Below are 53,333 nucleotides of genomic sequence, written 5' to 3'. Positions count from 1 at the left end.
TTCATCAATGGTGGCCATGCCACCGCTCCAGCTCACACCAGTCACCTTGCCAAAGCCGTCCGCACCCCAGGCAACGTTGTCCACTATGTTGCCTGTGACTGATAACGGCTCACGCTCACCAACGTCATTACCCTCTGACTCACCCTCACCACGCGATTTCAGCAAGTCATCCTCGTCCACATTAACCGTGTCGCTGCTACCTTCTTGCTGCAGCACCGGTACGTCATCCAGCACAACGATATCCAGCGTTGCGCTGGTTGTATCACCGTCATCATCGGTCAAGGTCACCGTTAGGCTCTCACCCAATTGCAGGTCAGAAGCGGGTTGTTGATGAGCTTCATTATCAAGGAGGGTATAGCTGTAGGAGACACTGCCGTTACCGGTAACGGGATCGTAGGTTATTGCGGTGATTTGCAATCCATTGCCAAGCGGTGTCTCAATGGATACAGGCAGAGCAACCACGGTGCCATTGCTGATCAACTGGATCGCCCCGATTGCCAGCGTTTGCACACCATCAGGGGCATTAAAAGTAAACACCCCACTTTGAGTTAACGCGGCAGCATTAGGTGCCGAACCGTCGGCCAAGTTGGCATCACTGACCAACACCTCTCCCCCTTCCAGAGTCAGCCCATCAAGGCCTACCGCCTCATCTACCGGAGTAATGGAGATAACGAGTGTTGAAGTCACTGTATCCTGGCCATCAGTTACCTGATAGTTCACCGGCGGAACTGCACCATCATAGTTAGGAGCCGGAGTAAAGGTATAGCTCCCATCCGGATTGATGATCAGCGTGCCCACTCCGGTAATGGTGGCAGCAACACCGGCAGGGACTCCGATATTGATACCCCAGTCATATGAAACGATAGAGGCATCAGCAGGTCCATCTGGATTGGTGCTATTTTCGAGCAGATTCCCGCTGACCTGAGAGTCTTCGAGAGTCACGACGGTTTCACCCAAATCATCAAGCTGATTCTCAAGAATTAAATCTTCGGCCTGATTTTCATTGATGACAGCCGCCGTATCGTAGGTGGTATCAAACCCTGCAGCCGCTATCGTAGCATCACCAGTTCGATCGATAGTGACAAAGCCACCATTACCACTCGCTCCGGCTACGCCTCCAATACCGCCACCACCACCGGCAGCAGGAGCACCACCAGCGGCAGAAGCCTCAAAATTCTGAGTAGGATCCACACCTTGCAAAATCGATTGCTGCAATGCGGCAATATCGGCAGGGGCACCTTCGGTGGGCGAAGCCCCTTGCGGTTGACCTGGTTCAACCGACTCGGAACCCGAAGCTGAATTCTGTGCAGGTGTATCGTCATAAGGGGAAAGTGCCAGCTTGGCATCGTCCGCTATGGTCAACTTGGCTCCGGGTTGGAGGATTTCACCTTTTTGCAGAGGGCGGCTGCTTCCATCAGCCAGCACAATCTCCACATTGCCTTCGACGGCTGAGACAACCACGGACTTGTCGATAATTTGGGTACGCATATCCATTGCTCCAACGTGACAGATCTTGATGTCTATACCGTAGAAGGAGATAGCGTTCTGTTCCGTTGCAAATATGTATGCATTTCGCTCAGCATCGAACAGATACACGGAAATAAATCGAAAAGTTGAGTTTTTTCAATATAAATCAGCACACTACGAATAGCTTCATTCAGCGCCGCGCGTACTTTGATTATATAAAGATGGAGAAAAGAGAATTGATAGATATAAAAATGACCCCATTCGGGGCCATTTCATTGCGTCTAATTCAAGACAACGGAAAGGCAGGGTGAACAAATCCCTGATAACCATCGATATGCAACTTGGAAAGCAGTTCCACTTGATGTTGATCCTCGACACGGGTCGCAATGGTGGTCACACCGGCATTGTGTGCGGCGCGACACACTGCAGCCAGGAATGAGGTGTCAGCCCCCGGCTCCATGACCTGACTGGTATAACCGTGATCGACCTTGACATAAGCCGGCGACAGCTCCTCCAGATAGCCCAGAGACTGGAAGTGACGACCATAGTGGTCAACCCCCCACTGGAAGCCATGAGCTTGCAAGGTGCCAACCAACGCAGCCACGTTGTCTTTATGTTTCATGATGGCAGCTTCAGGTATTTCAAATAACAACCGCTCTTTGAGCTCTGCATGCTCGGTCAGATAGCGCGTCAGCCAGGTTAAAAATTCATCCGAGCAGAGCGAGCCAGCAGTGATGTTGATCGCCAGTACCAGATCAGACTGTTTTTGCAGTAATGGAACGCAAGCATCAAGCACCGCTTGGTCAAACTCACCACCCAATTTGAACTGTTCAATCGCGGGCAAGAACTGACCTGCAAAATAATCAGTGCCATCCCGAGAGATAGAAGCAAACAGCTCGGCATGCAACCTTGCTCCATTATCAAACCGGCAAGCTGGTTGGGCTTTGAAGCGCCAAAGTTGTCGTGAAATGGCATCTTGTACCAAATCTCGCCAGGCCAAACGCCCCATCAAACCTTGTTCGGTCCCCCCTTCCATCACCACAGCACCACGGCGTTCATTGCGCGCCTTGCCAAGCGCATTATCGGCTTTGGTCAACAAGGCAGAGAGATCATCATTACCATCACGACCTGCAATACCGATGACGGAGAGCGCATCCCCTTCGCCCATTGGATTCACCACCAGATCGGCAATGCGGCTATTAATCACTTCAGCCAGCTCTTTTAGCTGAGTCAGATCGTCAGTTGGACAGAGCAGCGCATATTCCGTCGCGGAGATCCGTGCCAAGGCTGCGCCATCCCACCCTTTTAATTGCTCTTTCAAAGCCTGAGCTATCGATTTGACCATGTTGTCGCGGGCAGCAAAGCCTTCATCGCGATAGATATCATCCAGCATGTCGACCGCAACCAGCATGACGCCACCTTGGCCAGCCTCCGCTATCCATGCGTTTACCTGACCCACAAAATAGGCTCGGTTGCCAAGCCCTGACACGGCATCGACATAAACCCGCTCACGCAATTTCTCGGCCTCATCGGCTTGCTCTTTGAACTGCAACGCCAACTTGCTTGAGAGGGTGTTGATCGCCTGAACGACCTGCTTCAATTCATGGGTTTTAGGCTCCGGGATCGTATGACCGAAATGGTGCAGCTCAATCTCGACGGCTTGATCACAGATCTGTTTGAGTGGCTTGAGCAAGTAGTTGAGTGCTCTCATCAACAAAATTGTGGTGATCAAAAAGCCGACCAGAAACCAGCTCGCCAGCTCGCTCATCCCCCGCCACAACTCGTAATAAGCCTGGCCGGGGTGACCCACTACTTTTAATTTTCCAAGCTGCAACCAGCCAGACGTCAGAATTGACTCGTTGGATACCTCAGGAAACAGTCCCAAATTTACAAACCACCGCGGTACCCCCTGAATATTGTTGGTATTTTCCTGCTCGATGACATCCTTTGATGCCAGCAGATCAAGGCGAACCAGTCGATAATAGCCACCATCAAAAATGGCCTGGATCACCGACTCGGCACCGACCTTGTCACCGTTTTCCAGATAGGGGGTGAGCGCAAGCCCCAGCGAGGTTGCCGTATTGATGACCGTTGTTTCCTGTTGCTGCGCCAGATAAGTGCGGGTTGAATTGAATTGCACCCAGTATGTGGCCGCAAATAACAATCCAAACAGCAGCAGCATGGTGGCTAATAACTGTCGATAGAGCGTCATAGGTTAATCATCCAAATTCACCACTGGCCGAGCCAATCGCCCCGAGGTCATGCGATTGCGTAAATCATTCCATAATCCCAAGCGGGATGATTGACCAGCCAGTTCCCCTTGGCCTCGTGCCTTCATCAACCACAAGTGACTACCGTTAAAACTGTAAATAGGCACCAGATCACGCCGCTGTGTGGCTGGGCGAATCGAGCCTATCAAATTATCCAAAATAACCGGAACGGAAGAGGGTGTCTCATAATATGCCACCACCATGTGAAACTGGTTGTAATCAAGAGCCTTAACGTACACCATCCGCATTTTATCATCCGGGATCCCAAGCTCGAGCAGCGTAGAGTATTTGGCGATACTGAAATCTTCACAGTCTCCCCCAGCGGCTCCCAAAAATTCTAGCGGGGTTGCCCAATAATCCTTTTTGCGCCACAACTTGATATCGTCAATAAAACGCATCCGATTGAAAAAATTATTTACTCGCTCAAGCTTTTTTTCTTCGCTCAGGGCCCTGCCCTTCGTCTCCATGACCAGCATACGCCAACTAGTTACACGCTTGCCGGCTCTGGCGCCATAGGTCTGCTCCGCCCGTTTGATCAAGTTGAGATCTTCCTGTGGCAGAGGCTGACTGGCACAGAGCAGAAGTGAGAAGGGTAACAGCAGGATCCATAAGGAGTGGCGCAGAGCGCGTAAGGATCGGTATCTCCATTCATTAAGAAGATAACCCCATCTGCCGCCGGTTCCGCGCTGGAGTGTCACGTCATATTCCTGCTGCATTATTGCTGCTGCACTCCTCAAAGCCCGTGCAACCATCTGCTTTAGCCAAACATGGTGACTGCCAGCAGCAGTCACCATGTTGGCGTTCATGATCCCAGCGGGATCATGGGCAAACGGTTATTGCCTAGCCTGCCATTCAGCGGGTTGTTTGACGCTAAATGCATTGAGCAGGCTACCTGTCGCGTTGAGAATGCGATAGTCCGCCAGCAGTGCATCATACTCGGCAGTAATGTAGCTGCGACGCGCCTCGAACAGTTCGTTCTCGGTGTTCAATACGTCCAGCAATGTCCGTTGACCCAACCCAAACTGCTTCTTGTATGCCTGCACGGTGTCATAGCTGGCGTCAACATGCTCTTTCAGGAAGGTCTTCTGCTTGGCCAGCGACTCTTTCGCGTTCCAGGCCAGACGAGTGCCTTCCTCCACCTGGCGGAACGCATTCAAATGAATGTCTTTCGCCTGAGAGTAAAGCGCCGATGTTGCATTGCTCTCTGCCACATCAGAGCCGCCACGGAACAGGTTGTAACGCATCCGCACCATTGCGGTCAGATCATCGTTTCGCCCTTTGACCGCATCGATATCCTCATTCCAGTTCTGATCGACCTCGAATGTCACATTGGGGTAGAAACCGGATTTGGCACCTTCATGCTGATACTTGGCCGCTTCGATATCCTGCAAGGAAGAGAGCAAGGTCGGATGGACTTCGGTCGCTGTTTTCAGCGCACTATCGAGGCTTGTCGGTATAAGCTCGGTATTGGGAACCGGCTGAACCAGATCTTTGGGTACCTCGTTCACGACACGAATAAATTCACTCTCTGCGTCGCGATAGTTGTTTTCAGCCGCAGCCTGATTTGAATAGGCCCTGGCAACACGACCTTCAATCTGGGTCTGATCCGCAGTAGAGCCAAGCCCTGAATCAGTCCGCTTGCTGATGTCGCTGCGGATCTGTTCGTGGGTTTCCAGGTTTTGTTTGGAAAGCTCCAGAATCTCCTGCTGGCGCAGCATATTGAGGTAGACCTCAGCTACTCGCAGCGCGGTATTTTCAGCTTCGGAGATCATCGCCAGACGCTGGGCATTGGCTTCAGCTTCGGTTCTGGAGACGTTGTTGCTGACATCAAAGCCATCAAACAACATTTGCCGCAGACTGAGTCCGGCTTCTTTACGCGTCAGTGAATCATCGCCCCTGAACCCAGGAGCACGAGTTGTAGGGCTATCAGTTTTTTCATAGCCTACGCCACCACGCAGATCGATCGTAGGATAATAGCCACCCTTGGCTCCATCATGCTGATAGAGTCGTGCCTGATACAGATCAAACGCTTCCTTGATCTTGGGATGCGTAGCAAGTGTCTGTGCCACCGACTCTTCCAGAGTCTGGGCCTGACCCAAACTCGGGATCAGGATGCAGCCACTGACCAGCATGGCAACAATCGTTTTTTTCATGTTATCTCCAGTCATGTTTTGTTTTTAGATTGTTGGCTTATCGTTCTCTCAGTGCCGACTGCTTTGCCCGTAAAATCGGCTTAAGCAAATAGTCTAGGACACTTTTTTTACCAGTAATGATATCAGCACTGGCTAACATACCGGGGATGATGGGAAGTGCGTTAAGCTCATCGCCCAAGTAACTCTTCTCTGTCCGAACCCGAACCAGATAAAAGGAGTTCCCCTCCTCATCCTGGATCGAATCCGCACTTATCTGTTCAACCTTGCCATGCAATCCTCCATAGATTGTAAAGTCGTAGGCAGTAATTTTGACGATGGCATCCAGCCCCGGTCGCAGGAAAGCGATATCTTTCGGTGACACCTTGGCTTCTACCAGCAAGGTATCCTCCAGCGGCACAATCTCCATCAAATCCATACCGGGCTGAACCACGCCGCCCAGGGTGTTGATCTTGAGCTTCTTGATGGTGCCCTTGAGCGGTGCAATCACGCTGGTCCGGTCTACCCTGTCTCGCAAGCCAACCTGCCCTTCTGATAACTGGCCAAGCCGCCCCTGTTTCTCATTCAGTTCAGTCTGGGAATCTGCTCTGAACTTCAACGCAATATCATTACGCTTGGAGATGGTCTCACGCAGTACCGAATTGAGTTTTGGGATCAGCAGACGGTTGCTCTCCAGCTCCCCCTGCATCTCGTTGACCTGCCGCTCAAGCTTGATCAGCTCCACTTGAGGCACTATACCTTCTTTCGCCAACGGACGGCTAATATTCAGTTCCTGTCTGGCCAAATCCACACTGCGATTCACGGTGCGGATCTTGGCATTCAGTTCAATCAGCTCCTGCTCTTTCTGTTCGATTTGCTGACCAAGAATATAGAGCTGGTTCTTCAGGTTATTGAGGCGATCCCGCTGTACAGACCGCTCACGGTGTGCGTATTCGGCAAAGACAGTTTCATAACCATCGGGAAACTGGATTGGCGCTTCACCCACCACGACCTGTTCACGCCACCCTAACGCTGGGTCGTTTTTCACCTCGACGCTGGCCATCTCGGCGCGCAGACGGGCCACATCCCCCTTCAGGGTGACTACCTCTTGCTCCCGTTCTCTAAAGTCGGAGCGGAAACGGGTGTCATCAATACGCAGCAGCGGCTGCCCCTTCTCGACGATGTCCCCCTCTTTGACGAAGATCTCTTTGACGATCCCCCCTTCCAGGTTCTGTATCACCTGCAGCTGACGGGACGGAATAACCTTGCCCTGACCAACAGTGACTTCATCCAGTTCGGCCCAGGCCGCCCAGACGATGGCACTCATGAAAAAGAGGAAACAGCACCATAGCAGGATACGAGCTCCGGTCGGCGTGGTCAGCAGTACAGCTGCCGCGCCGTCATCGACAAACTCCAGATGCTCGGGTGCTGGCAATACCTCGCCGGAAGGCGTCTTTTTGCTGCGCTTGAACCAGTCCATGAGCCCCTTAACCATGGGACACCTCCTGCACGCGCACCTTGCCTTCCTTCAACTGCTGCAACACCACCTCTTTGGGGCCATCAGCAACGATCTGCCCCTGCTCGATAACGATCACTCGCGATGCCACATCCAGCATCGAGGTTTTGTGAGTGATGAGGATCAATGTGGTTTCCGGGCCCAGTCTGGCGAGCTCCTGTTTGACCTGCATCTCGGACTGGTTGTCCATGTTGGAGGTCGGCTCATCCATCACCAGAATGGGGGGATCATTGAGCAGGGCGCGTGCCAGCAGGATCGACTGACGCTGACCACCGGAGAGCTGACGGCCACCCTCACCTATCTGCCGATCCAGCCCGTTGGGATCCCTGTTGGTAAAGTTGGTGACACCCGCCCGCTTGGCGGCGCGCAAGACTCTCACATCATCCACCAGCGGATTACCCAGCATGATGTTGTCCCGCACAGATCCGAAAAAGAGAATGACATCTTGCGGAACACAGCCGATATTGCGACGGATCACCGCAGGCGGCAGTTGATCAAGTTCAAAACCGTCGATACGTACCGAACCATCGGTCGGTCGATACAACCCCATCAACAGCTTCTCGAGGGTCGTTTTACCCGCCCCAATCCGGCCGATAATCGCCACTTTTTCGCCCGGCTGAATGCGCAAATTGATATTGTGCAGGGTGCTGGTTTCCATTCCCGGATATTTGAAGGAGACATTTTCAAATTCAATGCGACCGGCAATCACCGGATGATGGATATATTGCTTGCCCTCCTCCTGCTCTCCCGGGGTTTGCATGATTTTTTCCAGAATATCCAGTGCTGACTTGGCCTGGTTATAACGGGTCGACAACACGGAGAGTTGCACCATGGGCGCAATGGCGCGGCTGGAGAGCATCACGGCGGCAATCATGCCCCCCATGGTGACCAAACCTTCGGAGATCTGGTAAACACCGACGATCACCAGACCGACCGTCACCACCTGCTGGATATAGCTGGCCAGCGAGGACATGGAGTTGGTAATGCGGCGGGTCTGTACGCCCCAGGTGGAAATATGGGAGACGGCCTGTTCCCAGCGATGCTGGAACATGCTCTCGGCGCCGAAAATCTTGACGGTTTCCAGCCCGGAAATACTTTCAATCAGGTTGGCGTTCTTCTGGGACGCAAGGCGTGACCCCTCTTCGATGGACTGCTTGAGAGGCTCCTGAATATAGAAGCTGTAGGCGATGAGGATCAGCATGGCGACGATGGGAACCACCACCATTACGCCTGCAAACATCCAGATAATAAAAAGGAAGAAGACGGCAAAGGGGAGATCGATAAGAGTAGAAACCGTTGCGGAGGTGAAAAACTCCCGCACCGACTCAAATTCCTGCAGATGTTTGGCGAAAGCACCGGTGGAAGCGGGACGAGATTCCATCCGCATACCCATCACCTTGGCGAAAATCTTGGCGGACAGCAGCACATCAGACTTTTTACCGGCAATGTCGATAAAGTAACTGCGCAACTGCCGCATCACAAAATCGAAGGTAAAGACCACCATAGCCCCGACAGCCAGCACCCAGAGCGAATCAAACGCCAGATTGGGCACAATCTTGTCATAGACGTTCATGGTGAAAAGAGGACTGGCGATGGCAAACAGGTTGATCAGAATGGAGGCGATCAGCACATCGCGATAGATGCCGCGGGATTCGAACAAGGTGCTCCAGAACCAGTGTCCATCACGGGTTTCCAGTACCTTGGGCGAGCGCTCGTCAAACTTGAACTGCTTCTTTACATAGAAGAGGCGTCCCAGATACTCATCACCCAATTGGGCTGCGGTCAGCCATTGCGCGGCATCACCGGCCTGCGGGAAAATCACTTTCCCCTGGCTGCGATCTTCGTTCCACTCCAGCAAAATGCAGGCACCACCACTGCGCATCTGCAATACACAAGGCAGCAGCAAGGGAGAAATATCGGCCAGTGGCTGTATCACTTCACGGGCGGATAACCCGCCCCGCTCGGCAGCACGGCAAAAGAGTGCGGTTGTCAGGCGTCCGGAGACCAGTGGCAACCCAGTCGTCAGGGCATCCTGACTATTGGGCACACCATAAAAACGGGTCAAGAAGACCAGACACTCCAATAACTCATCAATACGACTTGTTTCTGCTTGCATAGCATCCTGTCACTGCATAAATGAGGTAGATAAGAGCGTTCATCGCTCATATTTCCCTGCTATAGCCACGCTAAAACCGAGTGGCCTTCCCGCTGATAAGACTGATCAGGGGATAAACCTGTCCAGATAGATCGCGACACTCATCGCCAATTTCCCGGCACAGCAGCAATGGTGGCATGATTCGTTATTGGTAAAAATAATCGGCTCATCAACACCATGCTAACACTGCAACCAGGGTGAATGTCGGAGTTAATTGATAATGACATTTATTATGGCGCACCACTATATCAACCGGCACGTACCAAAACTATAGTTTAGGGTATGAAGTTTTTTATATAACCCTATGTTTTACGTGAAAATAATAATCTGGCGCTCAATTATAGGTCAGGAAGTATGAAGGGTCTGCCCAACGCGTGACCTTGCGGGCCGTTCAATGAGAGTGCTTTGGCAATATCCGCCATGGCCGTCCAGCGATTTTCACACCAGGCTGGCGCCAACAGGGTTGGACGGCGCGCGGAGGCCGAAATCCGGTGATACACCACCTCGGGCGGCGTGTGCTGGATCATGGCAACGGCCGCTTCCACATACTGCTCCAGCGTCAATACCTCAAGGCGCCCCGCCTGCCATGCCTTGCCAAGAGTACTACCCTCAACCACATGAAGCGGATGCAACTTGATCCCCTCAACACCGGTCTCAACGATACGATGCAGGGTATCGAGGCTGTCCATCGGCACCTCCCCCGGCAGGCCGACGATCAGATGAGCACATACCTTGATGCCGCGCTGATGGGCACGTCTTACCGCATCCTCATAGGCGGCATAACCATGGCCGCGGTTGATCCGTTGCAGAGTCTTGTCGTTAGCGCTTTGCAGCCCGAGCTCCAGCCACACCTCGTAACCCCGGGCCTGATAGCCCGCCAACAGATCCAGCACCGCATCCGGCACGCAATCGGGGCGAGTGCCCACGCAGAGCCCCACCATATCGCTCACCGACAGCGCCTCTTCATACATCCGCTGCAGATATTCGACCTCGGCATAGGTGCTGGTATAGGCCTGAAAATAGGCAAGATAGCGCTTTGCACGGGTGACTTCGTCCCGGCGAGCCAGCAATTGTTGCACCACGGAGAGTTGTTGGGCCGACTCGTCGGCAAAAGAGGATACGTTGCAGAAGGTGCAGCCACCACGGCCCAGGGTGCCGTCACGGTTCGGGCAGGTGAAGGCCCCGTGGATGGAGAGTTTGTGGATCTTCTGACCATGACGCTGCTTGAGATCCTGACCGAATGTATTGACGAGTTCGTGTAACTGCATGACACCTCCGCTAAAGGAGCGCCATTGTACGAGCTTGCGCAAAACAGGGGCTGAGCTGGATCAAGCTAGCGGAGAGGGTAAAACATATAAATACCCGACCAATTTTGAATAAATATAGAGAAAAAGCGCAAAAAAAGGATTTTTGCAGTTCTTTGACGATTCAAACAGTAAACATCCATATGAAAATGAGACCTGATAACCCACTGTTGAACAATGAAAAATCCAAAGAGACCCGACAGCACACAATTGCAAGCATGGGATATTGAAAATGTGATCCCTTCCGCTGTCGGCCACATCTGGTTGGTAAAATTACTACATTCGCCCATCGTCGCCGAGCGCACCATTGAGCCCGTCAATGGCGATATATTTAACCAATAAAATCAAACCATACAGAATAAACACTCCATAACTGCGAGCTAATCCCCCTAACCCGACATTTTGTTATGCGAATGTAACCATGAAGACAAACCTGACCTGCGATTGACCTCGCCAGAAAATCCCATTAGTTTGGAGATTCGCCACGTCAGGCAGACGGAACCACAAGAGCCAATCGCAATTTATGCAGTCAGGTGATGACTGTGCGATACAAGGCCGAGCAAGGGAGAAATGCAATGTCACTATATGATCCAAAGCTGGAGAGGGATAACTGTGGCTTCGGCCTGTTGGCCCACATGGAAGGGGAAGCCAGCCACAAGCTTGTCCGTCTCGCGATGTCAGCATTGGCTCGCATGCAGCACCGCGGAGGGATCTCCGCCGATGGCAAGACCGGCGATGGTTGCGGTCTGCTGCTGCAAAAACCGGACAGCTTCTTCAGAGCTGTCGCCGAGGAGAAGGGATGGCACCTTGGCCGCAACTATGCGGTCGGCATGCTGTTTCTCAACCCTGACCCCGTATTGGCCCAGCAGACCCGCGACATCATCGACGAAGAGCTGGAAAAAGAGACCCTGAGTCTGGTCGGCTGGCGCAAGGTGCCCGTCGATACCAACGTACTGGGTACCATCGCAAAAGCCTCCCTACCCAGCATTGAACAGGTCTTTGTCAACGCCCCGCCCGGCTGGGTCGACAAGGATCTCGAGCGCCGCCTCTATATCGTGCGTCGCCGCATCGAAAAGCGCGTCAACGACGACTACTTCTATGTGGTCAGCCTCTCCAACCTGGTCACCGTCTATAAAGGGCTGTGCATGCCGGTGGACTTGCCGCGCTTCTATCTGGATCTCGCCGACATCCGTATGCAGGCGGCCATCTGCGTCTTCCACCAGCGCTTCTCCACCAACACCAGCCCGCGCTGGCCGCTGGCGCAGCCGTTTCGCTATCTGGCCCACAACGGCGAGATCAACACCATCGCCGGCAACCGCCAGTGGGCCAAAGCGCGCAGCTACAAGTTTGCGACGCCGCTCATTCCCGATTTGCAGGAAGCGGCCCCCTTCGTCAACACCACGGGGTCGGATTCCTCCAGTCTCGACAACATGCTGGATCTCTTCCTCGCCGGTGGCATGGACCTGTTCCGCGCCATGCGCCTGTTGATCCCGCCAGCATGGCAAAAGCACCCGAACATGGATGACGACCTGCGCGCCTTCTACGACTTCAACTCCATGCACATGGAGCCGTGGGACGGCCCGGCCGGTATCGTCATGACCGATGGTCGCTACGCCACCTGCGCACTTGATCGCAACGGTCTGCGTCCGGCCCGCTACGTCATCACTAAGGACAAGTTCATTACCCTCGCCTCAGAAGTCGGCACCTGGGACTACACCCCGGACGAAGTGCTGGAGAAGGGCCGGGTCGGCCCGGGCGAGCTGTTCGTGGTCGATACCAGCAACGGCAAGGTGTGGACCAGCTTCGAGATCGATGACGACCTCAAGAACCGTCACACCTACAAGCAGTGGATGGATAAACATTGCCGCCGACTGGTCCCCTTCGAGCAGATGGACGACAGCCAGACCGGTAGCCGCGAGTTCTCCGACAACCAGCTGAAAACCTATCAGAAGCTGTTTGGCTACTCCTTCGAGGAGCTGGATCAGATCATCCGGGTGCTCGGTGAAAATGGTCAGGAAGCGGTGGGCTCCATGGGGGATGATACCCCGATGGCGGTGCTCTCCTCCGGCCCGCGCACCCTTTATGACTACTTCCGCCAGATGTTTGCCCAGGTGACCAACCCGCCCATCGATCCGCTGCGTGAGAACCACGTGATGTCGCTGGCCACCTGTATCGGTCGCGAGCAGAACGTCTTCAACGAGACCTTCGGCCACGCCCACCGGGTGCTGTTCCAGTCGCCGATCCTGCTCTACTCCGACTTCCACCAGCTGCTGGCACTGGAAGGTGAGTACTACCGCCATCAGGTGATCAGCCTCAACTTCAAGCCCGAAGAGGGGCTGGAAGCGGCCATCGTGCGCATCTGCGACGAGGCCAAAACTGCTGCCAGGAGTGGCACCGTGCTGCTGGTGCTGTCGGATCGCGATATCAGCGCCGACACCCTGCCGATCCCGGCCGCCATGGCGGTGGGTGCAGTGCAGCGCACCCTGGTGGACAACAACCTGCGCTGCGACGCCAACATTCTGGTGGAGACTGCAAGCTGCCGCGATCCGCACCACTTCTCTGTGCTGCTGGGCTTTGGCGCGACCGCCATCTACCCCTATCTCGCCTACGAAACCCTGGCCAAACAGGTTGAAGAGGGCGTGCTCACCATGTCCCTGCGCCAGGCCATGGTCAACTATCGCAACGGCATCAACAAGGGGCTCTACAAGGTGATGTCCAAGATGGGCATCAGCACGGTCGCCAGCTACCGCTGCTCCCAGCTGTTCGAAGCTGTGGGCCTGGCCAAGTCTGTGGTCGATACCTGCTTCCACGGCGTATCGAGCCGTATTCAGGGTGCCGATTTTGCCGACATCCAGCAGGATCAGCACAATCTGGCCCGTCAGGCCTGGCTGGTGCGCAAGCCCCTCCCCCATGGCGGCCTGCTCAAGTTCGTCCACGGCGGCGAGTACCACACCTACAACCCGGACGTGGTACAGACCCTGCAAACCGCGGTGCGCTCCGGCAACTATGCCGATTACAAGGAGTACGCCCGTCTGGTGAACGAGCGCCCGGTTGCCACCTTGCGCGATCTGCTGGCCCTGAAGAAGGTCGACAATCCGGTCGCGCTGGATCAGGTTGAGCCAGCCGACAAGTTGTTCCCCCGCTTCGACTCCGCTGCCATGTCCATCGGCGCCCTCGGCCCTGAAGCCCACGAGGCACTGGCTGTCGCCATGAACCGCCTCGGCGGTCAGAGCAACTCCGGCGAAGGTGGCGAAGATCCCAAGCGTTTCGGTACCGAGAAGAACTCCCGCATCAAGCAGGTGGCTTCCGGCCGATTCGGTGTCACCCCCCACTACCTGATGAACGCCGATGTAGTGCAGATCAAGGTGGCTCAAGGCGCCAAGCCCGGTGAAGGGGGCCAGCTGCCCGGTGACAAGGTCACCGCCCAAATCGCCCAGCTGCGTTATTCCGTGCCCGGCGTGACCCTGATTTCACCGCCGCCGCACCACGACATCTACTCCATCGAGGATCTGGCCCAGCTCATCTTCGACATCAAGCAGATCAACCCGAGCTGTCTGGTGTCGGTGAAACTGGTCTCCGAGCCTGGCGTCGGCACCATCGCCTGCGGCGTGGCCAAGGCCTATGCCGACTTCATCACCATCTCAGGTTATGACGGCGGCACTGGCGCGAGCCCCCTCACCTCGGTCAAATATGCCGGCTCCCCGTGGGAACTGGGTCTGGCTGAAACCCAGCAGGCGCTGGTCGCCAACGGTCTGCGCCACAAGGTGCGGCTGCAGGTGGATGGCGGTCTCAAAACCGGCCTCGACATCATCAAGGCGGCCATCCTCGGCGCCGAGAGCTTCGGCTTTGGCACCGGCCCCATGGTGGCGCTCGGTTGCAAATACCTGCGTATTTGCCACTTGAACAACTGCGCCACCGGCGTTGCCACTCAGGATGAGAAGCTGCGTCGCGAGCACTTCACCGGTCTGCCGGAGATGGTGATGAACTACTTCAAGTTCATCGCCGAGGAGACCCGCGAGCTGATGGCCCAGCTCGGCGTCACCCAGCTGACCGACCTGATTGGCCGCACCGATCTGCTGGAAGCCCTGCCCGGCCTCACCGCCCGTCAGGCCAAGCTGGATCTCTCTGGCATTCTGGCCCGTCCGGTTGCGCCGGCAGGCTCCAGCCTGTTCAGCCAGCAGCACAACCCCACCTTCGACAAGGGGCCGCTCAACCTGAAAATGGTGGAAGATCTGCTGGAAGCGGTGGAAACCTCAAGCGGTGGCGAGTTCCGCTACGACATTCGCAACACCGACCGCTCGGTGGGGGCGCGTCTCTCGGGCGAGATCGTCAAACGTCACGGCAATCAGGGGATGGCGGCAGATCCGGTCAAGGTGCACTTCAACGGCACTGCAGGCCAGAGCTTCGGCGTCTGGAACGCGGGTGGCCTCGAGATGATCCTCACCGGTGACGCCAACGACTATGTGGGCAAGGGGATGACCGGCGGCAAGCTGGTGATCAAGCCCCATGTCGGCGTGGCGTTCAAATCCCATGAAGCCGCCATCATCGGCAACACCTGCCTCTACGGCGCCACCGGCGGCAAACTCTACGCCGCGGGCACTGCCGGCGAGCGTTTCGCGGTGCGCAACTCCGGCGCACTGGCGGTGGTCGAGGGAATTGGCGACAACGGTTGTGAATATATGACCGGCGGCATCGTCACCGTGCTCGGTCAGACCGGCGTCAACTTCGCGGCGGGCATGACCGGCGGCTTTGCCTACGTGCTCGACGAGTGCGGCAACTTCGCCAAGCGCACCAACCCCGAGCTGGTGGAACTGCTGGACGTGGCGGATCTCGCCATCCATCAGGAGCACCTGCGCGGCATCATCACGGCGCACCTCAATGAGACCGGCAGCTCGCGCGCCGAGGAGATCCTGGCCAACTTCGACTCCTATGTGCCCAAGTTCAGGCTGATCAAACCCAAGTCCAGCGACGTGAAATCGCTGCTGGGTCACACCAGCCGTTCCAGTGCAGAACTCAGAATCCAGGCGCAATAAGGAGGGAACCCTATGAGCCAGAACGTATTTCAGTTTATCGATGTCCAGCGGGTCGACCCGCCCAAGAAGCCGCTCAAGATCCGCAAAATCCAGTTTGTGGAGATCTACGAGTCCTTCAATCAGCCGCAGGTACAGATGCAGGCGGATCGCTGCCTCGAGTGCGGCAACCCCTATTGCGAGTGGAAGTGTCCGGTCCACAACTACATCCCCAACTGGCTGAAGCTGGCCAAAGAGGGGCGCATTCTGGAGGCAGTGGAGCTCTCCCACCAGACTAACAGCCTGCCGGAAGTGTGCGGTCGGGTCTGCCCGCAGGATCGCCTCTGTGAAGGCTCCTGCACCCTCAACGATCGCTTCGGCGCGGTGACCATCGGCAACATCGAAAAATACATCACCGACAAGGCGTTCGAGATGGGCTGGAAGCCCGATCTCTCGAACGTGGTCAAGACCGGCAAGCGGGTCGCCGTCATCGGTGCCGGCCCTGCGGGCCTCGCCTGTGCCGATGTGCTGGCACGCAATGGCGTAACTCCGGTGGTGTTTGACAAGTATCCGGAGATCGGTGGCCTGCTCACCTTCGGTATCCCCTCCTTCAAGCTGGAAAAAGAGGTGATGCAGCGTCGCCGCGAGATCTTCCAGGGGATGGGCGTGGAGTTTCGTCTCGAGACCGAAGTGGGCAAGGACATCACCTTCGCTGACCTGCTCGGCGAGTTCGATGCGGTCTTCCTCGGGGTCGGCACCTACAAGTACATGAAGGGCGGCTTTGCCAACGAAGAGGCGCCGGGCGTCTATGACGCCCTGCCCTACCTCATCGCCAACGCCAACCGGTTGCTGGGGTTCGAGAAGGCACAAGCCGACTACATCGACTTCGCCGGCAAGCAGGTGGTGGTGCTGGGCGGTGGCGATACCGCCATGGACTGCGTGCGTACCGCCATCCGTCAGGGGGCTGACAAGGTGATCTGCGCCTATCGCCGCGACGAGGAGAACATGCCGGGCTCCAAGCGGGAGGTGAAAAACGCCCGCGAGGAGGGGGTTGAGTTCATGTTCAACCTGCAACCGGTAGCGGTCGAGCTGGATGCCAGCGGTCGCACCGTCGGCATCAAAGTAGTGAGCACCGAGCTGGGTGAACCCGATGCCAATGGCCGCCGCAATCCGGTGGTTATCGAGGGCTCAGAGCAGGTGTTGGCCGCCGATGCGGTAGTGATGGCGTTTGGCTTCCAGCCCAACCCCCAGCCCTGGATGGCGGAGTTCGGCATCGAGCTCGACAACCGGGATCGCATCAAGGCGCGCGAGCAGGCGGAGTATGCCTTCCAGACCAGCAATCCCAAGGTGTTCGCCGGTGGCGACGCGGTACGCGGCTCCGATCTGGTGGTGACCGCCATCTACGAAGGGCGCAAAGCGGCCGAAGGGATCATGGACTATATGGCGGTCTGATCTGACCGGCCACAGCCGTGATGTTCCCTAACAATCAGCCCCGCCAATGCGGGGCTGATTTTTTGTTGCTACCCCCTACAAACGCACCACCAGCCACTCCCCCTTGCCGACCGGCACCAGCGAGGTGACAAAAGCGGGGTCCTGCCCGACCTCGTTCATCCACTCCACCATCTCGCTGCGATGGGAGATAGCGTTATCAACCACCAGCAGGCCACGGGGTGCCAGCAGGCGGCGGATCTGCGGCCACCATGCCCGGTAGTGCTGACGATCCGAATCGAGGAAGATGAGTTGATAACCGCCTTTCGGCAAGGTCGGTAACAGCTCCCCCGCATCCCCTGCCAGCAAGGTTACCCAGGGGGCCAGCACGCGCTTATCCTCATCCCGCTCAATGGTGGTCACGTGCCCCTCCAGCCGACGCACCGCTTCTGCCAGCCAAAGCGTGGAGTAACCATTGGAGGTGCCGATCTCCAGCACCGCCTGCGCCCCACGGGTCTGCACCAGCACTGACAGCAACTCCCCCGTGTCGCGGGTGATATTGAGCAGCTTGCGGTGTCGAGCCTGCTGCATGCTGTCATTGCGCTCGCCAAGCTGCTCCAGCTGGCGTTTTAACTGTTCCAGTTCCATCGATATCCCTTTCGTCCTTGCCCAAAACCTTTAGCCACGCATCTAAGCTTGGCATTTGGGAGTCAAATGATTGCTTTCAACCGCCATTCACACCACAAAGGATGAGAAAAGGACAACCATTTGAGGCAGAATTTGTGACGTCTATCTGTTACACTTCGCGCCCGCCATTTTCCGGCTCACTCTCTGACTTGATGTCAGGCGCAGCCGTCGGTGGTTACAACCTCCGTCTCGCTCATGCCGAGCTAACCAAGCCAAACACAGCCCAGCTGGAACACAGGAACCCATTATGAGATTTGAATCGTTCGATTTTGCCCCCGAGATTTTGCGTGCTGTCTCAGATTGCGGTTATCAGGAGATGACCCCTGTGCAGCAACAGGCGATCCCGGCCATCCGCCGTGGCCGCGATGTGCTGGCCAGCGCCCAGACCGGTACCGGCAAGACCGCCGCCTTCGCCCTGCCCATTTTGCAACGTCTGGTAGACAATCCGGCGCCGGTCCAGCCTTCCAACGCCCGTGTGCTGATCCTGACCCCGACCCGCGAGCTGGCGGCTCAGGTGGCGAGCAACATCAATGACTTCGCCAAGTATCTCGATATCACCACCATCACCATCGTCGGCGGTGGCAAGCAGGACGTGCAGGCCAAGAAGCTCAAAGCGGGCGCTCACATCATTGTGGCCACCCCGGGCCGTCTGCTGGAGCACCTCACCGCCTGCAACCTCAGCCTCTCTGGCGTCGAGTGTCTGGTGATGGATGAAGCGGATCGCATCCTCGACATGGGCTTCAGTGCCGATGTGCAGAAGATCCTGCAAGCGGTCAACAAGACCCGTCAAAACCTGCTCTTCTCCGCCACCTTCTCCGATGCGGTGAAGAAGCTGGCCAACCTGATGCTGGACAGACCGCAGATCGTCAGCGTCAACAAGCAGAACTCCACCGCCGACACCGTCAGCCACACCGTCTATCCGGTCGAGCAGAAGCGCAAGCGCGAGCTGCTCTCAGAGCTGATTGGCAAGCAGAACTGGCAGCAGGTGCTGGTGTTCGCCAGTACCCGCGAGAGCTGTGATGTGCTGGTCGAGGAGCTGAACCTCGACGGCATCAAGTCCGCAGTTGTCCATGGCGAGAAGGCCCAGGGCAACCGTCGCCGCGCCCTGCGCGAATTCATGGAAGGCAAAGTACGGGTACTGGTCGCCACCGAAGTGGCCGCCCGTGGTCTGGACATTCCGGATCTGGAATACGTGGTCAACTACGATCTGCCGTTCCTGGCGGAAGATTACGTGCACCGCATCGGCCGTACCGGTCGTGCCGGCAAGCGCGGCATGGCCATCTCCTTCGTCAGCCGTGAAGAGGAGCGTACCCTGCTGGAGATCGAGGCCCTGATCGGCCAGAAGATCCGCCGCATCATGGTGCCGGGCTATGAGGTGAGCAGCCGTGACGAGCTGATCAAACAGCTGCAAGAGCGTCGTCGCTTTGGCAAGCGCCCGCAGCGTGAAGATAACGCCGTGGCCCAGGTGATGGCCGAAGCCAAGCTGCAGGGTCAGCGCCTCAAGCGTCTGGCTGCAGCCAAGAAGCCCCGTCAGCCGAAATAAGGCGGGCAGTTGCTCTATTGAACCGCAAAGGCGCCACTGGCGCCTTTGCCATCTCTGTCATCGGTGTTGGCCCCTGGTGGTCAACTCAAGGATTGCTTATGACCTCTCCTACCTACAATCAGGCCCTGCTCGAGATGGCCACTCAAAGCCTGGCCGAACTGGCCCGCACCGCCGAGCAAAAGGCGGGCAAGCGCACTCCGGCGCAAGAGAGCCACTTTCTCTGCACCTGGATGGCCGACTCCCTCAAGGAGAAGCGCTTCTCCCGTCTGGTGATGGAAGATTTGAAAGCTTGGGTGCAGCTTGGCCGCACCCTGGGCGCGGGTGCCGATCTCAAGGGATTGCTTGCGCGCATCGCCTTCCAGTACCAGTGCGCCATGACCAACCCGCAACAACTGGGGGCCAAGCTGGCTGCGCTGCTGGAGGAGCTCTCAGCGGCAGGCTGGCTGGTGCTGACCGAGAGCGAGGTGAATGCCAAGCTGCGCCTGCAATCTGGCGGTCAGGCGAGTCTGGTGGTAAGCCACAGCGAATATGCAGGCCATATCGAGGACGGTGAGCTTGTAAAACCCCTCACCCTCTATGTGCGCGGTGACGAGAAGGTGCTGGCCGAGGCGGCCTTCAAGCACGGCCTGCTGCTGAGCCAGGGCAACAAGAAAACCGCCCTGGTCAAACATCACAAGGCCTACCGGCTGATGCCGGACAACGCCCAACCGGCGCTGGCACTGCTGAGCGAGGCTCGCCAAGGCGCCTGATCCCGCCTGTTTTCAACAATAAAAACGGCAGACCCTTGTGCAGGATCTGCCGTTTTTTATTGTTCGATGTTTGATGATGAGGTTGGGTAGTCGTTTAGCGGATCTTGATGCCAATCTGGCCCGCGTCACACCACTCGAACATCACCTCTTCGCTCTTGCCGCAGCAACTGCCACCACAGACGCGACTCTCGCGCTTGATGACCCGCCCCTTGCGCATCCAGACGCCGAGCATGGCCTCCACCGCATCTTCCGAGGTGTGGAAGTGGCGAGCCAGATCACGCCGGCTCACCTTCTGCTGCGCGGCGAGGTAATCCCCCAGCTCGCGCAGGATCATAAGGTCACCACCTTGCGGGCGACTATGTCACCGTGACGGCGACCGGCCCACCAGAGCAACACCAGAGAGAGGCCATAGCTGACGATCCAGAACAGGCTCTGCTCCGGATGAGCGGCAAAGGTGGCCACCTGATAGAAGAGGGTGGCGCACATAAAGGCCATGTAGTTGCACCATACCGCCGTCATCAGCGCCCACTGACGACCGGTTTCCCGCACCAGCGCGCCCATGGCTGCCGCGCAAGGCATGTAGAGCAGCACGAACAAGAGGTAGGCAAAGGCACCGGCCGCCCCGTCGAAGTGAGTCTGCATGTTGCCGTAGGTGGAGACATCGACCTCCTGCGCCTCGGCGGCAGCTTTCTGGTCGTCAAGGTTGCCAACATCAAGCCCCATGGGGTCGCTCGGGTTGATCTCCGCCAGATTGGCCGCCACGGCATCGATCGCCTCGTGGAAACTGGCCACCAGCGAGAACTCGCTCTCCTCCTCTGCATCGCCACCACCGGCGTAGAGGCTGTTGAGGGTTCCGACCACCGCCTCTTTGGCGAAGATACCGGTGACGATACCGACCGTGGCCTGCCAGTTGTCATCGCGTACACCTATGGGGTGCAGCACCGGGGTCACCGCCTGGCTTATCTTGCTCAGGACCGAGCTCTCCTGCTCCTGATGGCCAAAGCTGCCATCGGTACCGAGCGAGTTAAGCACGCTCAGCACGGCAACCACCAGCACGATGGTTTTACCGGCGCCAAAGACGAAGGATTTGAGCTTCTGCCAGGTCTTGATGGCAACGTTGATCGGCCGCGGCCACTCGTAATCCGGCATCTCCATCAGCATGGAGTCACTCTTGCCCGGCAGCAGGGTGCTGCGCAGCAACAGGCCGGTGAGCACCGCCACCAGAATGCCGATGAGGTAGAGACCGAACACCAGGTTCTGGCCAGACTCGGGGAAGAATGCCACCGCAAACAGGGCGTAAACCGGCAGACGGGCACCGCACGACATGAAGGGGGCCATGGCGGAGGTCATCAGCCGCTCCCGCTCGGAGTTGAGGGTACGGGTCGCCATCACCGAGGGGACGGTACAGCCAAAGCCCATCAGCATCGGCACGAACGCCTTGCCCGGCAGGCCGAGGCGGCGCATCAGGGCATCCACCACGAAGGCGGCACGGGCCAGATAGCCGGAGCTCTCCAGCACCGCGAGGAAGAGATAGAGGCAGCCAATCACCGGAATAAAGGTGGCCACGGTCTGCAAGCCGACACCAAAGCCATCAGCCAGAATGGCGCCCAGCCACTCGGGGGCATTGACCAGCCCCAGCAGGTGGTGCACCCCATCGACAAACAGGGCGCCGCCCATGATGTCAAAGAAGTCGATAAAGGCGCTGCCAACGTTGATGGCAAACAGGAACATCAGGTACATGACAAACAGGAAGAAGGGGATGCCAATCCAGCGATTGAGCAGCACCCGATCCAGCCACTCGCTCTGGGCCTCGGTGAGCTTGCCCTTCTGCTGACGCGCCTGTTGTACCCACTGGTGGATATGGCCGTAGCGAATATCCGCCAGTTGCAGGTCGATATCCTGTCCCTGATGGGCGCGAGCCACTACATTGGCTGCGGCCGCCTGCTGACCGGGCAGCAGGGTCTCCTGCATCACCGCATCCTCTTCCAGCAGGCGCAGGGCGCGGCCACGGGTAGTGAGGTGATGCGGGGCGAGCAGGGTCTCCAGCTCCGCCAGATCGTTTTCAAGCTCGTGGCCATAATCGAGCTGCAAGGCGGCTTGCGGCTGACCGATAAACTGGCGGATCTGCTGCTTGAAGGCGGCAACCTGCTTGCTGTTGTGGGCAGAGAGGGCCACCACCGGGCAACCGAGAGATTTGCCGAGCTTGCTCTCGTCGATGACGATGCGGCGCTTTTGCAGGATATCCAGCTTGTTGAGCACAACCACCATGGGCAGGCCCAGTTCGCGCAGTTGCAGCGTGAGATAGAGGGAGCGCTCCAGATTGGCGGCGTCGATGACGTTGAGCAGCAGGTCGGGTTGTTGGCCCTGGGCAAAGCGGCTGGCGATCTGCTCGTCCAGACTGCCATCCTGACTGGCCAGGCTATAGATGCCGGGCAGATCCATCAGCTTGAAGTGATGCTCACCCGCGCTGAACTCACCCATCTTCTTGTCGACGGTGACGCCACTCCAGTTACCTACCTGCTGGCGGGCGCCGGTCAGGGCGTTGAACAGGGAGGTCTTGCCGCTATTGGGGTTACCTACCGTTACCAGAGAATAATTCATACCAGCTCTACCTCTATTTTCTTCTGAACCCGCCGCGCGTGTGGCAAGCCGCTTTGCAGGTTCGACTTCTTGTATCTGAACCGCTCCCGGTGACTTTCTTGACCGGAGCGGTAGCCGAACAGGGGGTTATACCGGCTCGACTTCTATTTGCTGGGCCAGACTCTTTTGCATGGAGAGACAGATCCCCTGGCACTGGATCTGGAGCGGGTCCCCCAGGGGGGCGGAGCGCAGATAGATGACTTCAGTCTGGGGCAACAGGCCCATCACCATCAGTTTGCGGCGCAGCGGCCGGGCGAGCTGATTCATATTCTTGATGCGAGCACTCTGTCCCGGTGACAACTGCGTGAGTACCATGACTGACTCCTGAAGTTAAACAATAATAATTCGCTTTTACTTGGGGCATTATAAGCTGTGTCTTCAACTTTTATTTGAGTAAAATCAAACTCCGCTTAGCTAACCCATAAAGTATTGCCATGAGTCACGACAACAACAGCCGCCTCGTTTACAGCACAGATGGCGGCATGATCAAGGAGCAGAGCGCTCCCCAATCCGCCTCTCCCTTCCCCACCGACGGCACCGTGCGCATTCGCCGCGAGACCAAGGGGCGCAAGGGTGCCGGGGTGATCACCATTCATGGCGTACCCGCCGATCAGCAAAAATCCCTGGCCACCCTGCTCAAGAAAAAGTGCGGCACCGGAGGCGGTATCAAGGAGGGAGTGATCGAGATCCAGGGGGATAAACGGGACCTGATCAAAACCGAGCTGGAGAAAGCCGGTTTCAGCGTCAAGCTGGTGGGTGGCTGATCCCCTTGTCACTCATGCGGTTTTTCCCTAGAATGCCCGCTCCCATCGAGGGGGAGTAGTCTCGCACGCCGGAGCCATCCATTGCATGAATACCGGTTTGCGACCCTGATCAACATACTTGGTGCCAAATCACCATGGTCAGGGTGATCCATGCCAGCCATGGATTTGACAAGACCTTTGACGGGCCAGTGCCAATACCGGGGACGGATGGCGCAGGCTTGTCTTTGGTTTATAACAATTCCGTCCCCCGGTCATTTTTATGGAAGCCTTGTTAACCTCAACCCTCAGCGTCGCTATTGCCGAAATCGGCGATAAAACCCAGCTGTTGGCGTTGCTGCTCATCTGCCGTTTTCGCAAGCCCTGGCCCATCATCGCCGGCATGCTGGCGGCTACCCTGCTCAACCATGCGGGCGCTGCCTGGATTGGTGAGTTCATCAGCCGCTGGCTCGATCCCAAGATAATGACCTGGCTGGTCGCCATCGCCTTTATCGCCATGGCTATCTGGATTTTGGTGCCGGACAAGATGGATGACGAGGAGAGCTCGCTGGATAAATACGGCCCCTTTATGGCCACCTTCGTGCTCTTCTTTATTGCCGAGATCGGCGACAAGACCCAGATCGCCACCGTGCTGCTGGCCGCCAAATATGACTCGCTGGTACAGGTCATTACCGGCACTACCCTCGGCATGATGCTGGCCAACGTGCCTGTGGTGCTGATCGGCAAGCTGGGGGCAGACAAGCTGCCGCTCAAGGGGATCCGCATCGCCTGCGCCATCCTCTTCGTCGGCCTCGGGGTGAGCACCCTGATCTTTGCCTGATCGCCTTTTCCGCTGCTCAAGCCCTCCCCTGTGGAGGGCTTTTTTGTTTGCTGCTGTGTCTAGTGCGCAACCCGCTGTCGCAACCACCAGCCGCAGAGCCAAGGGGCAGTGCACGGTTGCGGGTGCCTCATGCCATAATGGGGCAAACCTCGTGGAGTCCCCCCATGCACAACGTATCAAGAGAGACGCTTCTCGAATGGGTCAAACAGGGACGGCTGGCGCCAGAGAAGCTGGCGGACGCCCTGACCCTCGCCGATCTTCCCCCCCATCCGGCGCGCTGGCAGTGGCTGTTTGACCGGCTGCTGCTCTGGCTCGGCGCCCTCTGTATCGGGGCTGGCCTTATTTTCTTCGTCGCCTTCAACTGGCAAGAGCTGGGCCGGGTCTCCCGCCTCGCGCTACTGGAGGCACCGCTGCTCGCCATGCTGCTTCTGCTGTGGCGCAAACCGCTGGGGGATAATCCCCGTCAGGCGCTGCTGCTCGCTATCGCCCTCAATATCGGCGCCCTGCTGGCGCTGGTGGGTCAGACCTACCAGACCGGCGCCGATCCCTGGCAGCTGTTCGCCACCTGGGCGCTGATGCTGGTGCCACTGGCGGTATTTGGCCAAAGCCCCCTGCTCTGGACCTTAAGCTGGCTGCTCGGTCAGCTGGCGCTGGTGCTCTACTGGCGGCTCGGTTTGTTCACGTTCTTCTTTACCTTCGATGAAGAGGGATTGGGCTGGTGCCTGACCCTCCTCAACGCCGCCCTCTGGGGTCTGCTTCTGCTGGCACCGACCCGCTGGCGCCTGATGCCAAGCTGGCTGGCGGGCCTGGCTGCCGGTCTGGGGGCCACCCTGCTCACCCTGCTGGCGCTGTTTGATGCCGCCTCCCCGCTGGTGTGGCCGCTCTGGCTTGGCTGGCTCGCTGCGGCCTATGCCCTTTGGCATCACAGATTTATCGCCGGACTCGCCATGGGTTGCCTCAGTCTGATTGCCGTCATCCTCGCGGCGCTGGGCAAGTGGATGGAGCCCGACATCAACGGCTTCTTGCTGCTGAGCCTGATCGCCATCGGCCTTTCTGTCACCGCCGCCCGCTGGCTGCAACAACAACGGAGGTCTCATGAGTGACCTGACCCTTTGGCAAACGCTGCAACAGGCCAATCTGGTGGAAGGGGAGATGCCCCGTGATACCCAACCCCACTGGTCGAGCCGCTTTCTGCTCGGGCTGGTGGGCTGGATTGCCGCCCTGTTCCTGCTCTTTTTCCTGTTTCTCAGCTTCGAGCAGCTGACCCGCGAGGCCAACAGCGCCCTGCTGCTGGGGGCCGTGCTGCTTGCGGGGGCCTACGCCCTCAATCGCAGCCAAAGCGGCGATCTCTGGGATCAGTTCGTACTGGCCCTCACCCTGGCGGCCGATGCCTGGCTGCTCTATGGCCTGCTCGATCAGCTGGATCTCCATCACGCCCAGCTCTGGTTCGGTCTGTGCCTGCTCTCCCTTGCCATCGCCGTGCTGTTCGATCACTGGCTGGTGCGGCTGTTTCACAGCGTGGCGGCGGCCCTGCTGCTCACCCTTGGCCTCGCTTGCCTCGGGCTGCAACTGCTGGCGCTGCCGCTGGTGATGGCGGCCATCACCTTCTGCTGGCTGCGGGCAGATAGGGATCCAGAGCGCCACCAGCTCTACCACTCCATCACGCTGGGGCTGGCCCTCTCGCTGCTGGTGCTGGGCCGCCTGCACCACCCGCTCTGGGATGGCGGCAGCAGCGTGCTGGACGAGCTGGGGCTGTCCCGCCTGCCGCTCTGGCTCAATCCCCTGATCTGCGCCGCCCTGCTGCTGGCGGTGATGGTGAAGCTCAAGCTCCCCCTGCTGTTTGGCCTGCCGCTGGTGTTGATCAGCGCCATCATTCCCGGCATGGGGGCAGGCGCACTGGTGCTGATCCTCGGGTTTTATGCTGGCAGTCTGGGGCTGATGACCCTCTCGGCCCTGCTGCTGCTCGGTTATGGCTCGCTCTATTACTACGATCTGGGGCTCACCCTGATGACCAAATCCTGGCTGCTGCTGGGCTCCGGCATCCTGCTGCTGGGTGCCCGCCAGCTACTCACCACCTTTGCGGCAAGGAGCGACTCATGAAACCCGTCACCCGACAACTCGCCCTGTTGCTAAGCGGCCTCGCCATCCTGGCAGGCATCAATGCCACCGTCTGGCGCTATGAGCACGCCATGAGCAGCGGCGAAGTGGTGCTGCTGCGGCTCGCTCCGGTCGATCCCCGCTCCCTGATGCAGGGGGATTACATGCGGCTCAACTATGAAATTGCCCGCGAGCTGACCAGCCGCGACGCTCGTACTACTCAAAACAAGGGCAGCGATACCCTGGTGATCCGGCTCGATGCCCATCAGGTGGCCACTCTGGTGGCCGATGGCAAACCGGATCGGCTCGCCAGCGATGAGCGGCGATTGCAGGTTCACCAGAGCGAGCGGCAGTGGCAGATCGGCCCCGATGCCTACTTCTTTGAAGAGGGCACGGGAGAGCAGTACGAAGCGGCCCGCTACGGCGAGTTCCGGTTGCAAGCGGATGGCAAGACCCTGCTGGTGGGGCTGCGGGATGAGGCCTACCAGCCCATCGGGCAGATCCGCACCCGCTGGTAACGGCCGTGAGTGGCTAATTACTCTGTTCATGGTCACACTCAAGGGAAGGTTGATCGCTAAGGATGTTCCCAATGAGGATATGGCTGATCTGTCATCTGTTGCTGCTCTGCTGGGCCTCGACGGCCCGGGCTGATCTGGGCAAGCTCGAGTACCTCACCGAAGAGTACCCCCCCTACAACTTCAGCGATCCGCAAGGCCAGCCCACCGGCCTTGCGGTCGATCTGCTGCAGATGATCTGGCAACACAGCGGCGTGACACCCCAGCCGGTGCGCATCCTGCCCTGGGCACGGGGTTATTACTTGCTAACCCAGAAGCCCAACGTGGTGCTCTTCTCCACCGCCCGCACCCAGGCGCGGGAGGATCTCTTCAAGTGGGTCTGCCCCATCGGCTACTCGGAGTACATACTGCTGGGCCGCAAAGCGCAGAACATCACCCTGACCGCCTTCGATCAGATGAGCCAATACAAGATCAGCGCGGTGCGCTCGGATGCCGCCGAGCAGCTGCTGCTCAACAACGGCATGGATGACAACAACATCATCCCGGCCAACCGCCTGTCGCAAGGGTTGAAGATGCTGCTCTCCGGCCGCGCCGACCTGCTCGCCACCAGCAAGCTGGCGGGATATGACGCCATTCGCGAACTGAAGCTGAGCAGCGACGACTTCAATGTGGCCATGGTGCTGAGCGCCGAGCAGCTCTGCTACGCCTTCAGCCGTCAGGTGCCCGACAGCGAGATCACCCTCTTTCAGCAGGGCCTGACCCGCGCCCTCGCCTCGGAAGAGTTTCGCAAATTGCAGGCCAAATACCTGCCGGTGCGCTGAGCACTCACTCACCCGATGGGCAGCGGTTCGCTGCCCATTTTATTGATGAAAGATGCAATAGAGGTGGCTAGCTATTCCCGCCGCAAGCAGTCAAACTGGGCTACATAGTTGATTGCGAAGGATCTTTCCCGTGCGGACATGGCACCTACCTCATCTGCTACTGCTCTTGTGGGCCACCTTCGCGCAAGCCGATCCGGGCAAGCTCGAGTATCTGAGCGAAATCTCTCCCCCATTTAATTTCAGCGACCAGCAAGGGATGCCGACCGGATTGTCGGTGGAGCTGATGCAGCTTATCTGGAAAGCGCGCGGCGTGTCGCCCCAGCCAATCCGGATTCTGCCGTGGGCCCGGGGCTACAACCTGCTGCAACAAAAACCCAATGTGGTGCTGTTTGCCACCGCCCGCACCCCGCAGCGGGAAGCACTCTTCAAGTAGGCCTGCCCCATCGATCACTCGGAGTTTGTGCTGCTGGGGCGCAAGGCGGACAACATCACCCTCGGCTCGGAGGCCGAGATCAGCCGCTACAAGGTCGGCGTGGTGCGCTCTACCGTCTCCAAACAGCTGCTGCTCGAACGCAGTATCGATGAACGCCAGCTGATGCTGGCCAACCGCCTCACCCAGGCGGCCAAAATGCTCACCTCAGGTCGCGCCGATCTGTTTGCGACCAACAAGCTCGCGGGCTATCAAACCCTGCAGCAGCTCGGCTTCAAGCCGGATGACTTTCATGTCGCCTTCGTGCTGGATGCCAGACCGCTCTGCTACGCCTTCAGCCGTCAGGTGCCCGACAGCGAGGTCGCCCTCTTTCAGCAGGCGCTGACCCAGGTCGTCGCCTCGGCGGATTTCTCGGCCCTGCAAGCCAAATACCTGCCGCTGCGCTAACGCCCAGATCGCCGCCGACATAGGGCGCGGGATGGCGGCCGCCCCTCGCGATTTTTTGCCAAACATGCTCCGTCGCCTTGGCGAAATCGGCCAGCTTGGTCACACTTGAGCAGATATTCCCTTGATCAGGATGGCAAAAATGAAACCATGGATTGGATTGGCCGGGGCGCTGCTGGCCACCCTCGCACAGGCGAGTCCTGAGCTCGGCAAACTGCACTACATCACCGAAGAGTACAAAGCCTACAACTACGCCGATGCCAGCGGCGCCCCCACCGGCCTCGCGGTCGAGCTGCTGCAACTGGTGTGGAAAAAGACCAATACACCGGCGCAGCCCATCACCATCATGCCCTGGGCGCGTGGTTACTACCTGCTGACCCAAAAGCCCAATGCGGTGCTCTTCTCCACCGCCCGCACCCAGGCGCGGGATCCCCTGTTCAAGTGGGCCTGTCCCGTCGGCTATATCGAAGTCGTGCTGGTAGGGTTGGCCGAGCGCAATATCACCATCACCAAGCTCGACGATGCCAAGGCGTTCAATATCGGGGCGGTGCGGGCCGATGTGGGGGAGCAACTGCTGCTCAACAACGGCTTTGACGAGACCAGGCTGATGACTGCCAATCGGCTATCACAAGCGCTCAAGATGCTCACCTCCGGCCGGGTTGATCTGCTGTCAACTCACAAGACCACCATGGAGATGCTGGTCGCAGAGCAAAAGATCGACCCAGCCAGCTTCAAGGAGCAGTGGGTGCTGAGCTCGGAGCAGCTCTGCTTCGCCTTCAGCCATCCGGTGAGCGACGAACTGGTCAAGGAGTTCCAGACCGGCTTGACCCAGGTGCTGGCGAGCAGCGAATACCCGCTGCTGCACAGCAAATACTTCCCTACCCCCGCCCCTAAATAGCGGCGCCGCGTCGAGCGCCAGCAACAAGGGGCCCACCGCGGGCCCCTTCGCTTTTTTCCGTTTGCACGCCCCTCTTTTTACCGTTTGCACTCCTCTCGCGGCGTCACCCCACCGCCCTGCCACTGCCAAGCCCCGACAATCATCAACTAATCACTAATTAATAAAAGTTTGTGCCAGCGCAAAAAATCACTCTTTTCTGATAGTTAGCTCATCAAAACCATAGATAAGACCACTCTGGCTCCGTAATATGGCGACGGGCGTCTGTTGACCCCTTTTCCGAGATCAATGGTCAACGGCGCAATCTGGTAGCGACAGTCAGGGGCGGTAGCGACTTTAGCGTAGGTCGATTAGCGAAGCGTAATCGTCCGCGGTAACCGTCCCCTCTCCCCTTGCGGGAGAGGGCTAGGGTGAGGGGTCGGTAACGTCTTTGCCCTGCAACAAGGTATTGGCACGGCTTCGCCAGTAGGGTCGATTAGCGCAGCGTAATCGTCCGCGGTAACCGTCCCCTCTCCCCTTGCGGGAGAGGGCTAGGGTGAGGGGTCGGTAACGTCTTTGCCCTGCAACAAGGTATTTGGCATGGCTTCGCCATGCAGGACACGAGGACTCCGTCCTCGACGGGGTTTCGCCGCCGCTGCGCGGCTTGGCGAGTGACTTTTCTTTGCGTGGCCAAAGAAAAGTCACCAAAAGAAAGGCCACCCCCACTTGTTCGCCCTCCTGCGTCGGGTTCCCTCGGTTCACCCGTTTGTCCCACGGCACGCGCCGATGGGCCATCCTTGGCCCAGCGGCGCTCGCTCGGCGTCCTGCCTCGCGGCCTGGACAAACGGTCTCACCTCGGCGAACAACAGGGGGCAACTCCCAACCCGCCGCACCGAGGTTGGTTAACAGCATTCGGTGTATTCGAGGCGGTGATCGGGAGAGACGTTATCTCTGATCCGGCCCCTCACCCGCCATATGGCGAGGCCAGATTGCCGCACTGATGAAACAAGAATCATCAACGTGGTTGCATGGGTAAAAAAATCATTATGAGTACAACAGCAATCGGCACAGACTCCTATCAGGAAACAGTTTTATATTGAAGACCCGATAGTGAGTAGCTCACCGTAATAACACCTTATTTCTCGAACTCCCGATTACGCTTCGCTAATCGCACCTACGGCCCTTTTTGGAGAACATTCATGGATTTGAAAAAACTGTTAGAAGAACAGGCTGGATTGTCAGCACAAAACTTAGCTTTTGTACAACCTGTTATGCCAGAGATCACGATGCCTCACTTGCCCGATTCAACACGCAATCCGGCAAAGTGGACCTACACCAGACTGGTTGAGTACATTAAAGATTTCGAGGCTGAACTTGATGATGACCATGAAATTGGAGCAAGACTAGTTTCGTTTGGTCAGGCCATTACTTTTCACATTCAGGATATAGGGTATTACGGCCCAGACATAATCTCTTTCTATGGTACAAATGATCAAGGTGAAAAACTGCAACTAATCCAACATATTTCCCAATTGAGTGTATTGCTTATTGGAATGAAAAAACAAAATGAGGCACCGCGTCGTATCGGCTTCATTTTAGATGAAAAAACTAAAGATGAGTAAGCGTCTAACCCAACGCGCCAGCCGACTGCCAACCTGCTGGCTTCACCCCGTACACTGCCAACGGTTGAGCTAGCGTGTTAAAGGGAAAATCAAGCTTCTGTATTCGACAGCGGGCTAACAAAGGAAGTTAATATGAGTTGTAATGAGCTGTTTTTTTCTAGTAATGATAAAGATTAAACTCTTCACCAAAGAACACAATTATCAGCTGTTGTGTTATCAAAAGGTGTTACTAAAAAAATGAATTGATTGAGTTTCTTAGACCTGAATTAAGTGAAGCCTTTGAGTGTGAAGTTAGGTTTTGGTTACAGGGTTCCTATAAAAGTCATACATTGATTAAACCAGCAGATAAATTTTCTTCCTATGATATCGACATTGGTGTTTATTTGTTTTTTGACGCAGAATCTGAAGGAGTTAATTCTAAGGACGTAAAATCATCTCTAAAAGATGCCTTGTCTTCATACTGTAAAATAAACGATGAGGCGGAACCTCAACAATCAAAAAACGCTTGCGAAGGGCTAAAGTATTCGACATTCCTTACTATTGACACGCCTATTTATTTTGTTGATGGCTCTAACATTAAATTAGCTACGGATGACGGGTGGGTTGAAAGTGACCCAAAGGCTATTCAGGATTGGCTTACGAACTACTATAGCGACAAAGCGGATCGAGCATTAATGAAACGTCTTGTCCGCTATTTCAAAGCTTGGATCAATGTTAAATGGCAAAGTACAGGGTTTAAAAAAATACCCTCTCTAGCTGTAAACATTTTAGTTGCACAGCACATGAAAAAGCATGATAGAGAAGATGACTCTTTTCTTTATACAGCCTTAAGTATATGTGCAGAACTAGAGTCTACATTTATAGTAAATAACCCATTGGGTGGAAGTAACCTCCTGACAATGCCTGAAGACTCAGAGCGTTTTGCTCATCAAAAACTTGATGAATTAAAAGCTATATGCCTTAACTGTATTGATTCAAGTGAATTTGACAAAGGGATTAATTTTTCTAATATTTTTCAGCATTACTTCCCGCAAGTAATTATAAATTCTGAGGGAACAACTGGCTTACCTGCCGTAGTTACGGTGCCTGAAATATCCATCTGCAGATATGATAAAGATGGAAATCATGTTGAAACAACTACGAATGATAATTTAACAGTGAAAAAAGGTGACTCTCTTACCTTTACAATATGTAATCAGGATGCATTTAATATTTATTCAGATGCTCAGTGGACCGTTAGGAATGTTGGAAGTCAAGCAACAGATGCTAATGATATTGGGCATAAGGTTATTGGGCGGATATATGAAAGCCATAAAAGGGATACATCATATACAGGCTCACACACTATGGAGTGCATGATTACTCATAACGGAGTACTAAAAGGCTTTAAGGCTATCCATATCCAAGTAAAGCCTGCCCGCACCTTAATACGGAAAAAAATATTTAAAAGTTGGAGGCGTTAATTATGTGGGATCTTTTTCCATCAAAAGTTAAGTATGGCCTCCCAGCTGCCATTGCCATTGCCATTGCCATTGCCATTGCCATTGCCATTGCCATTGCCATTGCCATTGCCATTGCCATTGCCATTGCCATTGCCATTGCCATTGCCATTGCCATTGCCATTCTAATTTATTTGCTTTTTAATCAATACCTCGAACAACCATTAGTTAGGTCTATTTCTTATACAATTACAGCTATAACAATTTTAGCATGGCTTTTTGGTAAATATCTTTGGAGGTTTGTATACATAGACTTTTTCAAAAACAAATTTTGCCCTGATTTTAATGGCAAGTGGACAGGGACTATTAATTCAAATTTTAATGGTGGCACTACCGTTCAGTTCCCCATTATAATTGAAGCTAATTTCTTTTCAATTAGAATGAAATGCAATACTACAGTAGGTAGGACTTACGCAAATTATTGTAAGGTAATCAGAACTGATGATGATTGTTTTGAACTTGAATATATGTTTAAAGGAATTAATGATACGCCATCTGAAACAGATACTAGCTTCTATGAAGGGGCGGCTAGGCTTAGAGTTATAGATATATCGACTATGGAAATGAAAGGGGTGTTCTGGACCAATAGATGTTGGCAAAATGGAAAAAATACAGCAGGTGTATTAGAACTTAAGAAAGACTCATAACCTTGTACCAATGTCGTTTAACAAACTTCTCAAGAGGGACTGTCAACATGCGGCATTTTTACTATAAGTTGATTTGTGTTATTACAGTGTTATGTGAAAAATTAGTAGTAGTGTTGCCTGCCCCTTAGGCAGGCGTTATATGCCAAAGGAGAAACTTACATGGGACGTAGAAGTTCAATATTAGAAGAACTGTTAAATCAATTATGGGAACTTACTGGCTACTTTTGGCAAGTAGGAGTCACTATTACTCTTCTACTTGCGTATCTCACTTACCGTGCATATAGCTGGATTTCCAGCGTAGAACAAAGTACCTCTGGCAAACCAATTAATGCATTTTTTGAACAATTTTATTGGCTGTATTATTTTATTCCGTTACTTTTCCTATTTTTAACTGTTATGTTCGGTTTAAAAAGTTATGCCTCATATCGTAAGCAAAAAGGCATATAACATAGCATTTAAAACATTGGTCACCGTAAGGATGCCAAGGCTTCGGCAGACCACAAAAAAAAACCGCAGCCCTAGAGCTGCGGTTTTTTTTATTGGGTTAACCAGTTGGCACCAACGGGCCCACCGGCCTTAGGCACGGCGCCAGCTGGTCTTGCCGGCGCTGTCTTCCAGCACGATGCCCATCTCGGTGAGACGGTTGCGGGCGGCATCGGCAGCAGCCCAGTTCTTGTCGGCACGGGCCTGATTGCGCTCGGCGATCAGGCGCTCGATCTCGGCAACCTCTTCGTCCGCTTCGTCACCCTTCAAGAAAGCCTCGGGGTCTTGCTGCAGGATGCCGAGCACGGCGCCCAGCTCGCGTAGACGGGCGCCCAGTGCAGCGGCGACGGCCATGTCTTCGCCCTTCTGGCGGTTGATCTCGCGCACCAGATCGAACAGGGCGGAGTAGGCTTCCGGGGTGTTGAAGTCATCGTCCATCGCGTCCTTGAAGCGAGCTACCTGCTCGTCACCACCGGCAGCGGCAGCCACCGGCAGATCGCGCAGGGCTGTGTACATCCGCTCCAGCGCGGCGCGGGCTTGCTTCAGGTTATCTTCCGAATAGTTGAGCTGGCTGCGGTAGTGGCCAGACATCAGGAAGTAACGGACGGTTTCGGCGTCGTAGTGGGCCAGCACATCGCGGATGGTGAAGAAGTTGCCAAGGGATTTGGACATCTTCTCTTTATCCACCATCACCATGCCGCTGTGCATCCAGGTGTTGACGTAGTCGCCACCGTGGGCGCAGCAGGACTGGGCAATTTCGTTCTCGTGGTGCGGGAACTGCAGATCGGAGCCGCCGCCGTGGATGTCGAAGTGGTTGCCAAGGTGCTTGGAGTTCATGGCGGAGCACTCGATGTGCCAGCCAGGACGGCCCGGGCCCCAGGGGCTTTCCCAGGTCGGCTCGCCCGGCTTGGACATCTTCCACAGCACGAAGTCGAGGGGGTTGCGCTTGGCATCGACCACGTCAACGCGGGCACCGGCTTGCAGTTGCTCCAGATCCTGACCGGAGAGCTTGCCGTAGTCGGCGTAGGATTCGACGATAAACATCACGTCGCCGTTATCCGCCACATAGGCGTGCTCTTTTTCCAGCAGGGATTGCACCAGCTCGATGATCTCTTCGATGTGCTGGGTGGCGCGCGGTTCGATATCCGGGCGCACCATGCCGAGGGCGTCGAAGTCGGCGTGCATGTCGCCAATCAGCCGTTCGGTCAACTCGTCGCAGGTGACGCGGGTTTCAGCAGCACGCTTGATGATCTTGTCATCCACGTCGGTGATGTTGCGCACGTAAGTCAGGTCGTAACCGGCGTAACGCAGGTAGCGAGCCACCACATCAAAGGCGACGAAGGTGCGGCCGTGGCCGATATGACAGTGATCGTAGATGGTGACACCACACACATACATGCCCACCTTGCCCGGGTGGATAGGTTTGAATTCTTCTTTTTGACGAGTGAGTGTGTTGTATATCTTCAGCATCTTCTAACCACTGCCTGTGAGTAAAATGGTTGGTCATAATACCCCGTTCAGGGGCAGAAAACGAGGCAGAAAAGCGGGCCAATCCCGCCTGCCAGCACGGTTACGGCGCCTGAGAGACTATGCCGCCAGCCCCTGATGGGCTAGAATTGCCACCACTTTATGCCATACACCTGCGGGCACTTCGTCGCCCGCATCAAATGAAAGGACATATCATGGTCACTCTGCACACCAATCACGGCGACATCACCCTCACCTTGAATGCTGAAAAAGCCCCGGAAACCGTGGCCAACTTCCTGCAATACTGCCGTGACGGTCACTACGACAACACCATTTTCCACCGCGTCATCGACGGCTTCATGATCCAGGGCGGCGGCTATGCCCCGGGCTTTGAAGAGAAAGACACTCGCGCCCCCATCAAGAACGAAGCGGCCAACGGTCTCTCCAACAAGATCGGCACCATCGCCATGGCTCGCACCATGGAGCCGCACTCTGCCAGCGCCCAGTTCTTCATCAACGTGAACAACAACGACTTCCTCGACTTCAAATCCGCCACCACCCAGGGCTTCGGCTACTGCGTATTCGGTGAAGTGACCGCCGGTATGGACGTGGTCAACAAGATCAAGGGCGTCAAGACCGGTAACTACGGCCGCATCCACCAGGACGTGCCGGTAGAAGACGTGGTGATCACCAAGGTGACCCTTGCTGACTGATCTCTGCCAACTCGGCACTGACAAAACTGCGGCCCCGGCCGCAGTTTTTCCATCTGCCTCCCCCACTGCCAGAGCGAACTGGCGCCGCCTCGACTATCTGGCCCACGGCAACCCGCGCCAGCGTTCGGCCCATGCCCTGCTCACCGCCGGTGTGTGGGATGAGCTGGCCGCACAATGCAGCGATATGGCGCTGGTGAGCACGCTCGCCATCGGGCTGGATCGGCTGGGCAGCGATCTCGATATTCTCTGCCAGCATCCTGATCCGGCGGCGTTTGCCGCTACTTTTGCAGAGCAAGGCTGGCAGGCGAGCGCCAAGGGCGACAATGTCTGGCTGCTGGAGCGCACCTTTTCCTGTCTCGACCAGAGCTGTGCTGTTAACGGTTCTGACAAGAGCGAGGCCAGCTGGCCGCTGGAGCTCTATGTCACCCCTGCCCCCATCGAGACGCTGAATGGCTGGCGCCACCTCACCCTGATGGCGGCCCTGCTAGAGCGCTTTGGCGATGCTTTTTACCGCGAAGTGCTGCGTCTGCGCCTTGAGGAGGGATTGAAAGGGGAAGCGGCCATGTGCCGGTTGCTGGGTCTGGCGGGCGATCCTTACGCCGCGCTGCTGACGCTGGAGGGACGCAATCTGGCCGAGCTGTCATGGCAGGCGCCATCCCGTGACGATATCCATACCTCCTCAACTGGCGCGATGGCGCCCGCAGCGCACGATTCGTCCCCCGTTGTTTCTACTATCTCTGCCACCCCCGTTTGCCCTGTTTCGACCGAGAGCCCGATCCCCACATCATGAGCACCCTCTTTATCAGTGACATTCACCTCTCTGCCCAGCGGCCCGATATGACCGCGGCACTGGTGCGCTTTCTCGAGCACGACGCCCCTGGCGCCGATGCCCTCTATGTGCTGGGGGATCTCTTCGAATTCTGGATTGGCGATGATGACCCCAATCCGCTTCATCAACAGATGGCCGATGCCTTCTTGGCCCTGAGCCAGCAGAACGTGCCCATCTACTTTATCCACGGCAACCGTGACTTTCTGCTGGGCCAGCAGTTCGCCAAGCGCGCTGGGATGACATTGCTGGGGGATCCTTGCGTTATCGAGCTCTATGGGGAGCGGGTCGTGCTGAGCCACGGCGATCTGCTCTGCACCCTGGATGAGGGGTATCAGAAGTTTCGCCGCATCACCCAGCTCAAGTGGCTGCGCTGGCTCTTTTTGCGGCTGCCGCTCGCCCGCCGTCAGGCCATCGCCTGCAAGATGCGCGGCCAAAGCCAGATGGAGAATGCCCACAAGAGCCAGATCATCATGGATGTAACGCCCGCGGCGGTTGACGACACCCTGCGCGCCCACGACTGCCGAATGATGATCCACGGCCACACCCACAGACCCGCCATCCACGACTTCACCCTGGACGGCCAGCCCGCGCGGCGCATCGTGCTGGGAGACTGGTTCGAGCAAGGCTCGGTGCTGGTCTGCCACCCCGGCGAGCAGCGGCTGGAAATGCGGGCGCTGGCAGAGGCTTGATAGCCCGCTAGTCCGGTTGACCACCAAGCGTACCCCCCTCATTACTCCCCATCGTTCGCGCCATCCGGTTCACTGCCCATCAGGCGCGAGCGAATAAGTGGTGATCGCTCACAGATCAGCAAAGCAAACCTGCACTCCTCCTTCAGCCCCCGGGTTGTGTGAACCCCGTCACCTTGCCCCTTGCCAATTGAGAGGATGATGGCGCTCAGGCAGAAGCGTCTTTCTCGCCAGTATTTCAACAAGTTGAGGTTTATATGCCTGACAGCAATGCGGTCGCTCACCCGTTCGATGCCAAGAAGATCAATGTCAACGATCCCTATGAGATGAAACAGTGGATCAAAATGTTCGAGTGCACCGAAGTCCAGCTGAAACGGGCGGTCAAGGCAGTCGGCACCTCAGGCAAGGCAATCCGAAAATACCTCAAGAAGTGAGGGTGCAACCCCGTCACAAACCCGGCCCCGCTTGCGGGGCTTTTCTCTTGCTAACATTTATTTACAACATTTCTTTACGACAACAAGCCCAGCACCTGAGCGGAAAAGGTTTTTAGCAATCACCACCATTTCGGCAAAAACAAAAAAAGGCCACTATTTCTAAATAGCTGTTCCGAATAGTAGATCACAGGAGGAAGGGAACTCAGTCCAGTTTGTGCGATCTCATTAGTCGCCAAACAAAACAAGCCACACCCAAAGGACTGAGTTGATGCCTATCCTACCACCCCTGCCACGACCACAACGGCGCCGCATTCACAAAATCATCCATGCCACCCGTGATAAAGGGCATGCTCGTCGCTTGATGGCCATCTTGCTGTTACATGAAGGACGCACGATCACTGATGTTCATCACCTTACCGGCGCTGCTCGCTCGACCATCGGCCGTTGGCTTCGGTGGTATCGGGATGAAGGTGTGGGGGCGTTAGAAGCCTTACCGGCTGGCCGTGCCCCAGTCTTACCTGTCGCCAAGATTGTCACCTTACTGGTGCTGCTCATGCAGTTTTCTCCGCAAGATTTTGGTTATCAGCGCAGCCGCTGGCGCACCGAACTATTAGCTATTAAAATCAATCGGTTAACAGGACTCAATATGGCAGCCTCCACGCTCCGCCGATGGTTACCTCGTATGGGCATTGTCTGGCGAAGGCCCGTGCCGACCTTGCGGATAAAAGACCCGGCCTATCAGGAGAAAATGGCTAATATCGACGCGGCACTGGCCCGCTGTGATGCCGATAATCCGGTGTTTTATGAGGATGAAGTCGATATAGACCTTAATCCCAAATTAGGGGCCGACTGGATGTTCAGAGCGCAGCAAAAGCGGGTTGTCACACCGGGACAGAACGCCAAACATTACCTGGCAGGCGTTCTCCATGCAGGCAATGGAAGAGTGCTTTACGTCAGTGGGATAAAGAAAAACTCATCCCTGTTTATCGCCATGCTGGAAAAGCTGCGTCGCCACTACCGACGAGCCAAAACCGGCGTTAATAGATGTGACAAAAATCACATTACCCCACATTAAAGCATGGACACATAAGCAATTGATATAGCTTAGTATTTTCTCATTAATTGGTGTAAGACAATTAACTGGCGAATAGTTATAAAAAAATTTTCAAAGACCCTATTGAAAACGTCGCTGCGCTCACAGACAATTCTTTAGCAAAAGAAACATCAGTATCAGATGTTCAATAAAATAATAATCAAAAACATCAATAAACTTTCAGCACAATGGGTAAAAAATGCGTAATACGTTTGTAATGATTTTCTTGGCGCTCTGCGCCATGATACTTGGTGGCTGTTCCTCAGTGCCAACCGTCACCGATGAGGCTGTCGTCAATGAAGCCAAAAGCTTCTCACCTCCTGCCGAGGGCAAGGCTCACGTTTATATCTACCGTCATGGCTGGCTTGCTCGCAATAGCAATATGGATCTTTTTATCGATAAAAAATTCCTAGGTGAATCAGAAAATAAACACTTCTATCTTCTGAAACTTGATGCAGGTAAAAACTATACATTTGAAACTGAAAGTGAATTTTCAAACAATAGCATTTCCCTAAATACCGAGTCAGGCAAAACATATTATATCTACCACTATATTCGTATGGGGCTTCTCTTTAGTCAGTCTGATTTTGAGCTTGTGACAGACCCTGATGATATTGAAAATGCTCAAATTCTGATCAAGAAGTCTGAAATGTCATTACCACATACTTTATAACTTCTCGTAAAACCATCTGTATCTTTTAGATCCTAGTATTTTTATCTGCATTTTTTATTTGGAGAAAATAGAAATGAATAAGTTACTGTTAGCTATTCCATTCACTATGTTACTTACTGCTTGTGGACCTACCTCAGTTGAGGATTTTATGAAAGATCCGAAATTACTGAATGAAGCCCTGCAAGAGTGCACCTTGAAAATTGCACAGGGTAAAGATGCCAATTCAGATGAATGTAAAAATGCAATCGCAGCCCAGCAAAAAATGGCTACTAACTTGATGAAAAACATGTTGGGTCAGTAGCTTTCGTTACCCACACGGAATTATTTTAAATTAAGAACTTTTTCTTCCATAATAACGCCACCTGTTATGATATAAACTGAGAGTTTTATCTAATAAGGTGGCAAAATTCAATTATTAAAGTTCGCCTAATTGGCGCAATTACAATGAGGCGTTATCTCAACCCAGTTGAGGAACTGCACAGAATGAGACTGAACGCGATAAACCACTGAGCCTGTGCGTATTCCGGCGAAGTTGAACAGCCATTCCCGGCGTTTTTCAAGGTAGTTGTCGTTTTTTATGCTGCTCGGTGTTCAGGATCGGCCGGAATATGCAGCCTGAGAGTAAACCCATCCGGTGGACGGATGAGTATCAACACTCCATATAAACCTATTATCTTAATGAGGTGTCACCTTGACCCATAAAACCCTGCAGCTCTCTGCACTCTGCTGTGCGGTCAGTCTCATTGCCTCACCGGCTATTGCCGCAAATACGGGCTTCAAAACCCTGACAATCGGCCTGCCCATCACCACACTCCAAGTAGTCAACGATGGTTTGATACGCTATGACTGGCGCAGTGACATTGATGAAGACTTTCGCGGGAAACCGAAGGCGGGCGAGGGATTCCTAGGACGACCAACTACGGGTGAGTATTACTATGCGGTCTACCAACATAAAGTATTCTCCTTCGGCGGAACCATGGCATCGTACCAAGACGACTCCGTTGCTTCTGTCAAACAGGCCAAGGCAGACTTCGAAGAATTAGTCAGTCAGGCGACCAATATCTTGAAAGTCAAACCGGTGATAGTCCGTACAATAAAGGATAAGTCGGTGCCGTTTTTTGAATGTGTAAGCAACAGCATGTGCGGTGATTACAGCGCAACCTATACCATCGGAACCAACGAGGTTTCGATCAATTTGATGCAAGACCGTGATGCTGAGGACGGTGGCCGCCAGCTAAACGCGGGAATGCGCCAGATCCTTGAGTAAAAAGCCTCTTCCTTAAAGTGCTTCTGATGTAACCGTTCACCAGCTGGGGCTAACGGGCTGCACGTTCTGAGAGTAGTAACCAAAGCGAAAACAGAAACAGTCGAGCAGGACACCACCAGTAAGAGAACATTGAGCACCACGCTGCGCTTCAATGGCCATGAATACCCGGTTGGAGAATGGAATAACTTACCGAGCAAGGAGTGGTGGAAGTAATCGGCCATACCCTACCCCACGCGGTAAATTCCTCGGCTATATACAGACATACAGACCCTATAAAAGCCTGCCTTCAGCAGGCTTTGTTGTTATGAAGCTGTGGACTCAGCACAATCGCTGTCGCCACTTTGTCGCCATTTAGGCAAAACAAAAAGGCCACTATTGCTAATGGCCTTTCATAACTCTTTGATTGCTGTACTCAATAAGTGGTGCCCGAGGCCGGAATCGAACCGGCACGACGCGAACGTCGAGGGATTTTAAATCCCTTGTGTCTACCGATTTCACCACTCGGGCACCGCAATCGGTATCAAGCTCGCGTGGCGGGCTTGTCAATATGGAGGCACGTTCCGGAGTCGAACCGGACTAAACGGATTTGCAATCCGCTGCATAACCGCTTTGCTAACGCGCCATGCAAAAGAGAGTTGGCTCTCTATTGTCTGAATTTGGAGCGGGAAACGAGACTCGAACTCGCGACCCCGACCTTGGCAAGGTCGTGCTCTACCAACTGAGCTATTCCCGCATTGGTCTGGCTGACTGCCTGACTACGAAGACGCATTCTAGCGATGTTCCTCGCCCAGTCAACCAGAAATATTTAATTACCTGATCGTTCGGGCGTTTTTTGCCCTTTTTGAACAGTTTTAGCGCCTTTGGCCGTTTCCTGCCTCAAATCAGCGGAAACCTCACCTTGCAGCGCGGGTGACTCACAAGTTGGCGTGGTGGGTCAGATCGCCCCAGGCGGCCTTCATGTACTGGAACATCGACCAGAAGGTGAGCACGGTAGCGACATAGAGCATCACGTAGGCGAGCCACACCATCCAGACGTTGTATTGCCAAATCAGACCGGTGAGCGACACCATCTGGATCATGGTCTTCCACTTGCCAATCCAGCTGACCGCCACCGAGGAGCGTTTGCCGAGCTCGGCCATCCATTCGCGCAGGGCGGAGATGATGATCTCGCGGCCAATCATGGTCATGGCGGGGATGGTCACCCAAATGGTGTTGTAGTGTTCGACGATGACCACCAGTGCGGCGGCGACCATGATCTTGTCGGCAACCGGGTCAAGGAAGGCGCCAAAGGCGGTGGACTGATTGAGCTTGCGAGCCAGATAGCCATCAAACCAGTCGGTGGCAGCGGCCAGAATAAAGATGATGGCGGCAGCCAGATAGGACCATTGATAAGGCAGATAGAACAGGATGACGAAGACGGGAATGAGCAAAATCCGGAAAAACGTCAACAGGTTAGGTATGTTTGTCATTATTTTCAGCCACTTCTTGTACGTCGCTACATAGTGCGCCAAAGCCGATTTGCGATGCAACCGCACTGGCGCCCGTCTTGGTCTTTTTAATCCATCAATCTTCTCAAAATGCGAGGGCCATTATGGCATTTACGGCCCCCCCGCGTCACGGCTCTTGTGCATCAAGGAGTTAGCGATTTTGCCATGCCGCAAATCCTGCTCAGGCGCTGTGCAAGCCATCGTGGATGGTCTGGGCCAGCTCCTGACTGATGCCGGGTACCTTGGCCAGTTCATCCACGCTCGCCTTTTTGACCTCCTGCAGGCCGCCCAGATATTTGAGCAGTGCCTGCCGCCGCTTTGGCCCCACCCCCGGAATATCCTCCAGACTGCTGCTGGTGCGGGCCTTGGCCCGTCTGGCCCGGTGGCCGGTAATGGCAAAACGGTGGGATTCATCGCGAATATGCTGAATAAGGTGCAAAGCGGGCATATCTGCCGGCAAATGCAACTCTTCGTGGCTCTCCCCCATGATGAGAGTTTCCAGCCCGGCCTTGCGGGTGACCCCCTTGGCAATCCCCACCAGCAGCGGATATTTGCCGCCGAGGAACTCCAGCTGACGGGCCAGGATCTCTTCGGCGCGGCGCAGTTGGCCGAGGCCACCGTCAATAAACAGCACGTCCGGCACCTTGTCCGGCTCCTGCTGCTTGCCAAAGCGGCGCTCCAGCGCCTGCTCCATCGCCGCGTAGTCATCACCGCCAGTGATACCGTCGATATTAAAACGACGATATTCCGATGAGAGCGGCCCCTCCCGGTTGAACACCACGCAAGAGGCCACGGTGCGCTCCCCCATGGTGTGGGAGATATCGAAACACTCCATGCGGGCGATGGGGCGCTCCAGCTCCAGCAGCTCTTCCAACTGGTCGTAGCGGGCGGTGATGGTGCTCTTGTGAGCAAGCCGCGATCGCAGCGCCGTCTCGGCGTTGATGGAGGCGAGCTTGATAAAGCGGGCCCGCTCGGCGCGGGTACGGCTTACCACCCGCACCTTGTAGCCTGCGGTTTGGCTCAGGGTCTCGGCGATGACGCTCTCATCCTCCAACGCCACATCGAGCAGCACCTCGCTCGGGATCTGCCGCCCCCCCTGCCCCGACAGATAGAACTGCAGCAGGAAGGATTGCACCACCTCGTCAAGCGGGGTGTCAGCCGGCACTTTCGGGAAGTAGCTGCGCGATCCGAGCACCTTGCCCTGACGGATAAAGAGCACGTGGATGCAGGCCGCACCTTGCTGGAAGGCGACCCCCACCACATCCAGCTCGTCCAGCACGTTGCCGCTCACCGACTGCTGTTCGGTAACCCGGCGCAGCGCCAGGATCTGATCCCGATAGCGGGCTGCCTCTTCAAAGCGCAGATCACAGCTGGCGGACTCCATCTTGCCCACCAGCTCGCCAATCACCTGCTGGTTCTTGCCCGCCAGAAACAGTTTGGCAAGCTCCACCTGCTGGGCATATTCGGCCTCGCTCACCAACCCGGGTACGCAAGGGCCGGCGCAGCGCTTGAGCTGATAGAGCAGACAGGGACGGGTGCGGTTGGCATAGACCGCATCCTCGCACTGGCGTACCGGAAATATTTTCTGCATCAGGTGTAAGCTCTCACGCACCGTGCCGCCAGAGGGGTACGGGCCGAAGTACTCTCCTTTGATCTTGCGGGCACCGCGATGGACGCCGATGCGTGGATGCTGGTGCGCAGTGATGATGATCCAGGGGTAGGATTTGTCGTCCCGCAGCAGCACGTTGTAACGGGGTTGGTACTGCTTGATCAGGTTGTGCTCGAGGATCAGCGCCTCGGTCTCGGTGTGGGTAACTGTGACCTGGATATCGGCGATCTGGCGCACCAGGGTACGGGTCTTGATGCTGTCGACGTTGGTGCGAAAGTAGGAGGCGAGCCGCTTTTTCAGATCCTTGGCCTTGCCCACGTAGATCACGGTGCCACCGCTGTCATACATGCGGTAGACGCCACTTTGATGGGTGACGGCGCTCAGAAACGCCTTGCTGTCGAAGAGAGGTTCGGGAGAGAGGGTCATCAGCTACTCGGCTCACACAAAGGCAAAAATTGACGGGCAGAGCATACTGCCCTCGCCGCCCGAAAAGCAAAGGGGCAGAAAAGCAAAAAGGCGGCACGCGCCGCCTTTGTGACCACACGCCACCCGATTAGAGGGTATCGGCATCCAGCATGCCATAGCGAATGGCCAGATGGGTCAGTTCCACGTCACCGTTGATCCCCAGCTTGCTAAACAGACGATAGCGGTAGCTGTTGACCGTCTTCGGGCTCAGATTGAGCTGCTCGGAGATATCGGTCACCTTCTGCCCCTTGGTGATCATCATCATGATCTGCAGCTCGCGCTCGGAGAGGGACTTGAAGGGATTCTCGTCAGCGGAGGCAAATTGGCTGAGGGCCATCTGCTGGGCAATCTCCGGGGAGATGTAGCGCTGACCGGAGTGCACCAGCCGGATCGCCTGGATCATCTCGTCAGGGGCAGCCCCCTTGGTCAGGTAACCGGCGGCACCAGCCTGCATCACCTTGGTGGGGAACGGATTTTCTGAATGAATGGTCAGCACTATGATGCGCACATCGGGGCGGATCCGCAGAATTTTGCGGGTCGCTTCCAGACCACCAATACCCGGCATGTTCATGTCCATCAGGATCACGTCCGGATGGTGTTGGCGACAGAACGTAACTGCGGTCTCGCCGCTCTGTGCCTCACCCACCACCTTGATCCCGCGCACATCTTCAAGAATGCGTCTTATCCCTGTACGCACCAGCTCATGATCATCGACCAGGAATACATTTATCACCCAAACACCCCGTTTTATCTCGTTTTAGCCGCCCGGTTAGGGTTAACAGGGCGTCTTGCATCATAACCAAACTCGTCGCTTTGGCAAACCATGCACGCCAAAAGTTTGAGAAAACCCATGTTTAGCGTTTAAAATCAAATAATTATATAAATTTTCAAAACAAAAAACGGTGCCTTGCGACACCGTTTTTCATGACTTTAGTGCTGTGGCCATCACTTGGCCAAAAAGGCCCGCACCTTCTCAAGATCGGCCTGGGTATCCACCCCGACCGGCGGCGCTTCAAGGGCCTGGGCGACGTGGATCTTCTCCCCGTACCAGAGCACCCGCAGCTGCTCCAGCGCCTCGACCAGCTCCAGCACGCTCGGTGCCCAGTCTACGTAACGCTGGATAAAGCCGGCGCGATAGGCATAGATACCGATATGACGCTGGTAGTGGTCACCAATCTGCTCATGGCTCTTGGCAAAGCGATCCCGATCCCAGGGAATGCTGGCGCGACTGAAGTAGAGGGCGTAGCCATCCTTGTCAGTCACCACTTTCACTGCGTTCGGGTTGAACGCCTCTTCGGCATCCTTGATCGGCACCGACAAGGTCGCCATCGGCGCCGTGGCGGCGGCCAGATTATCCGCTACCTGACGAATGATGGCGGGCGGAATGAGCGGCTCATCCCCCTGCACATTGACGATGATGGTATCGGCGGCAAAGCCGTAGTGACGGCACACCTCGGCCAGACGCTCGGTGCCGGACTGATGATCCGGTGAGGTCATGCACACCTCTACGCCGGTGCTCTGCAGTGCCTGCTGTACCCGCTCGTCATCGGTGGCAACGATCACCCGATCGGCACCTGATTGCAGCGCTTTTTCCACCACATGCTGCACCATGGGTTTACCATGGATATCCGCCAGCGGCTTGCCCGGCAGACGAGTTGACGCATAGCGGGCAGGAATGACGACGACGAAACTCATGACGGCAGCTCATCGCTGTTGAGCGGACGGGCACGGTTCTCCAGTAGTACCGGGATCCCCTCTTCCAGCGGATAGGCCAGCTTGTCAAAGCGGCAGACCAGCTCATGAACTGCTTTGTTGTAGTGCAGCTTACCCTTGCAGACCGGGCAGGCGATGATGTCGAGCAACTTGATGTCCAAAGCCAAAACGATACTCCTTCAACGATGTCGCGCTGGCGGCTTCATCACGCCAGCGATGGATGTCGAGCAACCAGATATTCCATACGGGACCGCTATTGGTCCACTTCTCCCCCATTCAGGCGAGAGAGATTAATCTTGTGCCCCGGTCGTGCCCTTTGCCTTCGCCCCCAGCTTGTGCAGCAGGGTGTCGAGCAGAGAAGCAGGCAACTCGGCACTGACCGGCAGATACCACCAGTTATCGAGGGCAAACGCGCGGCACTTGACCGCATCCTTCTCGGTCATCAGCAGCGGCTTGCTGGCAAAGCGCCCCACCAGCTCATCCCGATCGAAGGGATGATGATCGCCGTAGGCGGCCTGTTGATCCAGCTGATAGCCGAGCCCTTCGAGGGTGGCAAAGAAGCGGGGCGGATGACCGATCCCAGCCAACGCATCGACCGGCCCCGACAAGGGGGCAGCCAGCGGGGCATCGTCGCGCACCCGGCGCGGGGTGTCGGCTACCAGTTGCATGGGGTACTCCCCCTTGCCCGGCTCGCCGCCGTTGCAGATGATGGCGTCCACCCGTTTGAGACGAGTGACCGGCTCGCGCAGCGGCCCCATGGGCAGCAAGCAGGCATTGCCGAAACGGCGCGCTCCGTCCACCACCACCAGCTCGATGTCGCGGGCCAGCGCATAGTGCTGCAGACCATCGTCGGTGATGATGATATCCACCTCACCGCTCTGCTCCAGCAGTCGTACCGCGTCGGCCCGTTTCGGGGCTACCACCACCGGACAACCGCAGCGCCGGGCAATCAGCACCGGCTCATCTCCGGCCTGCGCCGTGGTGCTGGTCTCATCCAGACGATAGGGGTAATGGGGCGCCTTGCCACCATAACCACGGCTCACCACCCCGGGGCGATAGCCGCGGGCTTGCAACTGCTCCACCAGCCAGACCACCACCGGCGTCTTGCCGTTGCCCCCGACCGAAATATTGCCCACCACGATCACCGGCAAGAAGGAGCGATACCCCTTGCGCCAGCCGTGACGATAGGCGTAGCGGCGACTGCCGCTGATGATGGCAAACAGCAGAGCAAAGGGGGCCAGCAACCAGCGCCAGCCACTTTTGCGATACCAGAGCCGTTCCAGCATCAGGCCTTGCTTCCCGCGTTGCCAAACTGAATGGCGCGCAGCTGGGCATAGGTGCCGCGCTGCTCCATCAATGCTTCGTGGTTTCCGCGCTCGACGATATGGCCTTCGTCGATCACCAGGATCTCGTCTGCCTTCTCGATGGTGGAGAGACGGTGGGCGATCACCAGCGAGGTTCGCGCCTTGCAAAGCTCGTCGATGGCCGCCTGAATGTGGCGCTCGGATTCGGTATCGAGAGCCGAGGTGGCCTCATCTAGCAGCAAAACAGGCGCATCGCGCAGCAGAGCCCGCGCAATGGCAACACGCTGGCGCTGACCACCGGAGAGGGATGCACCGTTCTCGCCAACCACAGTGTCATACCCGTTGCTCATCTTGCTGACGAACTCGTCGGCGTGAGCGATACGGGCGGCCTGCACGATCTGGTCGCGGCTGTATTTGTCTTCTGCCGCGTAGGCGATGTTGTTGGCCACCGAGTCGTTGAACAGGTGGACATGCTGGGAGACCAGCGCGTACTGCTTGCGCAGCTCGCTCAACTTATATTCGCGGATGTTGATGCCGTCCAGCAGGATCTCGCCCTGATCGATGTCGTAGAAACGGGTCAACAGGCTGGCAATGGTACTCTTGCCAGAGCCGGAACGGCCCACCAGCGCCACCGATTTACCCGCCTCCACCTTGAAGCTGACGTTGTGCAGCGCCGGGGTGTCCTTGGTCGGGTAGGTAAAGGTGACGTTGCGAAACTCGATCTCGCCGCGGGCACGTTCCAGAGTGCGGGTGCCGGTATCCTGCTCCGGCTCGCTGTCGAGCAGGCCAAACAGGCTGTGGCAGGCGGTGATGGCCCGCTGGAACTGGTTGTTGACGTCGGTCAGGCTTTTCAGCGGCTTGAGCAGCATCATCATGGAGGTGATCATGACGGTAAACGTACCGGCAGTCAGCTCGCTGCGCACACTGTCGATGGTAGCTACATAGAGGAAGGCAGCCAGCGCGATGGAGGCCACCATCTGCACCACAGGGCTGCCGATGGCATCGGCGGCGACCATTTTCATGGTCTGCTGGCGCATGTTGTTGCTGACCTGGAAGAAGCGTTTCTCTTCAACCTTCTGGCCACCAAACATCAGCACCTCTTTGTGCCCTTTGAGCATCTGCTCGGTGGAGGTGGTGATATCCCCTACCGCCTGCTGGATGTGACGGCTGATCTGGCGGAAACGGCGGCTGATAAGGCCGATGATGACCCCCACCAGTGGGCCAACCACCAGGAAAATCACCGAGAGCTGCCAGGAGTGCCAGAACATCAGGCCGAGCAGACCGACCACGGTCGCCCCTTCCCGCACCAGGGTCACCAGCGTGGTGCTCGCCGCCGAGGAGACCTGACTGGCGTCATAGGTCACCTTGGAGAGCAGATGACCGGTGTTTTGGCGGTCGAAGAAGCTCATCGGCATTGCAACCATGTGATTGAACACCTGCTGTTGCAGACGCATCACAACGTGGTTGCCGACCCAGGCCATGCAGTAGTTGGAGAGAAAGTTGGCGACACCGCGCAGGGCCACGATGCCGAGGACGAAGAAAGGCATCCATTTCAAAACGGTGCTGTCATTGCCATTGATGCCCTGATCGATCAGCGGCTTGATGGAGTAGACAAAGGTGGTATCCACGGCGGCGTAGCCCAGCATCCCGATGATGCCACCGACCAGGCCCAGCTTGCGATCACGGACATAACCGAGCAGGCGTTTGAATACTGGCCAGCTCTCTTGTGAGGTTTCTTGTTGCATGAATAGCCGTTAGTAATGGAAATGACGGGCTATTCTAGCCAAAGCGCAGGCTTACACCAAGCGCCGCCACCTATATCGCATTCCTACACGGCAGAAATGGCGGATTATTGCTCAAACCACACTCGCGGTCGCCACCACTCGCCACTGCGCCGGTACCAAGGCCCCAGATCTCGCTCGGCGGTGACGCTCAAGCCCTCTGCGGTGGGTTCGAGCAGTACTGCCCCTTGCTGACCGGTGATCCACTGGCGGGCATCCCGATAGCGGGTTACTACATCGGGACGGGGAAAGCCCCACTGATTCATAAAACCGGCGCTGTGGATCACCTCCTTTGCCGCCACCGCCGCGACAAACGGGGGCGTGGAGGAGGTGCGGCTGCCATGATGGGGGCTCACCAGCAAGGTGCTGGCCAACCCCTCTCCCTCCAGCGCCACCAGCCGTTACTCGGCCTGCCGTTCAATATCGGCACTCAGAAGCACGCTGCGCTGCCCATCGCTGATACGCACCACGCAGCCATCGTTATTGCGCCCGCCACCGGGGCGCTCGGGCCAGAGCACTGCAAACGAGAGCCCCTGCCAGCGCCACTGTTGCCCACGCTGGCAGAGCGTTGTTCCCTCACTGAAGGGGTAAGAGGAGAGCTCGTGACGCACCGGCATGGCGCTGAGCAGTCGCTTGCGATTGCCGGCATGGTCCCGATCCTTGTGACTGATGATGAGGCGATCGATGACCCGGATCCCCAGATGGCTCAGCTGGGGCAGGATCACCGCGTCCGCCATGTTGTAGCCTCCGGGATAGCGATCACCAGTGTCATAGAGGATGGCACGCTCTCCCTTGCTAATCAGCACCGCCAGCCCCTGCCCCACATCCAGCACCCGCAGTTGCCAGCGGGCAGGCGTTGGCCAGAGTGCCAACACCAGCGCAAAGGCGCCCGGTAACCAGAGCCAACGTGCCGGACGCCACTGTGCGGCGAACCAGAGCAGCAACAGCAGGGTGCAGAGTGGCAGCCACCAGCCGGGCAGTGGCCACCACAGTTGCAGTTGATCGGCGAGCCAGTTCAGGATCGTCAGCACCCACCCGAGCCCCAGATCCGCCAGCCAGAACAGGACATAGGCAAGCGAGGTGGAGAGCGGCGCCAGCAGCACACCGATCAGCGCCAGCGGGATGATGGCGATACAAAAGAGCGGCACAGCCAACAGGTTGATCACCATGGCAAGGGGCGCGATCCCCTCGAACAACGCCAACTGCAGCGGCAGCAGACAGAGTAGCAGCCAGAGCTGGATCTGCCAGAGCCCCGGCTTGTCGTGGACATATCCCACCAGCAGCAGGATGGCCACCGCCAGAAACGAGAGCCAGAAGCCGGCCGAATAGAGGGCGAAGGGATCCCAGAGGGTCAGCACAACAAAGGCCCACAGCCAGATGCGCCAGGCCGGCCACTCCCGCCGACTCCAGCGCAGCACACTCCAAACCAGCACCATGATCAGGGCCCGCTCGGTGGCCACCGCAAACCCGGCCAACGCGCTGTAGACGGCGGCAAACAGCAGGGAGGTGATGATGGCGCCGCGCAGACCAAACAGCCTGCCCAGCCACCACCCGAGCACCGCCACCAGAGCGATGTGTTGCCCTGAGATGGCGATGATATGGGTCAGGCCGCTGCCGCGAAACAGTTCCCACTGGGCATCCGTGATGCCGCTCTGCTCGCCAAAAGTGAGCGCCGCCAGCAAGTGAGCATGGTCAAGCGGACGCCAACTCTCGGTCGCCACCCCCAACCAGCGTTCGCGCCAACCCGCAGGTACCTGCTGAATGTCGATCACCCGCCGCAAATTGCCAGTGGCGGTGATCCCCTTGCCCAGCAGCAGACGCCGCCCATCCAGCCCCGCCTCGTTGGCCAGACCGTGAGCCGGTTTCAACGAGGTCACCAGGGTGATCCGGCTACCTACCGTCATGGCTGGCAATGCTTGGTAGGCATTGACCCGGATCAGGGGCTCAGGTGTCACCGGTTGCTCGTCGAGTGTGCTCACCCGCAGCAGCAGCCGGACAAATTTATCCCCCTCGGGCTCTGCACTTTGCAGCTCTGCGGTTATCATGTGGCTCGTCTGATCGCCCAACCGCTCCAGCCAGGCCAGCCGATAGGCAAGATTGGCCTGCATCCAGAGGATGCCGAGCAGGAGAAACAACCACCGCCAGGCACGGCAATATGCAAGGGGGATCAGCAGGGACAGCAACAGGCCCCCCCATGCGAGTGAAGGTAACCATGGCCAGAGCAGTGAGGAGCTTGCCCCCAGGGCAAACGACAACAGACGCAGATCCATGGAGCAAGTATTTAGCAAGGTTTCAATATGCCCAAACGACTCATTAAACGCTGGATGCCCGATCAGCAAACCCTGAAAGAACACAAGCACCTGCGGCTGTTCGGCAAACTGCTGCTCGATGCCAACCTCTGGCACCTCAACCGTCGCTCGGCAGCCGGGGCATTTGCGGTGGGCCTCTTTATGGCCTGGGTGCCGCTCCCCTGCCAGATGCTGCTGGCCGCCGGAGGCGCCATCCTGTGCCGGGTCAATCTGCCGCTCTCGGTGGCGCTGGTCTGGCTCTCCAACCCCTTTACCATGCCGCCCCTGCTCTATGGCGCCTATCTGGTGGGTTGCCAGTTGCTGGGACATTCGGCGCAGCAGATAGAGATTGAGTTCACCTGGGAGTGGCTGGTCTCGGTTCTGGGCACAGTGGCACCGCCGCTGTTGCTGGGCTCGCTGATCCTTGCCCTGCTCAGTTCTCTTATCGGTTACACCCTGATCCGCACCTTCTGGCGGATCAGCACGGTGCGCCAGTGGCAAAAACGCAAGATGGCCCGCCCATGCTGAGTCGCTGGTTTGCCCGCTTCAAGCTAGATCCCGATACCCTGCGCCAGCAGAAGTGGTTTGCCCTGTTTGGTGAGCGACTGCTTGCCCCAGCCCTCTGGCAAGGGGGCACTCGCGCCCTGAGTGGCGCGGTGGCGGCCGGGATCTTCGCCTGCTGGTTCCCAATCCCGATGCACTCGCTCATCGCAGTCGGTCTGGCGCTGGCATTCAGCCTCAACCTGCCGCTGGCGCTGCTGGCGGTCTGGTTCAACAATCCGCTGACCCTGCCGTTCATGTATCTCTACGCCTATCGCACCGGTTGTCTGGTACTGCACCAGACACCGGAGCCTTTCCACCTCAGCTGGACCCTCCACTGGCTGGAGCAGGAGGCAGCGACCCTGGTGCCCCCCTTCCTGCTCGGCAGCCTGCTGCTGGCGGTACTCACCGCCCTGAGCGGCGGCGCCCTGACCGCGCTGCTGTTGCAACTGCGCAAGCTGTGGCAAGGTGCCCGCCACCACTGAGCCGCCCTTACCCTTGTTTGGCGATCAGCCGTTGGTGTCTAGTCCTGAAATAGGTTTACACATTTTCAACTAGCATTTCTCTACTCAGAACCCCCTATGTACTGCATCGGGGGTTCTGTATTTCAACGCATGATGCGGCCGCTCCGCGTTGTAAATATCCACCGCTTCACGCACCATTTCCCGCGCTTGCGTCAAATCCTGCGGGCTTTGTAGCAATAACTCTCCTTTCAAAATCCCGTTCACCCGCTCCGCCAACGCATTCTGATAACAGTCATACCCATCCGTCATCGAGCATTTCACCCCGTACCGTTCATGTAATGACTGATACAGCCCAGAGCAATACTGCACGCCGCGGTCCGAGTGATGGATGAGTTCACCACCGCCACGTCGTTGCTTCAGTGCTTTCTTGAACGCCATCGCCACCGACTCGGCATGCATTCCTTCGTGTACGTGGTGGCCCACTATCTTGCGTGAGTACGCATCCGTCACCAGGCTCAGGTACAGCGGTCCGCTCCTGGCTGGCAGATAGGTGATATCAGCGACCCAGACCTGCTCCGGGGCCACCGGCGTGACCTGCTCTGGCCCCGCC

General features: G+C 56.6%; 43 protein-coding genes, 3 tRNA genes and 4 pseudogenes. 26 read left to right on the top strand and 24 right to left on the bottom strand.

What is annotated here, in order from left to right; all coding sequences use genetic code 11:
- From ACB040_RS18030 to ACB040_RS18000, 7 genes are all read right to left on the bottom strand, one after another.
- A partial coding sequence (locus ACB040_RS18030; protein WP_371155840.1) for a retention module-containing protein occupies nucleotides 1-1,488 on the bottom strand: 1,488 nt, incomplete at its 3' end.
- A gap of 265 nt (nucleotides 1,489-1,753) precedes the next feature.
- Entirely contained in the window at nucleotides 1,754-3,679 is a 1,926-nt protein-coding gene (locus tag ACB040_RS18025) for an EAL domain-containing protein (RefSeq protein WP_042056178.1), read from the bottom strand.
- 3 nt (nucleotides 3,680-3,682) lie between these two features.
- Entirely contained in the window at nucleotides 3,683-4,435 is a 753-nt protein-coding gene (locus ACB040_RS18020; protein WP_235671900.1) for a transglutaminase-like cysteine peptidase, read from the bottom strand.
- Nucleotides 4,436-4,570: 135 nt separating this feature from the next.
- Nucleotides 4,571-5,890 (bottom strand): TolC family outer membrane protein, encoded by a 1,320-nt coding sequence (locus tag ACB040_RS18015; RefSeq protein ID WP_103251043.1) that lies wholly within the window; start codon nucleotides 5,888-5,890, stop codon nucleotides 4,571-4,573.
- 37 nt (nucleotides 5,891-5,927) lie between these two features.
- The gene (locus ACB040_RS18010) at nucleotides 5,928-7,361 is read right to left on the bottom strand and encodes an HlyD family type I secretion periplasmic adaptor subunit (RefSeq protein WP_005350982.1); all 1,434 of its coding nucleotides are present in this window, start codon (nucleotides 7,359-7,361) and stop codon (nucleotides 5,928-5,930) included.
- On the bottom strand, nucleotides 7,354-9,498 hold the full coding sequence (locus ACB040_RS18005) for a type I secretion system permease/ATPase (RefSeq protein WP_005350980.1): 2,145 nt from the start codon (nucleotides 9,496-9,498) through the stop codon (nucleotides 7,354-7,356). The genes ACB040_RS18010 and ACB040_RS18005 overlap by 8 nt, the downstream gene beginning before the upstream one ends.
- Nucleotides 9,499-9,875: 377 nt before the next feature.
- On the bottom strand, nucleotides 9,876-10,805 hold the full coding sequence (locus tag ACB040_RS18000) for a TIGR01212 family radical SAM protein (RefSeq protein WP_042083735.1): 930 nt from the start codon (nucleotides 10,803-10,805) through the stop codon (nucleotides 9,876-9,878).
- Nucleotides 10,806-11,416: 611 nt separating this feature from the next.
- On the opposite strand from ACB040_RS18000, the gene gltB reads away from it, so the two are divergent.
- Together gltB and ACB040_RS17990 are read left to right on the top strand one after the other, a co-directional pair.
- Nucleotides 11,417-15,874 carry a glutamate synthase large subunit gene (gene gltB / locus ACB040_RS17995; protein ID WP_371155844.1) on the top strand — a complete coding sequence of 1,486 codons (4,458 nt, stop codon included), beginning with the start codon at nucleotides 11,417-11,419 and terminating at the stop codon, nucleotides 15,872-15,874.
- Nucleotides 15,875-15,886: 12 nt separating this feature from the next.
- A complete protein-coding gene (locus tag ACB040_RS17990) occupies nucleotides 15,887-17,302 on the top strand; it encodes an FAD-dependent oxidoreductase (RefSeq protein WP_371155846.1) in 1,416 nt (471 codons plus the stop codon).
- Between the two features lie 75 nt (nucleotides 17,303-17,377).
- On the opposite strand, the gene ACB040_RS17985 is transcribed toward ACB040_RS17990, so the two are convergent.
- Complete coding sequence (locus ACB040_RS17985) at nucleotides 17,378-17,926, bottom strand: O-methyltransferase (protein ID WP_371155848.1); 549 nt, start codon at nucleotides 17,924-17,926, stop codon at nucleotides 17,378-17,380.
- 286 nt (nucleotides 17,927-18,212) lie between these two features.
- On the opposite strand from ACB040_RS17985, the gene ACB040_RS17980 reads away from it, so the two are divergent.
- Both ACB040_RS17980 and ACB040_RS17975 read left to right on the top strand, forming a co-directional pair.
- Nucleotides 18,213-19,508 carry a DEAD/DEAH box helicase gene (locus ACB040_RS17980; RefSeq protein WP_005337380.1) on the top strand — a complete coding sequence of 432 codons (1,296 nt, stop codon included), beginning with the start codon at nucleotides 18,213-18,215 and terminating at the stop codon, nucleotides 19,506-19,508.
- A gap of 98 nt (nucleotides 19,509-19,606) precedes the next feature.
- Entirely contained in the window at nucleotides 19,607-20,257 is a 651-nt protein-coding gene (locus ACB040_RS17975; RefSeq protein WP_265776374.1) for a DUF2913 family protein, read from the top strand.
- A gap of 94 nt (nucleotides 20,258-20,351) precedes the next feature.
- Here the strand turns inward: ACB040_RS17975 and ACB040_RS17970 are convergent, their stop codons facing one another.
- The 3 genes from ACB040_RS17970 to ACB040_RS17960 form a co-directional block, all read right to left on the bottom strand.
- Nucleotides 20,352-20,591 (bottom strand): FeoC-like transcriptional regulator, encoded by a 240-nt coding sequence (locus ACB040_RS17970; RefSeq protein WP_005350974.1) that lies wholly within the window; start codon nucleotides 20,589-20,591, stop codon nucleotides 20,352-20,354.
- Nucleotides 20,588-22,858 carry a Fe(2+) transporter permease subunit FeoB gene (feoB, locus tag ACB040_RS17965; protein WP_371155851.1) on the bottom strand — a complete coding sequence of 757 codons (2,271 nt, stop codon included), beginning with the start codon at nucleotides 22,856-22,858 and terminating at the stop codon, nucleotides 20,588-20,590. Before feoB ends, ACB040_RS17970 begins: the two co-directional genes overlap by 4 nt.
- Before the next feature lie 126 nt (nucleotides 22,859-22,984).
- Entirely contained in the window at nucleotides 22,985-23,212 is a 228-nt protein-coding gene (locus ACB040_RS17960) for a FeoA family protein (RefSeq protein ID WP_005337384.1), read from the bottom strand.
- Nucleotides 23,213-23,331: 119 nt separating this feature from the next.
- On the opposite strand from ACB040_RS17960, the gene ACB040_RS17955 reads away from it, so the two are divergent.
- The 12 genes and pseudogenes from ACB040_RS17955 (at nucleotide 23,332) to ACB040_RS17900 (ending at nucleotide 33,874) form a co-directional block, all read left to right on the top strand.
- Complete coding sequence (locus ACB040_RS17955) at nucleotides 23,332-23,661, top strand: translation initiation factor (protein WP_005337385.1); 330 nt, start codon at nucleotides 23,332-23,334, stop codon at nucleotides 23,659-23,661.
- A gap of 259 nt (nucleotides 23,662-23,920) precedes the next feature.
- Nucleotides 23,921-24,478 carry a TMEM165/GDT1 family protein gene (locus tag ACB040_RS17950; protein WP_005337386.1) on the top strand — a complete coding sequence of 186 codons (558 nt, stop codon included), beginning with the start codon at nucleotides 23,921-23,923 and terminating at the stop codon, nucleotides 24,476-24,478.
- A 164-nt stretch (nucleotides 24,479-24,642) separates the two neighbouring features.
- Nucleotides 24,643-25,581: a DUF2157 domain-containing protein gene (locus ACB040_RS17945; RefSeq protein WP_371155854.1), complete on the top strand. Its 939-nt coding sequence runs from the start codon at nucleotides 24,643-24,645 to the stop codon at nucleotides 25,579-25,581.
- Complete coding sequence (locus tag ACB040_RS17940; RefSeq protein ID WP_371155856.1) at nucleotides 25,574-26,578, top strand: DUF4401 domain-containing protein; 1,005 nt, start codon at nucleotides 25,574-25,576, stop codon at nucleotides 26,576-26,578. The genes ACB040_RS17945 and ACB040_RS17940 overlap by 8 nt, the downstream gene beginning before the upstream one ends.
- On the top strand, nucleotides 26,575-27,093 hold the full coding sequence (locus tag ACB040_RS17935) for a GDYXXLXY domain-containing protein (protein ID WP_371155858.1): 519 nt from the start codon (nucleotides 26,575-26,577) through the stop codon (nucleotides 27,091-27,093). The genes ACB040_RS17940 and ACB040_RS17935 overlap by 4 nt, the downstream gene beginning before the upstream one ends.
- A gap of 71 nt (nucleotides 27,094-27,164) precedes the next feature.
- Complete coding sequence (locus ACB040_RS17930; RefSeq protein ID WP_005359739.1) at nucleotides 27,165-27,911, top strand: ABC transporter substrate-binding protein; 747 nt, start codon at nucleotides 27,165-27,167, stop codon at nucleotides 27,909-27,911.
- Between the two features lie 130 nt (nucleotides 27,912-28,041).
- Nucleotides 28,042-28,788, top strand: a pseudogene (locus ACB040_RS17925) (substrate-binding periplasmic protein).
- Nucleotides 28,789-28,927: 139 nt separating this feature from the next.
- Nucleotides 28,928-29,683, top strand: a complete 756-nt coding sequence (locus tag ACB040_RS17920) for a substrate-binding periplasmic protein (RefSeq protein ID WP_371155860.1) — start codon at nucleotides 28,928-28,930, stop codon at nucleotides 29,681-29,683.
- A gap of 1,175 nt (nucleotides 29,684-30,858) precedes the next feature.
- Nucleotides 30,859-31,281 carry a DUF6173 family protein gene (locus tag ACB040_RS17915; RefSeq protein ID WP_371155862.1) on the top strand — a complete coding sequence of 141 codons (423 nt, stop codon included), beginning with the start codon at nucleotides 30,859-30,861 and terminating at the stop codon, nucleotides 31,279-31,281.
- A gap of 242 nt (nucleotides 31,282-31,523) precedes the next feature.
- Nucleotides 31,524-32,744 carry a cyclic GMP-AMP synthase DncV-like nucleotidyltransferase gene (locus ACB040_RS17910; RefSeq protein WP_371155864.1) on the top strand — a complete coding sequence of 407 codons (1,221 nt, stop codon included), beginning with the start codon at nucleotides 31,524-31,526 and terminating at the stop codon, nucleotides 32,742-32,744.
- 2 nt (nucleotides 32,745-32,746) lie between these two features.
- The gene (locus ACB040_RS17905; protein ID WP_371155866.1) at nucleotides 32,747-33,427 is read left to right on the top strand and encodes a hypothetical protein; all 681 of its coding nucleotides are present in this window, start codon (nucleotides 32,747-32,749) and stop codon (nucleotides 33,425-33,427) included.
- A gap of 159 nt (nucleotides 33,428-33,586) precedes the next feature.
- Complete coding sequence (locus tag ACB040_RS17900) at nucleotides 33,587-33,874, top strand: hypothetical protein (RefSeq protein WP_371155868.1); 288 nt, start codon at nucleotides 33,587-33,589, stop codon at nucleotides 33,872-33,874.
- 129 nt (nucleotides 33,875-34,003) lie between these two features.
- Here ACB040_RS17900 and cysS read toward each other — a convergent pair whose 3' ends face one another.
- Nucleotides 34,004-35,380: a cysteine--tRNA ligase gene (gene cysS / locus ACB040_RS17895; RefSeq protein WP_157160526.1), complete on the bottom strand. Its 1,377-nt coding sequence runs from the start codon at nucleotides 35,378-35,380 to the stop codon at nucleotides 34,004-34,006.
- Between the two features lie 212 nt (nucleotides 35,381-35,592).
- Between cysS and ACB040_RS17890 the strand changes: the two genes are divergently transcribed.
- From ACB040_RS17890 to ACB040_RS17855, 8 genes and pseudogenes are all read left to right on the top strand, one after another.
- Nucleotides 35,593-36,090 (top strand): peptidylprolyl isomerase, encoded by a 498-nt coding sequence (locus ACB040_RS17890; protein ID WP_005337417.1) that lies wholly within the window; start codon nucleotides 35,593-35,595, stop codon nucleotides 36,088-36,090.
- Nucleotides 36,080-36,880: a DUF4269 domain-containing protein gene (locus ACB040_RS17885; protein ID WP_371155871.1), complete on the top strand. Its 801-nt coding sequence runs from the start codon at nucleotides 36,080-36,082 to the stop codon at nucleotides 36,878-36,880. Before ACB040_RS17890 ends, ACB040_RS17885 begins: the two co-directional genes overlap by 11 nt.
- Nucleotides 36,877-37,608 (top strand): UDP-2,3-diacylglucosamine diphosphatase, encoded by a 732-nt coding sequence (gene lpxH / locus ACB040_RS17880; protein ID WP_371155873.1) that lies wholly within the window; start codon nucleotides 36,877-36,879, stop codon nucleotides 37,606-37,608. Before ACB040_RS17885 ends, lpxH begins: the two co-directional genes overlap by 4 nt.
- Before the next feature lie 254 nt (nucleotides 37,609-37,862).
- On the top strand, nucleotides 37,863-38,039 hold the full coding sequence (locus ACB040_RS17875) for a DUF3606 domain-containing protein (protein WP_005337420.1): 177 nt from the start codon (nucleotides 37,863-37,865) through the stop codon (nucleotides 38,037-38,039).
- Nucleotides 38,040-38,307: 268 nt separating this feature from the next.
- Nucleotides 38,308-39,072, top strand: a pseudogene (locus ACB040_RS17870) (IS630 family transposase); the annotation flags it as partial.
- A gap of 259 nt (nucleotides 39,073-39,331) precedes the next feature.
- A complete protein-coding gene (locus ACB040_RS17865) occupies nucleotides 39,332-39,805 on the top strand; it encodes a DUF2846 domain-containing protein (protein ID WP_101531717.1) in 474 nt (157 codons plus the stop codon).
- A 73-nt stretch (nucleotides 39,806-39,878) separates the two neighbouring features.
- Nucleotides 39,879-40,106, top strand: coding sequence for an EexN family lipoprotein (locus ACB040_RS17860; RefSeq protein WP_042655576.1), 228 nt, complete (start codon nucleotides 39,879-39,881; stop codon nucleotides 40,104-40,106).
- Nucleotides 40,107-40,496: 390 nt separating this feature from the next.
- Nucleotides 40,497-41,072, top strand: a complete 576-nt coding sequence (locus ACB040_RS17855) for a hypothetical protein (RefSeq protein ID WP_101531639.1) — start codon at nucleotides 40,497-40,499, stop codon at nucleotides 41,070-41,072.
- A gap of 420 nt (nucleotides 41,073-41,492) precedes the next feature.
- Here the strand turns inward: ACB040_RS17855 and ACB040_RS17850 are convergent.
- The 11 genes and pseudogenes from ACB040_RS17850 to ACB040_RS17800 all read right to left on the bottom strand — a co-directional run bounded on the left by ACB040_RS17850 (nucleotide 41,493) and on the right by ACB040_RS17800 (nucleotide 51,701).
- Nucleotides 41,493-41,579 (bottom strand) — tRNA-Leu (locus ACB040_RS17850).
- A 41-nt stretch (nucleotides 41,580-41,620) separates the two neighbouring features.
- Nucleotides 41,621-41,694 (bottom strand) — tRNA-Cys (locus ACB040_RS17845).
- Between the two features lie 35 nt (nucleotides 41,695-41,729).
- Nucleotides 41,730-41,805 (bottom strand) — tRNA-Gly (locus tag ACB040_RS17840).
- A 181-nt stretch (nucleotides 41,806-41,986) separates the two neighbouring features.
- The gene (gene pgsA / locus ACB040_RS17835; protein ID WP_031227442.1) at nucleotides 41,987-42,541 is read right to left on the bottom strand and encodes a CDP-diacylglycerol--glycerol-3-phosphate 3-phosphatidyltransferase; all 555 of its coding nucleotides are present in this window, start codon (nucleotides 42,539-42,541) and stop codon (nucleotides 41,987-41,989) included.
- Between the two features lie 199 nt (nucleotides 42,542-42,740).
- Entirely contained in the window at nucleotides 42,741-44,594 is a 1,854-nt protein-coding gene (uvrC, locus tag ACB040_RS17830) for an excinuclease ABC subunit UvrC (RefSeq protein ID WP_371155877.1), read from the bottom strand.
- 127 nt (nucleotides 44,595-44,721) lie between these two features.
- Nucleotides 44,722-45,366, bottom strand: coding sequence for a UvrY/SirA/GacA family response regulator transcription factor (gene uvrY, locus ACB040_RS17825; RefSeq protein WP_005337448.1), 645 nt, complete (start codon nucleotides 45,364-45,366; stop codon nucleotides 44,722-44,724).
- Nucleotides 45,367-45,578: 212 nt separating this feature from the next.
- Nucleotides 45,579-46,328 carry a 3-deoxy-manno-octulosonate cytidylyltransferase gene (gene kdsB, locus ACB040_RS17820; RefSeq protein WP_110302991.1) on the bottom strand — a complete coding sequence of 250 codons (750 nt, stop codon included), beginning with the start codon at nucleotides 46,326-46,328 and terminating at the stop codon, nucleotides 45,579-45,581.
- The gene (locus tag ACB040_RS17815; RefSeq protein ID WP_005347033.1) at nucleotides 46,325-46,513 is read right to left on the bottom strand and encodes a Trm112 family protein; all 189 of its coding nucleotides are present in this window, start codon (nucleotides 46,511-46,513) and stop codon (nucleotides 46,325-46,327) included. Before ACB040_RS17815 ends, kdsB begins: the two co-directional genes overlap by 4 nt.
- A gap of 123 nt (nucleotides 46,514-46,636) precedes the next feature.
- A complete protein-coding gene (gene lpxK / locus ACB040_RS17810; RefSeq protein WP_199428409.1) occupies nucleotides 46,637-47,632 on the bottom strand; it encodes a tetraacyldisaccharide 4'-kinase in 996 nt (331 codons plus the stop codon).
- The gene (gene msbA, locus ACB040_RS17805; protein ID WP_157160501.1) at nucleotides 47,632-49,395 is read right to left on the bottom strand and encodes a lipid A ABC transporter ATP-binding protein/permease MsbA; all 1,764 of its coding nucleotides are present in this window, start codon (nucleotides 49,393-49,395) and stop codon (nucleotides 47,632-47,634) included. The genes lpxK and msbA overlap by 1 nt, the downstream gene beginning before the upstream one ends.
- Before the next feature lie 104 nt (nucleotides 49,396-49,499).
- A pseudogene (locus ACB040_RS17800) lies at nucleotides 49,500-51,701 on the bottom strand (DNA internalization-related competence protein ComEC/Rec2).
- 27 nt (nucleotides 51,702-51,728) lie between these two features.
- On the opposite strand from ACB040_RS17800, the gene ACB040_RS17795 reads away from it, so the two are divergent.
- Nucleotides 51,729-52,247 carry a DUF2062 domain-containing protein gene (locus ACB040_RS17795; RefSeq protein ID WP_005350890.1) on the top strand — a complete coding sequence of 173 codons (519 nt, stop codon included), beginning with the start codon at nucleotides 51,729-51,731 and terminating at the stop codon, nucleotides 52,245-52,247.
- Nucleotides 52,241-52,744 carry a DUF2062 domain-containing protein gene (locus ACB040_RS17790; protein ID WP_042081972.1) on the top strand — a complete coding sequence of 168 codons (504 nt, stop codon included), beginning with the start codon at nucleotides 52,241-52,243 and terminating at the stop codon, nucleotides 52,742-52,744. Before ACB040_RS17795 ends, ACB040_RS17790 begins: the two co-directional genes overlap by 7 nt.
- An 84-nt stretch (nucleotides 52,745-52,828) precedes the next feature.
- On the opposite strand, the pseudogene ACB040_RS17785 reads toward ACB040_RS17790, so the two are convergent.
- Nucleotides 52,829-53,333: pseudogene (locus tag ACB040_RS17785) on the bottom strand (IS3-like element ISAs31 family transposase); the annotation flags it as partial.

The organism is Aeromonas sp. S11(2024) (assembly GCF_041402345.1).
GTDB classification, from domain to species: Bacteria; Pseudomonadota; Gammaproteobacteria; order Enterobacterales; family Aeromonadaceae; genus Aeromonas; species Aeromonas veronii.
The sequence above is the reverse complement of the archived record's forward strand: the minus strand, read 5'-3'. Positions and strand labels throughout refer to the sequence as shown.

Coding starts and splice junctions, on each gene's coding strand:
- ACB040_RS18025 (WP_042056178.1), bottom strand. CDS start 3,679: ATGACGCTCTATCGACAGTTATTAGCCACCATGCTGCTGCTGTTTGGA.
- ACB040_RS18015 (WP_103251043.1), bottom strand. CDS start 5,890: ATGAAAAAAACGATTGTTGCCATGCTGGTCAGTGGCTGCATCCTGATC.
- ACB040_RS18010 (WP_005350982.1), bottom strand. CDS start 7,361: ATGGTTAAGGGGCTCATGGACTGGTTCAAGCGCAGCAAAAAGACGCCT.
- ACB040_RS18005 (WP_005350980.1), bottom strand. CDS start 9,498: ATGCAAGCAGAAACAAGTCGTATTGATGAGTTATTGGAGTGTCTGGTC.
- ACB040_RS18000 (WP_042083735.1), bottom strand. CDS start 10,805: ATGCAGTTACACGAACTCGTCAATACATTCGGTCAGGATCTCAAGCAG.
- gltB (WP_371155844.1), top strand. CDS start 11,417: ATGTCACTATATGATCCAAAGCTGGAGAGGGATAACTGTGGCTTCGGC.
- ACB040_RS17990 (WP_371155846.1), top strand. CDS start 15,887: ATGAGCCAGAACGTATTTCAGTTTATCGATGTCCAGCGGGTCGACCCG.
- ACB040_RS17985 (WP_371155848.1), bottom strand. CDS start 17,926: ATGGAACTGGAACAGTTAAAACGCCAGCTGGAGCAGCTTGGCGAGCGC.
- ACB040_RS17980 (WP_005337380.1), top strand. CDS start 18,213: ATGAGATTTGAATCGTTCGATTTTGCCCCCGAGATTTTGCGTGCTGTC.
- ACB040_RS17975 (WP_265776374.1), top strand. CDS start 19,607: ATGACCTCTCCTACCTACAATCAGGCCCTGCTCGAGATGGCCACTCAA.
- ACB040_RS17970 (WP_005350974.1), bottom strand. CDS start 20,591: ATGATCCTGCGCGAGCTGGGGGATTACCTCGCCGCGCAGCAGAAGGTG.
- feoB (WP_371155851.1), bottom strand. CDS start 22,858: ATGAATTATTCTCTGGTAACGGTAGGTAACCCCAATAGCGGCAAGACC.
- ACB040_RS17960 (WP_005337384.1), bottom strand. CDS start 23,212: ATGGTACTCACGCAGTTGTCACCGGGACAGAGTGCTCGCATCAAGAAT.
- ACB040_RS17955 (WP_005337385.1), top strand. CDS start 23,332: ATGAGTCACGACAACAACAGCCGCCTCGTTTACAGCACAGATGGCGGC.
- ACB040_RS17950 (WP_005337386.1), top strand. CDS start 23,921: ATGGAAGCCTTGTTAACCTCAACCCTCAGCGTCGCTATTGCCGAAATC.
- ACB040_RS17945 (WP_371155854.1), top strand. CDS start 24,643: ATGCACAACGTATCAAGAGAGACGCTTCTCGAATGGGTCAAACAGGGA.
- ACB040_RS17940 (WP_371155856.1), top strand. CDS start 25,574: ATGAGTGACCTGACCCTTTGGCAAACGCTGCAACAGGCCAATCTGGTG.
- ACB040_RS17935 (WP_371155858.1), top strand. CDS start 26,575: ATGAAACCCGTCACCCGACAACTCGCCCTGTTGCTAAGCGGCCTCGCC.
- ACB040_RS17930 (WP_005359739.1), top strand. CDS start 27,165: ATGAGGATATGGCTGATCTGTCATCTGTTGCTGCTCTGCTGGGCCTCG.
- ACB040_RS17920 (WP_371155860.1), top strand. CDS start 28,928: ATGAAACCATGGATTGGATTGGCCGGGGCGCTGCTGGCCACCCTCGCA.
- ACB040_RS17915 (WP_371155862.1), top strand. CDS start 30,859: ATGGATTTGAAAAAACTGTTAGAAGAACAGGCTGGATTGTCAGCACAA.
- ACB040_RS17905 (WP_371155866.1), top strand. CDS start 32,747: ATGTGGGATCTTTTTCCATCAAAAGTTAAGTATGGCCTCCCAGCTGCC.
- ACB040_RS17900 (WP_371155868.1), top strand. CDS start 33,587: ATGGGACGTAGAAGTTCAATATTAGAAGAACTGTTAAATCAATTATGG.
- cysS (WP_157160526.1), bottom strand. CDS start 35,380: ATGCTGAAGATATACAACACACTCACTCGTCAAAAAGAAGAATTCAAA.
- ACB040_RS17890 (WP_005337417.1), top strand. CDS start 35,593: ATGGTCACTCTGCACACCAATCACGGCGACATCACCCTCACCTTGAAT.
- lpxH (WP_371155873.1), top strand. CDS start 36,877: ATGAGCACCCTCTTTATCAGTGACATTCACCTCTCTGCCCAGCGGCCC.
- ACB040_RS17875 (WP_005337420.1), top strand. CDS start 37,863: ATGCCTGACAGCAATGCGGTCGCTCACCCGTTCGATGCCAAGAAGATC.
- ACB040_RS17865 (WP_101531717.1), top strand. CDS start 39,332: ATGCGTAATACGTTTGTAATGATTTTCTTGGCGCTCTGCGCCATGATA.
- ACB040_RS17860 (WP_042655576.1), top strand. CDS start 39,879: ATGAATAAGTTACTGTTAGCTATTCCATTCACTATGTTACTTACTGCT.
- pgsA (WP_031227442.1), bottom strand. CDS start 42,541: ATGACAAACATACCTAACCTGTTGACGTTTTTCCGGATTTTGCTCATT.
- uvrC (WP_371155877.1), bottom strand. CDS start 44,594: ATGACCCTCTCTCCCGAACCTCTCTTCGACAGCAAGGCGTTTCTGAGC.
- kdsB (WP_110302991.1), bottom strand. CDS start 46,328: ATGAGTTTCGTCGTCGTCATTCCTGCCCGCTATGCGTCAACTCGTCTG.
- lpxK (WP_199428409.1), bottom strand. CDS start 47,632: ATGCTGGAACGGCTCTGGTATCGCAAAAGTGGCTGGCGCTGGTTGCTG.
- msbA (WP_157160501.1), bottom strand. CDS start 49,395: ATGCAACAAGAAACCTCACAAGAGAGCTGGCCAGTATTCAAACGCCTG.
- ACB040_RS17795 (WP_005350890.1), top strand. CDS start 51,729: ATGCCCAAACGACTCATTAAACGCTGGATGCCCGATCAGCAAACCCTG.
- ACB040_RS17790 (WP_042081972.1), top strand. CDS start 52,241: ATGCTGAGTCGCTGGTTTGCCCGCTTCAAGCTAGATCCCGATACCCTG.